General features: G+C 43.7%; 47 protein-coding genes and 1 pseudogene (1 of these 48 running past the window's edge). 18 read left to right on the plus strand and 30 right to left on the minus strand.

The annotated features are described in order from the left end of the window. Positions 1–69 precede the first annotated feature (69 nt). Positions 70–717: pseudogene (locus J7E78_RS30065) on the minus strand (two-component sensor histidine kinase); the annotation flags it as partial. Positions 718–938: 221 nt separating this feature from the next. Here J7E78_RS30065 and J7E78_RS19135 point away from each other — a divergent pair. Both J7E78_RS19135 and J7E78_RS19140 read left to right on the plus strand, forming a co-directional pair. Next, positions 939–1,766: an AraC family transcriptional regulator gene (locus J7E78_RS19135; RefSeq protein WP_215077768.1), complete on the plus strand. Its 828-nt coding sequence runs from the start codon at positions 939–941 to the stop codon at positions 1,764–1,766. Positions 1,767–1,845: 79 nt separating this feature from the next. Then, complete coding sequence (locus tag J7E78_RS19140; protein ID WP_215077769.1) at positions 1,846–2,184, plus strand: cupin domain-containing protein; 339 nt, start codon at positions 1,846–1,848, stop codon at positions 2,182–2,184. Between the two features lie 113 nt (positions 2,185–2,297). Here the strand turns inward: J7E78_RS19140 and J7E78_RS19145 are convergent, their stop codons facing one another. The 4 genes from J7E78_RS19145 to pdxS all read right to left on the minus strand — a co-directional run bounded on the left by J7E78_RS19145 (position 2,298) and on the right by pdxS (position 6,525). Then, positions 2,298–3,458, minus strand: coding sequence for an alpha/beta hydrolase (locus J7E78_RS19145; RefSeq protein WP_215077770.1), 1,161 nt, complete (start codon positions 3,456–3,458; stop codon positions 2,298–2,300). After that, the gene (locus J7E78_RS19150) at positions 3,455–4,114 is read right to left on the minus strand and encodes a TetR/AcrR family transcriptional regulator (protein WP_215077771.1); all 660 of its coding nucleotides are present in this window, start codon (positions 4,112–4,114) and stop codon (positions 3,455–3,457) included. Before J7E78_RS19150 ends, J7E78_RS19145 begins: the two co-directional genes overlap by 4 nt. Positions 4,115–4,321: 207 nt before the next feature. Continuing rightward, the gene (locus J7E78_RS19155) at positions 4,322–5,392 is read right to left on the minus strand and encodes an ABC transporter substrate-binding protein (RefSeq protein ID WP_215077772.1); all 1,071 of its coding nucleotides are present in this window, start codon (positions 5,390–5,392) and stop codon (positions 4,322–4,324) included. A gap of 248 nt (positions 5,393–5,640) precedes the next feature. Continuing rightward, positions 5,641–6,525, minus strand: coding sequence for a pyridoxal 5'-phosphate synthase lyase subunit PdxS (gene pdxS, locus J7E78_RS19160; protein ID WP_215077825.1), 885 nt, complete (start codon positions 6,523–6,525; stop codon positions 5,641–5,643). A 147-nt stretch (positions 6,526–6,672) separates the two neighbouring features. Between pdxS and pdxR the strand changes: the two genes are divergently transcribed. The 3 genes from pdxR to J7E78_RS19175 all read left to right on the plus strand — a co-directional run bounded on the left by pdxR (position 6,673) and on the right by J7E78_RS19175 (position 10,920). Beyond that, a complete protein-coding gene (pdxR, locus tag J7E78_RS19165; RefSeq protein ID WP_215077773.1) occupies positions 6,673–8,163 on the plus strand; it encodes a MocR-like pyridoxine biosynthesis transcription factor PdxR in 1,491 nt (496 codons plus the stop codon). Positions 8,164–8,222: 59 nt separating this feature from the next. Then, entirely contained in the window at positions 8,223–10,244 is a 2,022-nt protein-coding gene (locus J7E78_RS19170; protein WP_215077774.1) for an ATP-dependent DNA helicase, read from the plus strand. A 148-nt stretch (positions 10,245–10,392) separates the two neighbouring features. Then, positions 10,393–10,920, plus strand: coding sequence for a DinB family protein (locus J7E78_RS19175; protein WP_215077775.1), 528 nt, complete (start codon positions 10,393–10,395; stop codon positions 10,918–10,920). 149 nt (positions 10,921–11,069) lie between these two features. Here the strand turns inward: J7E78_RS19175 and J7E78_RS19180 are convergent, their stop codons facing one another. From J7E78_RS19180 to J7E78_RS19195, 4 genes are all read right to left on the minus strand, one after another. Then, positions 11,070–12,788 (minus strand): discoidin domain-containing protein, encoded by a 1,719-nt coding sequence (locus J7E78_RS19180; protein WP_215077776.1) that lies wholly within the window; start codon positions 12,786–12,788, stop codon positions 11,070–11,072. Positions 12,789–12,861: 73 nt separating this feature from the next. After that, on the minus strand, positions 12,862–14,547 hold the full coding sequence (locus J7E78_RS19185; RefSeq protein WP_215077777.1) for a type 2 periplasmic-binding domain-containing protein: 1,686 nt from the start codon (positions 14,545–14,547) through the stop codon (positions 12,862–12,864). 160 nt (positions 14,548–14,707) lie between these two features. After that, positions 14,708–15,577, minus strand: a complete 870-nt coding sequence (locus tag J7E78_RS19190) for a carbohydrate ABC transporter permease (protein WP_215077778.1) — start codon at positions 15,575–15,577, stop codon at positions 14,708–14,710. A gap of 18 nt (positions 15,578–15,595) precedes the next feature. Further along, positions 15,596–16,480, minus strand: coding sequence for an ABC transporter permease (locus J7E78_RS19195; protein ID WP_215077826.1), 885 nt, complete (start codon positions 16,478–16,480; stop codon positions 15,596–15,598). A 316-nt stretch (positions 16,481–16,796) separates the two neighbouring features. Between J7E78_RS19195 and J7E78_RS19200 the strand changes: the two genes are divergently transcribed. The 3 genes from J7E78_RS19200 (at position 16,797) to J7E78_RS19210 (ending at position 22,414) form a co-directional block, all read left to right on the plus strand. Continuing rightward, positions 16,797–18,506 (plus strand): sensor histidine kinase, encoded by a 1,710-nt coding sequence (locus J7E78_RS19200; RefSeq protein WP_215077779.1) that lies wholly within the window; start codon positions 16,797–16,799, stop codon positions 18,504–18,506. Beyond that, complete coding sequence (locus J7E78_RS19205; RefSeq protein WP_215077780.1) at positions 18,506–19,855, plus strand: response regulator; 1,350 nt, start codon at positions 18,506–18,508, stop codon at positions 19,853–19,855. The genes J7E78_RS19200 and J7E78_RS19205 overlap by 1 nt, the downstream gene beginning before the upstream one ends. A gap of 1,173 nt (positions 19,856–21,028) precedes the next feature. Next, complete coding sequence (locus J7E78_RS19210) at positions 21,029–22,414, plus strand: right-handed parallel beta-helix repeat-containing protein (protein ID WP_215077781.1); 1,386 nt, start codon at positions 21,029–21,031, stop codon at positions 22,412–22,414. A 133-nt stretch (positions 22,415–22,547) separates the two neighbouring features. Here the strand turns inward: J7E78_RS19210 and J7E78_RS19215 are convergent, their stop codons facing one another. The 3 genes from J7E78_RS19215 to J7E78_RS19225 form a co-directional block, all read right to left on the minus strand. After that, the gene (locus J7E78_RS19215) at positions 22,548–23,786 is read right to left on the minus strand and encodes a DUF418 domain-containing protein (RefSeq protein ID WP_215077782.1); all 1,239 of its coding nucleotides are present in this window, start codon (positions 23,784–23,786) and stop codon (positions 22,548–22,550) included. A 171-nt stretch (positions 23,787–23,957) separates the two neighbouring features. Then, entirely contained in the window at positions 23,958–24,698 is a 741-nt protein-coding gene (gene map, locus J7E78_RS19220; RefSeq protein ID WP_215077783.1) for a type I methionyl aminopeptidase, read from the minus strand. A 155-nt stretch (positions 24,699–24,853) separates the two neighbouring features. Next, complete coding sequence (locus tag J7E78_RS19225) at positions 24,854–25,816, minus strand: helix-turn-helix transcriptional regulator (RefSeq protein ID WP_215077784.1); 963 nt, start codon at positions 25,814–25,816, stop codon at positions 24,854–24,856. 251 nt (positions 25,817–26,067) lie between these two features. Here J7E78_RS19225 and J7E78_RS29840 point away from each other — a divergent pair, with 251 nt between their 5' ends. After that, positions 26,068–26,493, plus strand: a complete 426-nt coding sequence (locus J7E78_RS29840; RefSeq protein ID WP_311517653.1) for a GerAB/ArcD/ProY family transporter — start codon at positions 26,068–26,070, stop codon at positions 26,491–26,493. 25 nt (positions 26,494–26,518) lie between these two features. Then, the gene (locus J7E78_RS29845) at positions 26,519–26,914 is read left to right on the plus strand and encodes a hypothetical protein (RefSeq protein ID WP_311517654.1); all 396 of its coding nucleotides are present in this window, start codon (positions 26,519–26,521) and stop codon (positions 26,912–26,914) included. 29 nt (positions 26,915–26,943) lie between these two features. Here J7E78_RS29845 and J7E78_RS19235 read toward each other — a convergent pair whose 3' ends face one another. The 5 genes from J7E78_RS19235 to J7E78_RS19255 form a co-directional block, all read right to left on the minus strand. After that, positions 26,944–28,212 (minus strand): cytosine deaminase, encoded by a 1,269-nt coding sequence (locus J7E78_RS19235; protein WP_215077785.1) that lies wholly within the window; start codon positions 28,210–28,212, stop codon positions 26,944–26,946. After that, the gene (codB, locus tag J7E78_RS19240; RefSeq protein ID WP_215077786.1) at positions 28,181–29,458 is read right to left on the minus strand and encodes a cytosine permease; all 1,278 of its coding nucleotides are present in this window, start codon (positions 29,456–29,458) and stop codon (positions 28,181–28,183) included. Before codB ends, J7E78_RS19235 begins: the two co-directional genes overlap by 32 nt. Before the next feature lie 316 nt (positions 29,459–29,774). Beyond that, positions 29,775–30,425, minus strand: coding sequence for a hypothetical protein (locus J7E78_RS19245; protein ID WP_215077787.1), 651 nt, complete (start codon positions 30,423–30,425; stop codon positions 29,775–29,777). 193 nt (positions 30,426–30,618) lie between these two features. Further along, positions 30,619–31,650: a ketopantoate reductase family protein gene (locus J7E78_RS19250; protein WP_215077788.1), complete on the minus strand. Its 1,032-nt coding sequence runs from the start codon at positions 31,648–31,650 to the stop codon at positions 30,619–30,621. Between the two features lie 13 nt (positions 31,651–31,663). Then, on the minus strand, positions 31,664–32,410 hold the full coding sequence (locus J7E78_RS19255) for an acetoacetate decarboxylase (RefSeq protein ID WP_215077827.1): 747 nt from the start codon (positions 32,408–32,410) through the stop codon (positions 31,664–31,666). 152 nt (positions 32,411–32,562) lie between these two features. On the opposite strand from J7E78_RS19255, the gene J7E78_RS19260 reads away from it, so the two are divergent. Further along, a complete protein-coding gene (locus J7E78_RS19260) occupies positions 32,563–33,450 on the plus strand; it encodes a LysR family transcriptional regulator (protein WP_215077789.1) in 888 nt (295 codons plus the stop codon). 82 nt (positions 33,451–33,532) lie between these two features. Here the strand turns inward: J7E78_RS19260 and J7E78_RS19265 are convergent, their stop codons facing one another. Continuing rightward, positions 33,533–34,939, minus strand: a complete 1,407-nt coding sequence (locus J7E78_RS19265; RefSeq protein ID WP_215077790.1) for a family 4 glycosyl hydrolase — start codon at positions 34,937–34,939, stop codon at positions 33,533–33,535. Positions 34,940–35,115: 176 nt separating this feature from the next. On the opposite strand from J7E78_RS19265, the gene J7E78_RS19270 reads away from it, so the two are divergent. Then, positions 35,116–35,967, plus strand: a complete 852-nt coding sequence (locus J7E78_RS19270; RefSeq protein WP_215077791.1) for an AraC family transcriptional regulator — start codon at positions 35,116–35,118, stop codon at positions 35,965–35,967. A 95-nt stretch (positions 35,968–36,062) separates the two neighbouring features. On the opposite strand, the gene J7E78_RS19275 is transcribed toward J7E78_RS19270, so the two are convergent. The 5 genes from J7E78_RS19275 to J7E78_RS19295 form a co-directional block, all read right to left on the minus strand. Further along, positions 36,063–36,731 carry a phosphotransferase enzyme family protein gene (locus J7E78_RS19275; RefSeq protein WP_311517655.1) on the minus strand — a complete coding sequence of 223 codons (669 nt, stop codon included), beginning with the start codon at positions 36,729–36,731 and terminating at the stop codon, positions 36,063–36,065. Between the two features lie 11 nt (positions 36,732–36,742). After that, positions 36,743–38,209 (minus strand): glycoside hydrolase family 1 protein, encoded by a 1,467-nt coding sequence (locus tag J7E78_RS19280; protein ID WP_215077793.1) that lies wholly within the window; start codon positions 38,207–38,209, stop codon positions 36,743–36,745. Between the two features lie 42 nt (positions 38,210–38,251). Beyond that, positions 38,252–40,189: a beta-glucoside-specific PTS transporter subunit IIABC gene (locus J7E78_RS19285; protein WP_215077794.1), complete on the minus strand. Its 1,938-nt coding sequence runs from the start codon at positions 40,187–40,189 to the stop codon at positions 38,252–38,254. Positions 40,190–40,347: 158 nt separating this feature from the next. Beyond that, a complete protein-coding gene (gene licT / locus J7E78_RS19290) occupies positions 40,348–41,196 on the minus strand; it encodes a BglG family transcription antiterminator LicT (RefSeq protein WP_215077795.1) in 849 nt (282 codons plus the stop codon). 232 nt (positions 41,197–41,428) lie between these two features. Then, positions 41,429–42,361, minus strand: a complete 933-nt coding sequence (locus J7E78_RS19295) for an ArsR/SmtB family transcription factor (RefSeq protein ID WP_215077796.1) — start codon at positions 42,359–42,361, stop codon at positions 41,429–41,431. A 208-nt stretch (positions 42,362–42,569) separates the two neighbouring features. On the opposite strand from J7E78_RS19295, the gene arfA reads away from it, so the two are divergent. Beyond that, positions 42,570–44,078 (plus strand): arabinosylfuranosidase ArfA, encoded by a 1,509-nt coding sequence (gene arfA, locus J7E78_RS19300; RefSeq protein WP_207765572.1) that lies wholly within the window; start codon positions 42,570–42,572, stop codon positions 44,076–44,078. A gap of 465 nt (positions 44,079–44,543) precedes the next feature. Here the strand turns inward: arfA and J7E78_RS19305 are convergent, their stop codons facing one another. The 3 genes from J7E78_RS19305 to J7E78_RS19315 form a co-directional block, all read right to left on the minus strand. Beyond that, the gene (locus tag J7E78_RS19305; RefSeq protein ID WP_215077797.1) at positions 44,544–45,116 is read right to left on the minus strand and encodes a hypothetical protein; all 573 of its coding nucleotides are present in this window, start codon (positions 45,114–45,116) and stop codon (positions 44,544–44,546) included. A gap of 87 nt (positions 45,117–45,203) precedes the next feature. After that, entirely contained in the window at positions 45,204–45,668 is a 465-nt protein-coding gene (locus tag J7E78_RS19310) for an NUDIX domain-containing protein (RefSeq protein WP_215077798.1), read from the minus strand. A 109-nt stretch (positions 45,669–45,777) separates the two neighbouring features. Continuing rightward, on the minus strand, positions 45,778–46,662 hold the full coding sequence (locus J7E78_RS19315; RefSeq protein ID WP_215077799.1) for a LysR family transcriptional regulator: 885 nt from the start codon (positions 46,660–46,662) through the stop codon (positions 45,778–45,780). A gap of 124 nt (positions 46,663–46,786) precedes the next feature. Here J7E78_RS19315 and J7E78_RS19320 point away from each other — a divergent pair, with 124 nt between their 5' ends. From J7E78_RS19320 to J7E78_RS19335, 4 genes are all read left to right on the plus strand, one after another. Further along, entirely contained in the window at positions 46,787–47,797 is a 1,011-nt protein-coding gene (locus J7E78_RS19320) for an alpha/beta fold hydrolase (protein WP_215077800.1), read from the plus strand. A 186-nt stretch (positions 47,798–47,983) separates the two neighbouring features. After that, positions 47,984–49,588 (plus strand): type 2 periplasmic-binding domain-containing protein, encoded by a 1,605-nt coding sequence (locus tag J7E78_RS19325; protein ID WP_215077801.1) that lies wholly within the window; start codon positions 47,984–47,986, stop codon positions 49,586–49,588. A gap of 90 nt (positions 49,589–49,678) precedes the next feature. Then, entirely contained in the window at positions 49,679–50,569 is an 891-nt protein-coding gene (locus J7E78_RS19330) for an ABC transporter permease (RefSeq protein ID WP_215077802.1), read from the plus strand. An 18-nt stretch (positions 50,570–50,587) separates the two neighbouring features. Next, positions 50,588–51,478: a carbohydrate ABC transporter permease gene (locus J7E78_RS19335; protein ID WP_215077803.1), complete on the plus strand. Its 891-nt coding sequence runs from the start codon at positions 50,588–50,590 to the stop codon at positions 51,476–51,478. Positions 51,479–51,516: 38 nt separating this feature from the next. Here the strand turns inward: J7E78_RS19335 and J7E78_RS19340 are convergent, their stop codons facing one another. After that, on the minus strand, positions 51,517–53,262 hold the full coding sequence (locus tag J7E78_RS19340) for a cache domain-containing sensor histidine kinase (protein WP_215077804.1): 1,746 nt from the start codon (positions 53,260–53,262) through the stop codon (positions 51,517–51,519). A 28-nt stretch (positions 53,263–53,290) separates the two neighbouring features. Continuing rightward, positions 53,291–54,907: a helix-turn-helix domain-containing protein gene (locus tag J7E78_RS19345; protein WP_215077805.1), complete on the minus strand. Its 1,617-nt coding sequence runs from the start codon at positions 54,905–54,907 to the stop codon at positions 53,291–53,293. Positions 54,908–55,094: 187 nt separating this feature from the next. Here J7E78_RS19345 and J7E78_RS19350 point away from each other — a divergent pair, with 187 nt between their 5' ends. Beyond that, complete coding sequence (locus tag J7E78_RS19350; RefSeq protein WP_215077806.1) at positions 55,095–55,370, plus strand: hypothetical protein; 276 nt, start codon at positions 55,095–55,097, stop codon at positions 55,368–55,370. A 146-nt stretch (positions 55,371–55,516) separates the two neighbouring features. Here J7E78_RS19350 and cydC read toward each other — a convergent pair whose 3' ends face one another. After that, on the minus strand, positions 55,517–57,244 hold the full coding sequence (cydC, locus tag J7E78_RS19355; RefSeq protein WP_215077807.1) for a thiol reductant ABC exporter subunit CydC: 1,728 nt from the start codon (positions 57,242–57,244) through the stop codon (positions 55,517–55,519). Continuing rightward, positions 57,241–57,671 carry the 3' end of a thiol reductant ABC exporter subunit CydD gene (gene cydD, locus J7E78_RS19360; protein WP_215077808.1) on the minus strand. The gene runs 1,393 nt beyond the window's last position, so 431 of the gene's 1,824 nt are visible here — the last part of the coding sequence; its start codon lies off the right edge, out of view; it ends in the stop codon at positions 57,241–57,243. The genes cydC and cydD overlap by 4 nt, the downstream gene beginning before the upstream one ends.

The raw sequence follows: 57,671 nt of genomic DNA on the forward strand, positions 1-57,671 counted from the left end.
GGTTATTCAACACGCGTGTAACAAAATATAAACTGGCTCTAAATTTTCACGAAACTTATACAGTGAACCGGTGAAATCCATGCCCCAGATCCGCTCGTGTTCGGCTGAACTTCGTAGTTGATGCAAGGGCTTAATGAAGCTGCGTGTGATCCAGCGGAACAAGAGCAGATTTGCAATGATGAGGACGCCAATAAGCAGGAATGACATCACAGGCAGCAGCTTGCGAGTAAGCTCCGCAAAGGGGCTTCTCTCACGAATGACAAAGATACTCCCTCGTTCCCCGTCTGAATATTGAAAATCAAATTTTGCATACGCGTAAAATCGCTCACCAATATTGAAGGTACTCCGAATCTGATAATTGTTAAGATCATAGGCAGGTAGTGCTTGCTTCAGTTCTGGCTGGTTGAAGGTCAGCGATTCGAAGATCTGGCTATTCTCCCGTCTGACGTAGAGCCCTGACTTCTCGCATCGAAGCTTCATGTCATATTCACGCAGCAAAACCTTGTTCTACAGGTCGTCCGGGTCATTTTTGGCCAGGAACGTCATCTCTTGAAAGATCGATTCTCCCTGTTCAGTCAGGGGGTTGATCTGATAATGTACCTTGTATATATCACGGAAACTCTGTAGATCCCCTGTAGCCGCAATCGTATACAGACTTGCCGTAAGCAGGATGAACAGCAGACTTATAACGAGCATGCCCGTGAAGGACAGCAGCATTTTTATTCAAAATGACATGGGTTCCCCTTCTCAAGCAAACAATTGGATTAGTTAGTGCACTTGTTAACACAAGATGGATTCTATTGCCCATATGTAAAAAAGAGCTTTCTTTTTCATTATATGTGTTGACAGTGATAATCGTTATCAATAATGTTGGAATAAGGTGTACAACGATTTATCTCAGAATCACCGGCAAACATGATTGAAATGAGGTACGTAATGTGAAAGTAGACGTTAATCAGTTAGCAGCGCATTTTGCACACATTCCTTTTCAAGTAGAAGGCGTATATCGATATGCTAGAAATCCAGGGGTTCCCCAGGCTGACTATACCGATTCTTTTCCTGGATTTGTATTTCCTCTTACAGGAAAAATACAATTTCAATTTGATGGTACGCCCTATATCTTTTCACCAGGAAAAGTTGTACATGGGGGCGCGAAAATGAAGCTGGATCAAACCGTGTTTCATAGAACGGACTGGGAATACATCCTCGTTTTATACCGGATATGTAGTTCGGACCTCGAAGAGACAAGCTTTTCCCATCAGCATTTTGAATTATCAACGGGTCAATCCCCACGTCTGATCGAATTAATCACGCGTCTTTGGCATGTGTATAATCAGCGTGGAGGTATTTCAAGGTTTCAGACCGAGATGCTGTTTCGCGATGTACTGAATGAGACTTTAATATGTGTTGACCATAGGCAAAATAGTAACGAATCAGATGCTTTGTTTGAACGGGTCTCTACCTATATCCAAGAATACTACGATCAAAGTCTGACTGTCTCATCGCTTGCAGAACAAAATAACGTTAATCGAAATCGACTTTCCTACGTGTTTAGAAGACATGCAGGTATGGGTCCAGCAGAATATGTATTGAAATATCGTATAAACATGGCACAGCAAATGTTATTGGCAAGTGATGCGTCTGTACAACAGATTGCTGAGACCGTTGGCATTGCTGACCCCTTTTATTTTAGCAGAGTGTTTAAGAAACAATGTGGTATCTCTCCTACGGAGTATCGTCTGAAGTTCATCAATAATCCATGCTGATTTCAATAGGCATCCATGTTATACCAAAGCTTAGATCAGTATACTGAACATAAAGGATTAATACACAGGAGGAATTACGATGCACTATCAAGCTATTCAATTGAATGAGGAATTTTCAAAATTAAACGATCTTTGGTCTCCGAAACTCATTGGTGAAATGAATGACTATCAATTTAAGATCGTTAAGATTGCTGGAGATTTTGAGTGGCATGTTCATGAGGAGACCGACAAGTTATTTTTTGTGCTCGAAGGGGAAATGATAATTGATTTTCGTGATGGGCAAGTGAAGATTTCCAAGGGCGAGATGTATATTGTGCCTAAAGGAGTCGAGATCAAACCTTCCGCCGAAAAGGAATGTCATATCATGTTGATGGAGCCTGGAAGCGAAGTAAACACTGGCGGGACTAAGGCCGGATAAGCGTCAGTTATTGGAACCAGGAAGTTAATTTGCAATATCAGAGTCAGAGAGCCGATAACCGCGTAATAGGGGTTATCGGCTCTGCGTCTGTACGGCTAGCTCTTTGACATGCATTAATCAGCAGTCTCTCGGTTATGTCTCTTGTTGCTGGTCTTCCTGATCAATTCCACACCATCGTATGCCAGACTTTCCACACTTGTTGCCTTCTGCAGTATGTAATGATCAAAAAAGTTCTTCGCATAGTCTGTAACAAGATTTCGCATCTCCATAGCATCCCGTTCGCATCTGTGTTCCTCATTAACACTGGTAAACACGATGTCACAGTAATCCAAATGTGCAACACGATCAACTGAGAAAAAATAGGTTTCCATGCTATTGTTAGCACCAATAATCGCATTCATATTATAGTTAGGTTCACAAAACAGTAACAAGAAGGGTTTCTTAAGATCGCTGTCAAGAAGGCCAAACGCACCGCTATCCAAGCTAATCCCGCAGGCGAACCGGTCGTCATCCCGGCAAACCATCGCCGTCGTAGGCCCTCCATAAGAATGTCCGACTATACCCATGCCGATGTCAAGCCACAATCTGCCCTTAAAGATGGAATTCACCTCTCCAGAGTCCAGTTTGTAAAGATAATCGGCTACATACCTTACATCTTCTGCCTGTAATTCACTATACTCTGTTAACTTGGAAAGTATCGGTAGTGCAAGCACGTTACGGCACATCTCAATGGCAGTTTCATCGTCAGGCCGCATCTCCATCTTACCAGCCAACGCCAGCATCTCCGGATCTTCACCAAAGGCTGTAATGACATCCGAAAAATCCTTTGATACATTAAACAGGCGCCCATCTTTACGTTTATACATCGTGCTATTCTGATGGCCAATGCTTACCACAACATACCCCATGCTTGCCAAGTCTGTACAGAGCACTGTACCCCATTCTGGAGAACCGCCTCCACCGCACACATAGAATACCACTGGATAGCGCTTTTCCTTCCCGGAAAGAGCAAGGTCGTCGTAACACTGGGTCTTGATATCTATAGAGAAAACATCCTTCAACCCAGTGACAAGTGGCTGCTCATTAAACATCTCGTAGACTTCAGGAAACATGTACGTTGATGTAGCCTTACCTTCGCTACTGTCAGACGGATAGTACACAAAAGCGGTCAGTTCTCTTTTGGAGTAATCTGATGCCGTGTACTCAAAATCCATCTGGGTTCGACCGACAGTATAGCCGCCAATTGGTTCTGGAAATATGTCATAGGTTTTCATTTTCTTTCCCCCTTGAGATCGCTAACCATTTCAGAATATTTATGATCCTCAAGCAGCCCATGGCCCATAAATTCAGAAAAGTATTTGCTGATCTTATGTTGCAGCTTAGAGTCCTTAATATCGAATTCCCTAAAAAACAAGATTAAATTAAGCTGCATTGACTCAAACATAAAAGAAATCAGGTCGTCGTCAACATTAGGTCGGAGATATCCATCAACCCTCATTCGGCGTAAAATGTCCTTGATCATGGGGAATGACTCGCCCTTTAACACATTCACATATACTTTAAGCAAAATGTCCTCAGGAATATATGAAAATGTTTTAGTGAGTTTGATTTCCAACTCATTCAGTGGCTCGGTCACCATGCCATTAACGTTACCAAATAAAACAGTAAGGAAATAGCTGTAAAGGGAATCTTCATTACTGTTATTAAAATATGCAGCTCTTTTCTGGGTCACATTACGTATTAAGAGGCAATAAAGGTCATCTTTGTCTTCAAAATACCGATAAAATGTTCCGGGGTGCATGGACAAACTATCCAAAACCATCTTCATAGTTATATCCTCGTAAAGATTATTAACAAAAAGATGCATAGCGCTATTAGATATTTCCTCGCGCCTTGTTTCATCTAAACGAAAGAAAGTATTTTTTGGCATAGAGTACTCCTTAATGTGAAGTGTGAACTGATTCACACTATACTGATAATAAATTCACAAGTCAAGTCGTATTAAAATAGCGTGTTCACTCCATTCTCGCTATCATTCAGGCTGACCAGGAACAGCTTAAGACGGGAATTTGGTTCCTGATAACAAAAAAAGCCGCTAAAATAGCGACTTTCATTGGAACTATGAGCCATACTGCCATTACAACCCGAGGTCATCAGCGAGTCCTTCAACACCTGTGAAGATGGAATCCCCGTAACCCCAGAAGTTGTTGAAATCAATAATGTAGATTTTTTTGTTTTTAACGGCGTTAATGTTTTGTACCTGTTTGTTGGCAAGCAGCTTTTCAATCGTCTGCTCAGGATCAATGCCACCTGCATACCTCGAAATAATCATTGCATCCGGATTAATCTCGATTAACTTCTCAAGACTGAGTGTGCCGGTTTCATTAATCAGCATATTATGCATATTGATTAATGACATTGCACTTTCAATAAACGTATCACCGTTTCCGTTGTAGATTCCAATGGTTCCATCACCATTATCCGAAAATGATGCATAGTTGATCGTTTCAGTGCTAGCTCGAGCCGACAACGCATTCTCGCGTGCTTTAAGCTTCTCAATATATGCCGCTGCGTTCGCTTGTACGTTGAATATCTCACCTAATTCAGTAATGTCCTGATACAGACTATCTAACGATGCGTCAGGAACACTGGTGCTTTGTACATACGTTTTAATCCCCATATCATTCAAGCTGCTTACTGTACCAACACCCCAATCGGCATCCTCAAACAATCCACCACGCCCTACAACCAGGTCAGGCGTAGCCCCTATTGTCACTTCCTTACCGACATAGCCCTCAGCTAGCACAGGAATTTGTTTAAACTCGTCCGCAATATCTTCAGGTACACTACCAAACAACGCAGCTACACCTACAAGTTTGTCTGTCAAACCAAGGCGAATCATCAGCTCGGCTGCACCTTGGGTATTGGCAACTACTCGTTCAGGTGCCTTATCGAAGGTTTGTTCTTTAGCCACCCATGTTCCATTTTCAGTCGTATAGTTAGAAACGGTTAAAGGATACGTTGTTTGAGCAGCACCTGAAGCTTCTGCATCCGATTTCTCCTCATCTGTTGCAACATTTTTCGCTGCTTGCTGCGAGTTATTGTTTGCCTGATTGCTACCATCACTACTATTGGAGCAGGCTGCAAGTACAACAACAAGTGCAACAATAAAACAAAATAACATTCCTTTTTTAAAGCGTGTAGACATGTAATTCTCTCCCTTTTGAATCCTTAATTTTCTATTTATGCATTATGTAAAATAGTTATTGTCAGTATACAGCAAATGTTTAATCCAGTAAATGATAATTATAATCATTCTCAATTGATAAAAAAAAGGACATTCTCCTTTCCGTCTTTGCTTTTGCTTTCGTCAACAATAACAAAAAAGCCGATCCATTTTTATCTATGGATCGGCTTTGCTTGACACTATTCATGCTCCAGTTGTTCTATCTGCTCTTACCAACCGCGGTTGGACATGCGCTCTTCTGGAGCCAATTTAGAAATTTCGATCCCTTTCATCGGGGCGCCCAAGTTTTTGGATACTTCGGCAATCAGTTTGTAATCCGTGTAATGTGTTGTAGCTTCAACGATTGCACGAGCGAATTTCTCAGGGCTATCGGATTTGAAAATACCTGATCCTACAAACACACCGTCTGCTCCCAAGTGCATCATTAATGCTGCGTCCGCCGGAGTAGCTACACCGCCTGCTGCAAAGTTAACGACAGGAAGTTTTCCATTTTCATGAACTTCGCGCAGTAACTCATAAGCTACACCCAGATTTTTTGCTTCAGCATACAGCTCGTCTTTGGACATGTTTTGCACTTTACGGAGCTGGCTGTTAATTACACGCATATGACGAACTGCCTCAACAATGTTGCCCGTTCCAGGCTCACCTTTTGTACGAATCATCGATGCACCCTCACCAATACGGCGAAGAGCTTCTCCCAAATCTTTGGCTCCACATACAAATGGTACAGTAAACTCATGTTTATCGATATGGAACACTTCGTCCGCAGGTGTAAGAACTTCACTTTCATCGAGATAGTCCACACCCAGGGATTCAAGCACTTTGGCTTCTATGTAATGACCGATACGTGCTTTGGCCATAACCGGGATAGATACAACCTTCATAACCTCTTCTACAATGGTAGGATCTGCCATACGGGCTACACCGCCGGCTGCGCGAATATCAGATGGTACCCGCTCAAGAGCCATAACAGCTGTTGCCCCTGCCGCCTCAGCGATTTTAGCTTGCTCTGCATTCATAACGTCCATGATGACGCCACCTTTTTGCATCTCAGCCATTCCTCTTTTTACACGATCTGTACCTGTTTGCATGATTGTAGTCCTCCTAATTAACTTTTGGGTAATTTTCAATAAAGGCATCGCTCTAATCTATGATTTAGTATAGAATGAGAATGGTCATATAAAAAGATCCAATATTTTCGATTTTTATTGTACCACTTCAATGATAAGTCTGGAGGTCCTATGCAATTTCATGTAGCTTACAGTTCATATTTGAACCGAAAATATACCAAGATGAAGGCTCTCTATCATGCCATTCGTGATGCAATTCATGAAGGTAATCTTATGCATGGCGAGAAGTTACCCTCTACTCGAGAGTTAGCTGCGACGTATCACATTTCCAGAGGAACCGTGAATCAGGTCTATGATACATTGACTGCACAAGGTTACATTCATTCAGAGCATGGAAGAGGAACCTTTGTTGCATATCAGTTGGACTTAAGCAATGATGCGTCCACCGAGAAAGCTTGTACGCATCACTTATCGGCCTGGGGAAATCGTATTCAGCAGTTTGAACAGCAAGCGATTCAAAGAAATGCACCAGCCAATGCTCATACACATGATTCCAGAATGAATAGCGACGAAGTGATCGACTTCAGCAAATATCAACCTGACTTCTCCAAGTTTCCTTACGATGAATGGAATAATCGATTGTATGCAGAGATAAGGCAGCGTGAGCATCACCTGAAAACAACCTCTGCCATGGTTAGTTCAACCGGGGATCCAAAATTGAGAGAAGCCATTGCTGCCTATCTTCGGAGGATGCGGGGCATTCAAGTTGATCCGGATCATATTGCAGTAACTGCCGGCTCCATGCAAGCTATAGCTCTACTCACTCAATTACTTGCAGATCCTGGGGATTATGTCGTGACAGAAAGTCCTTGTTATGTCGGGATTTCTAAAGCCATATTGGCAGCCGGTGCAAAGTTGATTGAAGCCAATCTCGATGGTCAGGGCGTTGTGCCCCAAGACTGGGAAGCACGTATGTTGTTTGTCACGCCGTCACGACAATTTCCTACTGGTGAAATGCTCAGTCTGGAACGAAGACAAACCTTGCTGGACTGGGCACAGCGAAATGATGCCATGATTGTTGAGGATGATTATGATAGTGAATTCCGATATCGCGGAATGCATGTTGAACCACTGAAAACACTCGATAAAGCAGGACGCGTAATCTATCTGGGCAGCTTCACCAAAACCTTGCCTTTAGAAGTACGACTTGGTTATGTGGTTCTTCCCCCTACCTTGGCTGACACCTTTAGAAAGGCACAGGCATTATACGAGCCTAGACCCGTCAACCTGATCGAACAACGGGCATTAGCTGCATTCATGACAAGTGGTCAATATGAGCGTCATCTGCGCAGAATGAATCGATTATACAGTCGTAAATTCCATCTGTTACTCAAACTTTTGAACAAGCAACTATCTACATGGTTTGATTGGGTGGAGAATGAAGCGGGTCTGCACGTGTTTGGCTGGTGGCGAGGTAATGTGACCACTTATGAGGCCTTTCGGGAATCGGCTAGGTCACAAGGTGTGGTATACTCAGAAGTCAGCAGTTCAACGTCTGTTGGTATGAAGTATGGTATATATTTGTCTTTTGCACATTTGTCAGATGAACAATTACAGGAAGGCGTTTCCAGATTGAAAAATGCCATTACAACTGCATTGTGAGGTAAATCGTCTCCAAAGTGAGTACAAGAAGATCATCATTCGGAAGAGGGGCGATCGTTATGAATTGGTTAAATGAACTTTATAAAATGAATAAGCAGGAACCGGACAAGGAAATCGAACGTTCTTTGGTTAACGCCATCTTCCGAATATATGACCGGTTCCCCCGAATTGGCCTTAGAGAGCGGATCGGACAGCAAGAAATGTCTCTCGATATCGCCGATGCTTATATCCATGGGCATAACGCCATGATTGAAGCTGGTGTCGGAATCGGTAAGTCTTTTGGATATCTGATCCCAAGCCTGCTCACGAATCAAATGTCTCAAAAACCAGTCATTATAGCTACCTCCTCCATTCAGCTCTCGGAACAGATACATAAAGATTTAAGGATCATTGGTAGTCGGTTGGGATTCTCAACGGTTCGCTCCGTGGTGGGAAAAGGCATGGGGCAGTATGCCTGCCGAAGTAGAGCAGCGGAATGGATCAATCTTGATGATACAAATTCCTTCGTATCTACCCTCGCACAGCGCATATTAGATTATGAAATTGATGAAAGAGCCGATATTAAAGCTGGAGTTAGTGATGCCGAATGGTCTCACGTTTCCGTGAATGATTGCAAATTTGAACGTTGTCATCACAAAAATGCATGTTTGTTTTACGATATGAGAGCGAAATTAAATGCAAAAGCTAACGAGATTGATTTTATTATTGTGAACCAGGACCTGCTCATACGGGATTTGATGAAGAAAAAAGAAGGAACCAAGAGCATCATCTCGGAACAGCCTGCTCTGATCGTCATTGATGAAGCGCATAATCTGGAAGCAAAAGTTCGGGATGCCAGAACACTGGAGTTCACTTATCGGGGGATTTGCCGCATTCTGGATACCACGGTGCAGCTTCTAACGAAGCAGTCCGGGGATAAAATTCTCTTCTCACAATCCAAGTTTATCAAAAACTGCGCTGAGCGCATCTTCAAACAGGTAAACGCGGATCTGCTCCACCATGCCAAGCAGGATAACGACCGAATCAAAGTGTCGGAGATCAAAGGAATACCGTTGAACCAAGTATCGAATAATTTGAAAGATTTCAGTCTACGCCTTTCCATTTTGACCTCCCGCCATGAGCGAGAGATCGATGACGCTTTTGAAGCCATAAACGGGCTTATTACTCTCATTAGTGTCTTATCTGAAACAAAGGACAACTATCTCTTATGGGCTAGCAGCCCCTTGGGAGTAGCCACGATCAGCATCTGTCCCAAAGATATAAGCCAATTTCTGAAATACACTTTATTTAATGGCAAGGTGCCTGTAATCCTGACATCAGCAACACTGTGCCAAGGCGGGGATACGCTGGAGGAACAATATTCTTATATGACGCACTCCCTCGGTTATAAGGGGGATCTCTTAGAGCGCCAACCCTCCCCTTTTGACTACACCAACCATACCATGATGTATATTTCGAACAAAGTTCCCTATTACCACCACGACCAGCGCGAAAACTATCTTGAAGCAGCCTACAATGAAGTGGTTCAACTCTGTAATCTAACTCAGGGAAGAACAATCGTCCTTTTTTCAGCAAAGGAAGACATGAAGTACATTCATAAGAAGTTGATGTCAGAGGTTAATGCAAATTCATGGGCAGTCCATGTTCAAAAAGAAGGATCTTCCCAGGACAGTGTCATCGCCGAATTCAGGAAAAGCAAAGGAGTACTCCTGGGTACCGGTGTATTCTGGGAAGGCGTGAATATCGAGGGGTCTGACCTGTTGCAGGTCATTATTTTCCGTCTACCCTTCCCTGTTCCATCGGATCCTGTTTATGAATATAAGGCATCTGTAACGGAGAATCCGTTTATGGAGGTGTTTGTACCGGACATGCTTCTGCGATTAAGGCAAGGAACGGGGCGCTTGATTCGTAGTGAAACGGACCTTGGCATACTCAGCATACTTGACTCCCGTCTCAGTGCAGCGGCTAAAAAGAGTTACCGGGCACAGGTGCTGGACACGTTGCCGTTCCAAAAAGTGACTGAGGATTTTGCGGTTTTAGAGAAATTTGTCCAAAATAAAGGGATACGACGTACGGATTAGAAGTGGTATAACACGTAACCTTGAAAAACTGCCTAAATTACATGAAACGGCCCTCCCCTCATAAAGCGGAGGAGCCTATTTCAATGCTGGAAGTAAGATATATGCTACAATATATTCCATATCTACGAATCCCAAAGGAGGCATTTACATGGTTGATAGACCAACTACAGAGGAGTATGCAGCTTATTATGAAGGGTACATCCAGCTTGTTCCTGAAGGGAACATCATCGAACGTTTAGAGCTGCAAGCCAACATCGTACCAACTTTGCTCTCTTCATTGACAGAGGAGCAAGCAAATTATCGGTACGCCGAAGGCAAATGGAGCGTGAAAGAGGTCATCGGCCACCTTTTGGATAACGAACGAATCATGAGCAGCCGATTGCTTCGCATCGCCAGAGGTGACCAAGCGAATCATCCCGGTTACGATCAGGGCGTGCTTATGCAGACCCACCCTTTCAATGCATATACCCTGGCCGATTTGAGCGAAGAATATGCCGTCACACGCCGCTCAACCATTCTTATGCTTCGTCGCCTCACCCCGGAAGCTTGGCTCTGTAGAGGGATCGTCAGTGATAACACTGCTTCAGCTCGATCGATTGCATTTGTTATGGCTGGGCATGAGCTCCACCATTTATCAGTACTTCGCGATCGCTATTCATTAGATCTGAAATTATAAAATTCATCCAAAAAGACTTTGAACCTGCAATCTCAGTAGGATCAAAGTCTTTTCTCATCAGTCGTTTTATTGTTCAAAATGAATCAGATGTGTATCCTCTCAAAAGTATGAATAATCAATTAACCAATTCTCTTCTTTTAAGAACATCGTTAATTGGTGTCCGATCCCAATACCTTCACTTCCCATAGCCTTGGCGTGTACCAGTTGTTAGGGTTGTTATGAAGTGCCGCATTTTGCATATTAATTCGTACATACCTGGCAGCAGTGCTCGATAGCGTATCTGATGTGAAACCGTAAGATGTATTATTGGTTCGATCCAATGCCACGGTCCAGTTCACATTATCCGTACTCGTCTCGATTTTATACTTGTAAAAACCTTCAGAACCTTTTTGCATCCACCAGGAGATTTGCACATTATTCAATTGTTGAACAGAGCCAAGATCGACCTTCCACCAATGCGGCCAAGAACTGCCTGTGCCGATCCATTCGGTTTGATAGTTACCATCATTAGCATAACTTGCCGGATTTGTTCCGGTAACCGATTGCGCTGTTGCAGGTTTACCTTGTGACAGCAGTTTTCCATTCTGAACGGGAATGACGACATCATCGCTTGTGTTGTACAGTACTTGATCAAAATAGTCATAAAATGCGTAACCATCGGAGAACCAAACGGGAAGCAGTCGTTCCTCCGTTGTTCCATTTTGCGTACCTGCCCAACCGAACATCCAGCGATACGCAACCATAACGACGTTGTTACCCGTATCTGGCTTCACCCGCATGACGGAACCCGACTGCGCCGAGAAGGTTGATGTGTTGCCAATCGTCCGTAATTCAGACCAATCTCCGTCTATGCTTGTTGCTGATGAATACAGGGGGATACTCGGATACCAACCTGCCGCTTGGGAAGAGAACAAATAATAAATGCCATCCTTTTTGATCATCTTGGGTAGTTCCCTGTGTTGATTTTCATATATAACAGATACTTGATGATCCACATCCAGCCAATCAGAGGTTAACTTATACAGAATCGTGTCCGAATTATTATTGGCGGTAGAGATCAGATAAGCTGAGTCATCGTCATCTTTGAAAATGGAGATATCTCTGGACTCGTTCCCTTCTGGTCGAAAGCTTTTGTGAAATGTAAAGTCTTCTCCAGGCGTGGCCGAAGCCACCGAAACTCTGGCAAGTGTGTAGTCTGTACTGTTTTCATAGTGAGCCCAAAAAACGAATTTGTTTGTGGGCGCATGGTAGAGGATATGGATCCCCTCAAATTTAGAATTAGCCAGATCGGGATGATCCGTGTAGGAAAGGACCACTTTGTCGTTACCGTAGGTGATATCATCTGTTGACGTCTGTTGAATCATTTCGCCAAAACCACCAGTTGACTTTTGTACAAAGTTAAACCTGTAGTAGGTGTCTCCAACTTTAAGTTCATTCGGGAGCATAAGCGTTGATTGCGTTGTGTTATCAAAAGTTATGAGGTTCTCTGGAAGGCTGTAAGGGGTATATTCTGGCGAGACAGCGGAGGTAATTAAGGAAGTTCCGCCATATGCCTTCACTTGATATTTGTACGAACTACCTATGCTGAGGTCATAATCATCCGTCGTTGTACCGGTTAAGGTCTGTAATAACGTATAAGGCGCATTGTTCTCGGATCTGTATAACTCGTATGCAGTCGCTCCCTGGACAGGTGCCCAATGGATTTTGGCATTGGATACTTCGGATTCATTCTTAACCACAAATAGTGTTGCTGCAATCTTAGTCTCCTCATCATCAGCAGCATGAATGGTTTGAACTGAGGACGTCAAATGAACGGTTAACAACATCAATGCAATGACGATAGCCATCCACGATTTACGTTTGATCATGTCTCATCATCTCCTTTTTTTTAGGAAACCAACCTCCCTGTTGACGGAAGGCTGGTCCAGGTGAAACTTGACTTTATTTCAAATTCATCAGTGTCATTACATCTGTCTCGCTGGCTTGGTTGTACCATTCGTTAACTTCTTCGATAACGGTGTCTCCGCCTTTTTCGTGCCACTGTTTCACAAAGGTATCAAATGCCTCAAGCGGCTCATTGCCATATATAATTTTGGTGAACGTCTCTTGTTCCATGGTGGTCAATTGTTCCCACACATTTTGCATCGTCGGCGTTGGTGGACCGTTAAACTCATTTGGCAGCAAAACATCCCTGTTTTCATACGAAATCCGGTACCCGTCCTGAGTCGTTTGATCTTTTGAAGCGCTCTGAATGAGTACGCCTGTGTCGGCTTTAACTCCATTCGCCAGATCGTAGTAGGATTGGCCGGGACCATCAACGCTCGGCGTATTTTTGGTGAATGCCATTTTCCCAACGCCTTGCACGGCCTCTAATGGCGTATTAAATTTCGTTGGATCAAAAGTGACTTTATCGTTAACGATATCGTAATCGTATCCTTGAGCGTAGCCGTATTTGAAATCCCCCGTGCTGAACGCCGCGTCGTACATTTTATCGTAGTACAGGAAGAATGCTTCCATGTTCTGAAAATCCTTGTTAAACATGAACACGCCATCGTTCAATTGGGCGGATTGATAGGTCTTATCACCGTTCACCCCTTGAATGGTCGGATAAGCACTAATTTTTGCACCATTCACATTTTTCTCTACGTCTTTCACGCTGTCGTAAAGCCAAGGACGACCAATGATGATGCCAGCTTTCCCCTCCGTAAAATCGGACAGAGCATCCCAGGCCCCTTGGGTGGCCAATTCTTTGTTCAAGTACCCTTCTGCATACCAATCGCGTAACTTGGCAAGTGCCTCTTTGTTGCCAGGAGCCACAGATCCATAGGTGAGTTTGCCGTTGTCGTTATGCCATTGCCTTGGAAGATGCTTGCCCGTGTATGCGCTGAATATCATGACCGGATCGCTGACCCAGCCCGTATTGTAGGAATCTTTACCCGAAAATGTAAAGCCATATGTGTCTTTCTTGCCGTTCCCATCCGGGTCCTCATTGGTGAACGCTGCGATGACTTGCTCAAATTCCTCAATTGTTGTTGGCGCTTTCAAATTCAATTGGTCTAACCAGTCCTGGCGGATCAGCATGACTTCTCCTTCCGTCAGATTGGGCGCGATGGCCATCCCGTAAACCTTGCCATCCCTAACCACTGGATTGAAGGTGGTCGGGTATTGTTTGTATATTTCTTTTATCCGGTCAGGCATGTAGGTTGAGATGTCTTCCGTAATCTCCTTGACCTGCCCCGACTCGATCAGATCATTAACCAGCATGGTATCATAGACGGGCAGAACGTCTGGTAGCTTCTCGGAACCTGTCAGTGCCAGCCGCAGCTTGGTATTATATTGTGAAGCATCACCTCCCAGCAGGGTGGTTTGGATTTTGATACCCAGGTTTTGTTCGCCCCAGCGTGTCAACACATTGTCATTCAACGTCTCACCGTTGATGTACTTTCCAGCATTTTCATCCTGTTGTTTGGCGATGGTGATCGTAAACGGTGGATCATATTTACCTTCCTTAAGCACCGATGCCGGTGTAGTCTCGGACGCACTCTCCCCTTTGCTGCAGCCAGCCATAAGAACAGCCGACAGCATAACCATACTTACCATTTTCCATAAATCAGTTCTTTTTTTCATGGAAACATACCCCCTTCACTCAACTCAATTTGTTTTCTATATAAGCTCAACTAAGGAATATTTACACTGGCACTCCGATGACAGAATAACCTTCCGGTCGCTGTTATCGTGTAAATGTTTAGTTGAACATATATAGTGATCCAATTTTTCGTCATCCTAACTACTCTTTTACGGCTCCTAGTACAATTCCCTTCACGAAATATCGTTGTAAAAAAGGATAGACCAAAATGATCGGCAGCGTGCTGACAAAAATTTGAGCTGCCTTGATGCTCTGTTCAGACATGGCTGCCACTTCAGACTGGCTCATCGCCATATTCTGCATGTTACTCTGCACGACAACGGTCTGTAAGAACGAAGCCAGCGGATACTTACTCGCATCCGACATGTACAAAATCCCGTCAAACCAGGAATTCCAGTGCCCTACCATAATGAACAAAGATACGGTCGCGATGCCAGGCAGGGATAATGGTAAATATATTTTGCTGAGGATTACAAAGAAGGACGCTCCATCAATGAATGCCGCTTCTTCCAATGCTTTGGGAATCGTTTTGAAAAAATTGACGAGAAGAATCAGATTATAAGCACCGAAAGCGCCCGGTAGCACAAGAGCCCATATCGTATCCTTTAATCCAAGGGCTGTGATCAATATGTAAGAAGGTATCAATCCCCCCGAGAAGAGCATGGTAAAAATAAAAAACCACATGAGCACGTTGCGTCCCCGGAATTCCTTGGACAAGGCATATCCTGCACAGATAAGAATAAACATGCTGATGGTTGTACCCAATACGGTTCGAGTGATGGATGTTAGCATGGCACCGTTGAAATTAGAATTGTTGAACGTTTTTACATAGGCGTCCACATTGAACCCGACCGGCCAAAATGAAACCATATTACCGCTAATAGCCGCTTTACTGCTTAGCGATTGCGCGAGCAGATGAAGCAGTGGAAGAAAACACGCCAGACCCGCCAGTATCATGAACGCGTAATTAAAATAGGAGAATACTCTATAGCCTGTCGTTTTATGGTACATGATCCCTCTCCCTCCTTGTTAGAATATTTTGTAATTGGCGTATTTATAGGCCAGTCTGTAGGAGACAACGATCAAGATCAAACTGATCCCCGATTTGAACAGTCCTACAGCGGTCCCGAAGCCGTATTGCCCGTTTAACAAGGATGAACGGTAAACATAGGTATCAATGATATCTCCCGTACTGTAGACAAGCGGATTGTACAGATTGAAGACTTGATCAAAGCCCGCATCCAGAATATTGCCCAGACTTAGCGTAGAAATGACGATAATCATAGGCAACATGCTAGGCAAGGTAACGTATCGAATTTGCTGTCGGCGTGTGGCCCCGTCGATCTCGGCCGCTTCGTAATAAGAAGGATTAATCCCTGCAATGGTCGCCAAGTAGACAATCATGCCGAAACCAAAGCTCTTCCACACATCGCTGATCACAACCGTGAATCGAAACAGATCAGGATCACCCAAGAAGTAAACGGGATCGTTCCCGAAAATCCGGGTCAAGATGTGATTGATTCCTCCGTCTAATCCGAGAATGTCGATCATCAACCCCGCGACCGTAACCCAGGATAAGAAATGCGGCAGATACACCAGTGTCTGAACACTTTTCTTAATGCCCATATTTCGGATCTCACTCAGCAGAATAGCCATGACAATCGGAACGATAATACCAACGATAATTTTGGAAACGGCGATAATCAGCGTATTAACGATCGCTTGTGTGGCCTCTTTGTACTGGAAAATCCGTTCAAAATTATCTAACCCGATCCACCGTGAACCTGTGATGCCCAGCCATGGTTTGTAGTCCTGAAATGCCATGAGCAAACCTACCATCGGGCCATAAGAAAAGATGCAGACAAACACAAATGCGGGAATACATAGTACGTACAAAGGCCAGCTTTTCTTAATTTCCTTTTTGAAAGAAGTCCGCTGGGAAAGCTTTGTTTTTGTTTTTTTTGCGGATCTGGCGGGTACAATCTCGTTAATGTTGCATACCTCCTCTATGATGGCTTTTCGAAAGCGAACCTTGAAGTAAGCTTAACAAAAGCGCTCTCACTCCAAAATGCCAAAATTTCAAGATCATCACCCCATCCTGAAGTAATGTTAAACCGCTTTCATTAATCGTTGATGCTGCCCTTCCGCTTTTCGAAGGTTTGGCTTATATTAAAGTTAATCCGATCTGGAGTTTAACTTCCTACGTTTGGCGATATGAAAGGAAACACATATGATCCGAAAAATGTATATGAAGCGATTTATCTATTTCTTTGTTTTTTTTCTGCTGCTGACGTTAAGTTTGTTTTTCGTGATGAACCGATTGAGCTCCAAAACACTTGAAGAAAATCTGATTGGCGCTTCCAAAAATCAGCTTGATTATGTGAAAGGCATTCTTGACGGGATTATATACGAGGCTAACATGTACGGGGTTCAGTATGCGGCAGACAGTGATGTCCGGTTTTACCAGAGGCATGTTATCGAGCTGAGCAATTACGATTCCCAAATGAAGAAAAACGAAATCGTTGATCGCTTGCGACAAACGCTCCTATCCAGTCGATCGATTGAATCGATCGGCATTTACTGGCAGTCTGAAGAAACGTTTCTGTCCACCAACAGTACGCCGGAGGCGAGACTTCCGTTCAAGGATGTTCATGGGCGGGGATGGCAAATCGTCGGCAATAGCTTGTATTACTTTGCTCTCTACCCTTACATTCAAAAATCCGGACAAAATGAACCGACTCAGTACGTGGTTGGTGTAAAGCTGAACACGGATTATTTGAAAAATCTGCTGAAAAAGGCTGTGAACAACGACAGCTCAAACGCTTTTTTTTGGTTTAATTCCCATCAGTTATGGAGTGAGAAAGAAGTCGATAACGATCTATTGAAAGCGGTTACCAATATGCTTTCTCCACAACCGGAGATCACTTTGAAATATGATTATCACACCAATTCAGACGACTATTATGTTCTTTCCCGATATATTGAATCAATCGACGCCTACCTGATTACATATACACAGACGAATGATTTTCTGCAACCGATTGACCGTAACCGTAAAGTTTTTTTTGCCAGCATTTTAGCTGTTTTCACGCTTGGTCTGGTTGTGATCTTTACGTTTTACCGGAACTATTACCGTAATATTCGTTTGTTGGAACGGAAGTTTTCACAGGTCGAACAAGGCAATCACAATACACGTATTACCGAAAATACGGATAGAGAGTTCTACAGCCTGTTCAGAAGTTTTAACCATATGGTTACCGAGATCCAGGATCTGTTTGTATCCTTGAAGACTGAAACGGAACTAAGACGAAGTGCGGAACTTCAACAACTTCAGGCTCAGATCAATCCTCATTTTTTATACAACAGTTTGTTTTTCATCATGTCGGTGGCTCAGTTCTCACCTGATTCTGTCATGCGTATGAGCAAACATCTCGCCGAATATTATCGTTATTTAACCAAATTGGACCGGCATGAAGTCACGCTGGAAAGTGAACTCCAGTTTGCGGAACATTTCCTGATTATTATGGCTCTTAGCAAAAAAATGGAGTACAGCATTGATCTGCCGCCCGAATTGTCCTCCCTTCCCCTCATGCCGCTGATCATCCAGCCAGTGGTTGAAAATGCGATTCAACATGGAATCGAAGGACAACAAGGTGCCCATCGGGTGACGATTGATGTAAAACAGACGGAGGCTGCGATAACGATCAAGGTATCCGATGACGGCAAAGGTCTTTCGCTTGACGATATCCGTAGCCTGGAGGCTCGGCTTGAGAGTGATACCCCGCCTGAAGGAATTAAAGGCGTAGGTCTCTGGAATGTAAATCAACGTCTGAAAAATACGTACGGCGAACTTAGCGGGTTACATTTTTCTACTAATGATTGGGGCGGCTTGTCTGTCCTGCTGCTCATCAGCATTCCCGTGGTGAAAGGAGATAACTAATGCGATTATTAATTGTGGATGACGGACATTATGTCGTTGAATATATGAAGCACTTGCTGGATTGGAACACCTTTGGCATTGATCAGATCGAGACGATGACCAATTCGATTGAAGCAAGGGACATGTTGACTCAAAACCACATCGATATTCTGATTACTGACATCCGAATGCCTGAGGTTTCTGGTATTGATCTGCTTCAACATATCCACCAACATAACTTGCCAACCAAAGTGATCATCCTTTCCGGCTACTCCGAGTTCGAATATGCGCAACAAGGAATTCGTTTAGGTGCGCTCGACTACTTGCTCAAACCTGTTGACAAAGATGATGTGGAGAAAGCCATGTCCAAAGCCATCAATAATATTACAAAGACACGGCCAGCTCAATCTGTTGCATGGGAGAACTTCGATGGATTGGGATATCTGCTTTCCCTGCTTGGTCACAATGAGACATTAAGGAAGCAATATGATGCGTATACTGAGTTTCTAGGGGAACGCCGTTTTTGCTGCTTCAAGCTGGAGGGTTTTACACAAGAACATGAGGATGCTATAAAACACGCTGTCGGAGGCAAATTGGATCATCTCGTGTGGGCTGCGGGAACGCGACTGTTCGGTCTTGTTCCGGAAGAAGCTGCTGCAGAACTGACCATCAAACTGGAGCAATCGGTCGCGTCTCCTCCCTTTTCATTAACTGATCGAAACGTGACCCGACAGATGTTCTACAGGTTCTTTCTTAATGAGAACGTACACTTAGAAGATTTCAATGGCATATTCAACCATTCTCCGTCATGCGGTGATTGGGAGTCGGCGGGAAATATCATTAAAAAATATGATCAAATCCACCTCCATAAGCAAAAAATAATCTTTCTCATGGAGACCATTCTATATGTATATCTGACGGACAAGGATCGGGATAACTCTGAAACCGTGGATTGGATATTCAACCAGTTACGCTATCCTGATGAACTATCCTCAACTCTCATGGATCGGGTCAGTCGGATCAGAAACAACAAACAGATGTCCATCCAAACCATCGTTGACAAAGTACAAACGTATATCGAAGACCATCTTTCACATGGCCTTAGCCTGGATGAACTGGGGAAAGTTGCACATCTTCATCCTGTTTATTTTTCCAAACTATTTAAACAAGAAACGGGCGAAAATGTGTCAAACTATATTTCCAGGAAACGGTTGGAGAAAGCTTCTCAACTGCTTCAAGATTCGGAACTCCGTATAGCCGATATCGCGCAGATGGTTGGTTACCGAAAAAATCAATATTTTATCCAGTTGTTCAAAGTGGAATACGGAGTTACGCCCTACCAGTACCGCAGAAATATGATTCATCAATGACTTCGGTTGAGTATGTTACATACATGATATGTCCAATGTAGTACCGAAAAAGCCCAACTTCCTACTCTTGTGTTTACAGAGTGTGTTGGGTCTTTTTAGCGCCGTACGATAAACATCGTAAGTCCTCTTGATTGCTTCTGCTCCGTTCTCATATCTGGAAGCGATTGATAAGGGGCAAGGTTGCCCGTCATGGCTTCCTTGAACAGTTGATTCGCTTGCTCTACTTTGTTGTTATCGATTATCTTAATTCCGAAATAAGGAGATAGCTGATCCAGCTCGCGGGCTGAATTTCATCCGACACCGGTCTATACGTCGCCATCAAAGTGATAAATACATCTCTCATACAATTCTGGGTCGAGAATTTCTTTACAGGGCTCTTTCCACTTTTCTAAATTACTTTTGATATGTAATCTCCAATTATTTTGGTCAAGTAACTTAAAACCATCGGTTCCATGGTAACCATACCCAGGAGTTTTAACCTCATGGAGCATAGCATGATACACGCCAATCTGAAAAGAAAGTTTCCCATCAATCTCTCCTGTACAAGGTATACCTTCAATTGTACATCAGAACTGAATGACTCTGCACATCTTCAATATTCAAGACATTCAATTTTAGCTTTTCTATAACTTTTAGAATGGTATTCATATTTAGCCTCCTTTTTTTAAATATTTTTCCAATTTTTTTACAAGGTCGCGAAAACAATACATGGATCAATGCAGATCATTCTATGAAAAATATTTCCCTAAGTGCATATCTTTTATTTCTTGAGAAATTACTATTCTTTTCCTTTAAAAAACATCTTGCCAACCATAAGTCCCATAGCCGATGAACAGATCAGATATCCAAAGAACAAGAAAAGTAAATAAATACCATGAAGATCTGCAGGAATCTGTTTCAAACCTTCAAACCAAGCAAAACGAAAAGGATAAAAGATAACTACCCATATTATCAGCAAAAAAAGAAGAAAATTAATTATTTTTAGCACAATAACGATCCTTTCAAGTCCAAGTTGAAACAGCCGTAGTTATACGCTGCTTCTTTCATCGTACATCTTAACGCTCCCCGTACAGTGTATTAGTTAGCTTATGGCGAAGAGGCGCAATTTCAATGTATTTGTCCAAGCAATTCTACTGAGTCTTCATACTTTATAGTTAAGGAGGTGAATATTAAATGGCAAATGAAATTTTTGTACCGGCTGATTTTCCAACCATTTCTGCTGCAGTAGCAGCGGCTAATCAATTCGATACGATTCGGGTGGCTCCTGGCATATATAATGAAACAGTTATCGTGAATAAAACGATTCAATTACACGGAGCTCAATCCGGAGTTGATGCGAGGACAAGGACAGGATCACTAGGATCCGAATCGATCATAATTGGTTCGGGTGTTTCCGGGGCCGTACAGTTAGTAAATGATAATGTTGTTGTCGATGGATTTACGATTGCAAACAATAGCGCTGGTCCAGGTATTGGTACAACTAACGGTTTTTCAGGATATTGGGTGTTTAATAATATAGTACAAAATAATGTTTTCGGTCTGTATATAAATTCGAACGGATTAACAGAATCGCAAGTCAAACAAAATGTGTTTCATAATAATAATCAACCTGGAGCATCTTCTGGAAATGGTATTTACTCAGATGCAGGTGTCCAAAATCTATTTATTGAGAGTAATCTGTTCACAGGTTCCCATGCATCTGCCTCAATTATTATGATAGGTTCATTGGCACTACCAGCAGCTAATATTATTATGTCAAGAAACAAAATGAATATGGATAACTCAATTGTGCTATTTAACACAACGAATGTCAAAATTACAAATAATACGATACTTGGTGCCCTAGGAAGTTCCATCTTCATCGGTGGTGGTACTACTCGAACGGAGATAGAAAGCAACATCCTGCACAACAGCAATTTCAACGGTATCAGTGTAAATGACTTTGTTGGTGCTGAGAATACCAATATTCGTGCAAAACTAAACAGCATCCAGGGAAACGCGGTCGCAGGCCTCAACATTGCAGCTGGTTCTTATGATACCACTCCGCCAAACCTAAGATTAGATGCTACGAATAACTGGTGGGGAAGTTCGAGTGGACCATTCCCAATTGGAACAGGCGATGCCGTGATCGATCCTGATGGGGTAGCCGAAATCACACCATTTTTAACGGCGGATCCTTTGGCTCTTCCTGGTCAAGTTTTCTCAACAGGCCCAATTCAAAGGAATGGCTCTAATGCTCAAACCATTATAGTTGATATCCTTAACAACGATCCTATAAATCCAGCCGTAATTGAAATTCTGGGTTTCTTTATGGGAACTGCAGGAGGTAAAACTCCCTATGTGCATGAGTTATTTAGCCTCGCTCCAAGTACGAAAATCCAAAAAACGTATTTTGTTTCTGCTTTTGAGGAATATGAGTTCCAATTCGGAATCACAGACACTGACGGTGTTCAAATATCAATTTGGCCAAGGGACGCCAACGGAAACTTATTACCAACACAGCGAGTTTTGAGTTCTGAATTACAACAAATAAACACGTTAACACCTTTAGTACCTTGATGAAAAAATATAATCAGTAGATGAGCATTAATACCCTTTAAGATGGGCTTCTTTCAAAGTGTCTATCTTATAGGGTACATTTTTTATCAGAACGGGCTTCTTTTGGCGTTTCGCGATAGCGCTTTATGCTTACTTACTGGACACCTGGCACGTTTTCATGCAAAGTTGAGTTCGGTTTTTCCTTCTTTCTTGGCTGTCCTTTCCAGGAAAGGTATGTCCAAATCCGTAAGAGGTACTCAACCGGCCCATTGTTAAATTTCTTAAGATACAGGGGGCTGAGCCACAATTGAATGCCGTAGACCGCAAGCGCAATAATCGCCCCGATGAAGACACCGGCACGGCCAAACAGTCCCAGGCCATATCCATAGAAAATGGTCGTACAGATTACGCTCTGCATCAGGTAATTTGTCAGCGAAAGACGGCCGACCGCCTCGAACCTGCTCATCAGGCTAAACTGGCGGCTTCCCGTGTACAACAGCGCAAATGCATATATGTATCCGAGTGCAAGTAGCGTTCCCCCAAGCGTCCCGCCGATTCCGATTCCGGGCCATCCTCCCGCACCCAATTTTGGCGCCAATTCACTGTATGCTTTGAGTATCAAACCTACTGGAATCAATAACGATGCTCGGCGAAGATACATTTTCCGCATCGTTTGCGGATCGCTAAACGTGCCGAATCTGGCAGCGCGCATGCCGAGCAGGAACATCGGTACCGTCATGAGTGGCGCTAACATCAGGGCTATCAGGGCGTATGACACCTCCAAATCCCCGCCGAATGGATCGCCGTTATTACTGAAATCCCTTATTTCCGCGTAGCTGCCGTTGCCGTACACATCCTGACTTTGAATGATATAGTTCTCCAAATGAATGGACTCAATCGCCAGCGGGTTCATCGGATTAGATGCGGGGAGACCAAGTATGCCCGCACCCATGAGTAGCAGTACCGCCCAAATGAGCAGCGTTTTAGGCTTCCGATTAAGGAACATGAGCAGGAAGAAACCCAGTACGCCATAAAACGTCAGGATATCCCCTTCCCACAGATAGATGATGTGCAGCAATCCGATACCAAACAGTAGTAGAAAACGGCGTGCCAGGTGACACTTTGGCCGTAAATCTCGTGATTTGAGGCTTTCTGAGAGCTTAACCATCCCAAAGCCAAACATAAAAGCAAAAATCGGCATAAAACTCCCCACAACAGTGATCAGCAGGAACGAGAGGAAAGCCTGATCTGCTCCGCCGATCCCGAACAGTTGGGGTTTACTCTGGCCATATATTCCATATTGGAAAGCCAGCATATTCGCCAGCACAATGCCGGCCAGACTGAATCCGCGCAGTCCATCAATGACTTGAACGCGCTTTTTTGATGTGCTCAATCTATCACCTCTGTCTATAACATAAAGATCAGATCTAAATATACGTTAAATCCTTCCATAATTTCAACATAAATTAATAAGTGGACGTTTATATTGTGATTTACTTTGACGTGCCAATAAAACAAAAACAAAAAAGTCGCTAAATTTAGCGACTTTTTTTGTTTAAACACCTTACAGAGTGACAATAATTGGACCATTTTTAGTAAGAATAATCGTATGTTCTATTTGAGCTACATAGCTGTTTTTAGTAACAAAGGTCCAGCCATCTCCTGACTGGACTACTTCTTCTTCTGAAGTTGAGATAAATGGCTCGAATGCGATAACCATGCCTTCTTTTAACAATTCATCATCCGATGGATCATTATAATTGTAGATGTGGTCAGGTGCTTCGTGTATTCCACGTCCAACACCATGTCCTGTAAGGTTTTTAATAACCGTTAATTCATGCTGTCTGGCAGTTTGGAATACGGCTTTGCCGATTCCGCTTTTTTTGGAGCCCGGTTTTGCTTTTTTAAGACCTGCTTCAAATGCCTGTTTAACAACGTCGCATATTTTCGTTAACACTTCTTCACCTTCGCCTACGACAAACGAGATTCCCGTATCTGCAAAATAACTGTTCTTGGAGCCAGACACATCAATATTGACGATGTCCCCTTCTTGAATAACCCGATCTCCCGGAATACCATGTGCCACTTCTTCATTAACACTAATACAAGTAAATCCCGGGAAATTATATTCACTTTTTGGAGCAGAAACTGCGCCAGCTTTCTCAAAAAGCTCTCCAGCTAGATCATCAAGTTCTTTAGTTGTTATGCCTGGGATGGTTCTTTGAACCAATTCATCTCGAATAGAAGCTACAATTTTTCCAATTTCCTTCAAGCCATTAAAATCTTCTTCTGTTCTTGCGATCATTTTTTCTTACCTCACTATCTTTTATCATTAATTGATTACATAAGTACTTTTTTGATTGAACATTAGATAATCATATCCAAAGCTGCAAAGCTTCGCAACTTTTTTCAAGCTCACAGATCAAAATCCGATGAGTTCAAATACTGTCAGTGAAGTTGTTAAAGTTGATAGTATTCCATTAACTCGGATACAACAGCAACAAGTCTGTCCTTCAAGCACTGTGGTTCGATGACTTGAATGGATTTCCCGTAGGATAGGAGAAAATAGGGGACGTATGTATGAATTGATTTTTCATCAAATAAAAAGATAGCTTGATTGGAAGTCCGCTCTTTCAGATAGTGTCCCATAAACCAATGCAGCCCCAAGTCATCAATTGCCTCTATTCGGCCTTCGATAACCAAGGAAATTAACCCCTCTTTTCCCCCTACATCAGGTAACAAATTTTGCATAAATAATTCACGGGCTGAAAAAGCTTCCGAACGCTTAAAGCGGAGTGGAGTAAGCTTGATCCGAAGAATACGATCTGCCCGAAAGCTGCGGAATTCATTTCTCAAGTGGCAAAACGCAATAGTATACCATTTATTATTCCAGTAAACCATTCCATACGGGTCTATTACTCTTTTTTTGGGTTGTTCATCACGGCTTCTGCGATAATCAATTTCGACAGAGCAATCATTAGCCACAGCTTGCTCCAAATCCGCCAAGATTGGCTGAACGGATGGATCTCCCATACGATTGATAACGTTAAACCCGGCTAAATGACGACGAAGTGTGTTTTCCTGATCCTGATTTGAATACATTTTCAACTTGGATGTCGCATTATCCAATGCCTCACTCAAAGGGTATCCCGCTTCTTTTGCAAACACAGCAGCTTGGAGGAGTGCCTTTTTTTCATCAATATCAAATAACAGAGGTGCTTTAATATGTTGATTCAGCAAGCTATACCCGCCGTTATGACCGGTATCGGAAATGATCGGTACTCCACTGGCACATAATGCATCAATATATCGATATACGGTTCTTATATTGATTTCTAACTTTTCGGACATTTGTTTTGCAGTTACTTTGGTTCCTGAATTCAGCATCCATAAAATGGCTAACATACTATCGTTCTTTGGCATAACTTGCATCCTCATCTTCAATTCATTTTTGGGTATCTCTACATTATATCAGTACAGCATATTTTACATAAAACAACTGCGTTGGGCGATACTACCTAGAAATATATTCTCCGGTTTGGAGCGATGGCCAATGAAGCAATCCACATCTAATATTAATACCTCCGAGATAATTATTGTAGTTATCAATTCAATACTCGGAGCTGGAATTCTAACACTCCCTCGCACCATTAGTAAAGCAGTAGGGACACCAGATGTTCATTTTATCAGGATTAATTGTAACCACAATCAGCATCCTCCTTGTAACCTTGTGTCGTAGATTCCCTGGTAAAACGGTATTCGAATTTATACCCGAAATCACAGGTCAGTGGATTGCTTATCTATTGGGACTTTTAATTATCGTATATTTTGTTGTTCTTTGTTCATTCGAAGTTAGAGTCATGGCCGAAATTACAAGTATGTACATCCTTGAGCGCACGCCTACTTGGGTCACCATTATGGTCAGTTTGTGGATTGGTATTTATATGTTAACGGGTGGTCTTAAGGTCATCATCCGGGTCTTTTCAATAGTGTTGCCCGTTACGCTTGTGTTGTTAGCGCTGGTTTTCCTTTTAAGCAGCAAGATGTTTGAACTTAATAACCTCAGACCACTCCTGGGCGATGGATTCATGTGGATATGAATCACTGTTCATTGTGTTTTGGCTGATGCAGATCTTTGCAACCTATGCTTTTAAACACTATTTTGCGGCAATCGGGCTCCGAGATTTGTTCCGTCTCAAAAATATTACGAGCATACAGTTCGCGATGTTACCAGTCTTGTATGTAATTGCTTGCTTGCCTAAAAACCTGGAGGAAACGTTAGCTTTGGGTGATTTTCTTGGCAATATATCCATTGTTTTATTTGGCTTGTTACCACTGCTACTACTGATCATTAGTTTTGTTGGTAAAAAAGGCGGAAAGCAGGCTTCTAGTGAGCACTTAAGGCAAGCTGAATGTCTGTTCTTATTGTATGTGCTCAGGAGCACCTTTTCGTTCTTCTGGCTCTCCAGCAGCATAAATTGCGTAGACAGTACAAAAAAGCTAAAAAAGCCGCTAAAATAGCGACTTTTAATGGGAGTATATTTTCTTCATTATTTGTTGAAAGTAACCTTCTCTGAACCACCCTCAAAAATGATGGATGTGTCCCGCGGCTTCGATTCCGCAATTTTACGGCCGCCTCTGTAGGAATAAAGTACGCCGGCTTGTTTGCGAACAGCCTCATATTCATTCTCTGCTTCAAGTACGATGAAGTTGGCAGGTTTACCTTCTTCAATACCGTATACATCCTCAATTTGTAACGTTCTTGCGCTGTTTTTGGTAATGAGGTCAATCGAATTCACGATTTGGTCGTAACCAAGCAACTGGGAAGCATGAATCCCCATATGCAGCACTTGCAGCATGTTGCCTGTACCGAGCGGATACCATGGATCGAAGATGTCATCATGACCAAAGCACACATTCAGACCTGCTTCCTGCAACTCTTTGACACGCGTCAGTCCTCTTCTTTTAGGATACGTATCGAAGCGTCCTTGCAGGTGAATGTTGACCAGCGGATTGGAGACAAAGTTCAAATCAGCCATCTTCAGCAAACGGAACAATTTGTACGTATAAGCGTCATTGTATGACCCCATTGCCGTCGTGTGACTTGCTGTTGTACGTGAACCTAGTCCACGTTCGTAGGCTTCCTTGGCGACAACTTCAACAAAACGGGATTGCTCGTCATCGATCTCATCGCAATGGATATCAATGAGACGATCGTATTTTTCAGCCAGATCAAACGCAACTTTCATGGAATCAACGCCGTATTCCCGTGTGAATTCGAAGTGTGGAATGCCGCCGACCACGTCAACACCCATTTTCAGTGACTCCTCCAGCAATTCTGCCCCGTTTGGATAAGAGTGAATGCCTTCCTGTGGGAAAGCAACAAGCTGGATGTCCATATATGGAGCCATTTCTTCTTTGACTTCAAGCATCGCTTTAACTGCGATCAAGCTTGGATCGGTAACGTCCACATGAGTCCGTACATGCTGGATGCCCTGTGCCAATTGCCACTTGAGTGCTGTTTTGGAACGTGTTTTGACATCCTCATGTGTTAAGAAAGCCTTGCGCTCTGACCAGCGCTGGATGCCTTCGAACAGCGTTCCGCTTAGATTCCACTCCGGCTCGCCTGCGGTTAGCGTTGTATCGAGATGAATATGCGGCTCAATGAACGGTGGCAGCACAAGCGATCCGTTGACATCCAGGATCTCCTCATTGTCGGTCACTTCCAGTGTTTGTGCGATTCGTTCAAACTTCCCGTCTCTCACAATAATATTCCATAGTCCTTCTTTACCCCGCAATTTTGCGTTCTGTATAATCATTTATTTTCCCCATTTCTTTGGATTCTTTGGCAGGAACAATCAGCATCAAGATGATATAGGCCACTGCTGTACCAAGCAGTGCGTTCAATGGTGTTACGCCAGGAGCCAGTTGGGCAAATGCCACGCCGATGGCCCAAGCCACCATCGCTACCCAGTTTACATTTTTGAATGACATGTCGGCAAATGGCTTATAGTTTCTACGTTTCACAATGAAGTAATCTGCAATAATAATAGCCCCGATGGATGGTACCGCCGCACCCAGTACGTTCAGGAAACTGACGAAATTGTTGTACATCCACATGGCGAATACGGTACCAACGATACCGTTCACAATGACGAAGAATTTCTTCGAAATTTTGGTGATGTTGGCAAAACCGAGACCCGAGGCGTACAGTGCATTATCGTTGGTCGTCCAGATATTCAGGCCCAGAACAATAATTGCCGGAATCATTAACCCTTGCAGGAACATGACCTCCGAGATATCGGCCAGGTTATAGGTCATCGCACCAACTGCACCGAAGAGAAACATGAGTGAGTTACCCAGGAAGAATGCAGTAACTGTTGCGGTAACTGCCTGTTTGGATGTCCGGGAAAATCGGGCAAAATCGGGTGTCAGCGTTCCGCCACTTATGAATGATCCGATACAGATTGTCAATGCTGCCGCCGCGGTAAGCGACTGAGTCGGCGTGTAATCAAGCAACCCTTGCAGACCTCCCAGCGAACCTGCACCTTCGAACATGGAGTAACCACCGAGAATGGCAATCGCAGGAACCGCGATATATCCGAGAATGACGAGTGACTTCATACCGAAGATGGCTGATGCCGTCATAGCAAGTCCGAACACGATAATTAACAGATACACATTCCAATCCATGGCTTTGGCGACCGGAATCGCGAACATGGCTACGCCTACTCCGAACCATCCGACTTGTGTGAAACCTAGCAGGAATGAAGGCAGATACGACCCTTTTGCACCGAATGCATATTTAGCGAGCAAATGTGTGGACAGGCCCGTTTTGGCAGCGATATGTGCCAGTGCCCCTGTATAGATACCGAGCACCAGATTGCCTGCAAGCACGATGCCAATGAACTCCATGAACGTCAAGCTGACGCCCAGCGTGCCTCCTGCCAGCATGCTTGCTGAGAAAAATGTGAAACCGAGCATGACGGATAACGTCTTCCAAAATTGGTTTCTTTGCGATTTCGGCACGGCTTGCCATGAAAACTCTTGATCTTGTTTGCTCATCAGAATACCCCCAACGTAAAGTGTATCTGATACCAAAAAAAGCAGAAAAAAGAGGCTACTCGTCAAGTTATACACTGACAAGTAGCCTCTTTTTGCATCATAACCCGCGCGAAGACACAGAGCATCCCGTTACGGAATATGCCCTGTTTCTCGCGTGATTATGAAATCCGCTGCCCTTGCCAGCCTCTCTGGACTGAATTAAAGGTACCAGTATTCAATTACATACTATTATTTTGAAAAAAACTGCAGTTGTCAATGTCATTATTATCCAACAGTTATTAATTCCTTATACAGCAAGCAAATAATAATGTCGAGTTTACGATATGTGTTCAACAACTTCTGGTAATACTCTTTCATATTCCTTATACAAGACATAACGATTAACACCTCTGGAAGAGTTAAGTGCTTCATGAGCGTGCTGGATGGCGGTATCACGGTTTTCTGCTTTGAGTTCAAGACCCGCGAGCAGTGTTGATCGCATCCACTGTTTTTTAATGGATTGAAGTCTTTCACGCGCATCTTCACTTTTCCCGTCTTCCAAGAGTAGAATGGTTTCGTAATATGTACGGTAGTCCGATAAGCCGATATGAGGTACAGCTTGCCGAATGGCAAACATATCCTTGCGATATAATCCGTAAGCTGCCTTGAACTGTGCTTGTGTTGTTCTTCGCTTATATTTCTGCATAATTTGCTCCATAACTAGTTCTACCTCATCATCAAGTCTGTTTGCAAGAACATAAATAATGTATGTCCCAGGTGTATTTTGCTGCTTGGATAAAAAGGACTCTAAACGATCTATACGCTTATCAAATACTAAAGGATAAAAAACATGTTTAAAAAATACGATAAGAATGGTAACGACTACACCCCCTATTGTCCAAAATAGTGAATAGTCATTCCAGGTCATAAACAAAACAAAGACAAACACCGTCAAATAAAAGACGAATTCCCCCCAAGATTTCCTCATATGTATCTCCTTCGAATAGAAAAATAACCAGCAAGTCTATATTATATCAAATTTAATCCCCCTTTTTGTATAATTTTAGGAAACAAAATCACGAAGAGTATTCTATCTGTCGCAAAATCAAGCCTGACTAGATTTACTGATACAACAAAAAAGCCGCTGTATTAGCGACTTTCAGTTGAAATAATTGAATTTATTATTGTGCACTTAATAGTTCTTCAAAAGCTTTTATATTCGTGTCAAAATGAGGAACGGTATGAGTTTCTTCTGCAGATTTGACCAGTTTTACAACTAAATCATTATAAGGTGTCGCAATTCCGGTACCTTCTGCTCTGCTTGAAACAACCCCGTTAATGTAATCAATTTCCGTTTTGCGGTTCTTCTCCAGATCTTGAAGCATGCTTGCTTTGAGCAGTCTGGAGGGCTCCATCACGTAACGTAATGTTTTCACCCGTTCAGGGATATCTTCTTTGCTGTTCAGTTCGAGTGAAGCGATGTCGAATCCATTCATTTTAACCAAAGTAACCCCATTGGCGCGAGCAACTTTAATCGTCTCGTCCGCAATATGAGCTGCACTCACAATGCCGGCTTCGTGATCGATAATGTCCCCGTATTCACCATTTAACGCAGCCGATAAACCACTGAAGGCATTGTTGATCAGCAATTTGGACCATTTGGTTCCAACCAGGTTATCGGAAATATGAGTTCCACCCACAAGATCCAACACCGATTTCGCACGTTGAATTCGTTCGGTGATTTCACCATTTAATTCGCCAATCTGAAAAGCATACTGCTTAAATTGAGTGTACTCGGTAGTCAGACTGGATACACCCGGTTCAATGAACGTAGCGCCAAACTCAACGGAGCCAGCAATGACACGTTTTTCACCCACAATGGACGCCACTTTTTCTTCCGGAATCCCGTTCTGCAAGGAACATACCATACTGTCTTCTTTCAAGAATGGAAGTAGTTCCTGAAGGATGGAATCGTTATAAAGTTGTTTGGTTAAAAGTAACACGAGGTCATATTGTCCTGATTTCTGATCAGGAGTAATTGCTTTTACTTTGGACTGAAACTCTGTGGTACCCGTTACTTTAGCACCCGTCTGATTTAAAGCATCTACATGTTCTTGATATGCATCAATTAACTCAACGTCAAGTCCACCATCCGCAAGGTATGCACCTACGATAGTTCCCAAAGATCCTGCTCCTACAATTGCAATTCTCATTTTAATTTCCTCCTTATTTTTCTTCCAGATAGTTATATACAGGTTGTGCTGCGTTTAAGGTTAGGTTGGTAAGGATATGAGAAGCGGACACCACTTCCAACACAGGCAGATCTCCAAGAGGTGCCAACGCATGTTCGAACAATTGAAGCCGGGCAGGTCCTGTCCAAGCTTCCTTCACTTCGATGTCCGTAATTTGAGTACGGATCAGATCACATATTCTTAAATTCCCGTTATAGTCGGTAGCAATCTTAATCATAAAATTAGGTCGGCATATTTCACGTTTGGCGAACTCTTTATCCATCTCCACATGTTTATAGCCCATTGTTGCCGTGGCTACACGCAGCGTCCCATAATCAAGTGTGCCGACAAGTGTATCTGAATCGGTATACAACTTGGGTGCGCCCAGCTTTTTCGGATAGGCGGTGAGCTCTCGACCACTCGCAATCGCGGGGAAATTGTCTACGTACATTGAATGCACATAATCGCCTTCCTCCCCATTGAATTGCACAGGGATAACTTGTCCAGCTTCGGTATAAGCACCCAGTCCAGAAACATCCGGCATCCACATCACTTCGAATTTAACCAAAGGTTCCGTAATTTCCAAAGGTTCTGGTACGGCTGATCGCAATGCTTTTTCATCGGTTCGGTAAATAATATTCAAGTATTCACGATTCACAAATTTGTACGGTGGCATCGGGTATGCCGGAGCTGTTAGGGGTGTATTCAGATTTTTAGCTATGTTATTCACATCGATTTTCATCAAAGACACCTACCTCTTAAATTTAGTTAATTTTCTCTATTTAAAATTTGATCTGTATCTCATAAAAAAAATTCTACATCAATATTTAAATTTAATATAATACATAATAAGTACTATATATATTTATCAGAATAAATAAGGAGTGCATGTGAATGGAATTGCTTCAGCTCAAATATTTTCAGACCGTTGCCTATACCGAACATATCTCCAAGGCAGCTGCGCAATTGAATATTGCTCAACCTTCCCTAAGCTTGACGATTAAAAGACTTGAGGATGAACTGGGTACCCCCCTATTTCATAGGAGAGGAAGAAACATTCAATTAAATTCCTCAGGTGAAATTCTATTGAAGCATGTAAACCGGATTTTTATTGAAATTGAAAATGCAGAGATGGAGATCAAAGCGGAGGAACAGCAAATATCCAATACAATCAGGATCTCAATTACAAATACCCGATTTCTCACTGGCCTCATTAGTGACTATATCAACGCCTCCCCTGAAACCAAGCTTCATCAAGGTATTGGGACCCGCAGTGAAATTATTACAGGTTTGAAGAAAGGTGACATCCATCTGGGCATTACGGGGCATCCGATTCAGGATGAGGAGATTGAGAGTGTTGTCCTTGTTGAAGAAGACATTGTTCTGGTTGTGCCAACAAATCATCAATACGGCGGAGAGACAAACATTTCATTAAATGTTGTTGCCAATGAGCCCTTTATTTCCCTTGCTGATAATAAGGAGTACAGCAGTTTTACCACCATGCTCTGTGAAAAAGCAGGCTTCCTCCCCAATCATGCATTCGAGGTCGATTCGCATACTTTGCTAGAAATTATTAGACTTAACCAGGGTGTTGCGTTGCTTCCGATCTCCGTATGTAGAAAACTGGGGTTAAGATATGTAAAAATTGCTGATGATTCAGCGATATATCCAATTAGCCTATCCTGGGTCAAACAAAAATGGTTATCTCCTGCTGTAAGAGAATTTCGTGATTTTATTACTTCGCACTATGAAGACCATACTGTATTGTTTACAGTGGAGTAGGATTTTAAAAAAAAATAGTAAAAAGCAAAGACCACGTTAGCCCTTTGAAGGAGCAGACGTGGTCTATTATCGTTCTCTATTCTTAACTAAACTGCAGTCTATCCTTATACCAAACGTCCGGAATCATCTTACGCTCCAGTTCCAACAATTCATCGATGATCTTGTCTGCGTCACTGATGGAATTCACCAGCGGGTCAGTGAGCATCGCCCTTCTCAGTTTCTCATAGCTCTCTTCCAGAACAGCTTCTACTGTAAGCTCATGCGTATCCAGTACAAGTTCTTGCATCCCTCTTATCCCACGCGGCATCTCGCCTACATGGAGTGGTTTCGCCCCATCCATATCTACATCACACAGTAGTTCCAGGAACGAATCGGTATTCATATTGGTTACCGCGCCTTGATTGAGTGTATTGATGAAGAATTTTTTGCCCAAGTTCCCCACCATATTCTCAATGATGTCGGTCGCATGATCCGGTCCGAAGGTGCTCATGTAATCGGCAATCGGGATGTTCCCTGCAAGAAAGTCATCCACCTGACGCCACATTTCGTCATGACGCTCATACCTGTCCTCTGTCTCCCAGATCGATAATGGAGGAATGGTGTCCGCAGTTTTGCCAAGCCCCTGCCAATACCTGACGTACTCCTTCGTATGCGCGGTACAAGTGGGAATGATTCCGAAAATATCATACAGCTTATAGGTAATTGCATCGTTAAAAAGAGCTTTTGCACCGCGATCACCGCCGTTGTTCTCCTCACCTGCCAGCTTGCGCATGGCTTCTGCGATTGTGGGCATCACATTTTTTCCATCATATTCGGCTTTGAGCAGCCAAGTGAAATGATTGACACCAGCGATACGAAAATCGAATTTCTGGTCTATTTCTGCGGTGAACTGGCTTGTATTTTCGATGATCCCGGCTCGTACGGCATAATAAGCTTTTTTATGCGGCATATGATGACTATCGCACAGTGCAAACGATTTGAGCTTTGGTGCATAACGATGTAATGCAATGCCATGAACGGTAGACGGGTTAATATAATTGATCACCCAAGCATCCGGACACAACTCCTCAATGTCTTTAGCGCATTCCATAATAACCGGCAGTTCCCGCATCGCGCGAAAGATCCCGCCTGGGCCAATCGTATCACCGGAACACATGCGAATCCCATACTTTAGAGAAATCTGGCAGTCGATGCCCCGATATTTAACCGATTCTTCCGCAAAGCTGAGCACAACGAAGTCGGCTCCCGGTAGTACCTGTCTTCGGTCCACTGAACCCTCAATCTTGAGGGATACGTTGTTCTCCTTGGCGACCATTTTCGCTAGTTTTACCATTTTTGAGAGCCTTTCCTCGTCCGTATCCACCAAAGCCAGCGTTCCCTGATTCAAATATGGGGAGTGTACCATCTGCCAGATGGACTGCCGGCCAAAAAACAGGCTGCCCGCTCCAATAACAACTACCTTTGGATGCTGTGTACTTGTAGCATTCATCAATAACCCCTCCTCGTAACGATATAAGTTCATTATAGGTGAGTGAGCTGGAATCGGAATGTGTGATAGTTTTCAATACATGTCATATCGTACGATAGTTAACAATAGATAATTCCTTTGATATGATAGTTAAAAATGAAGGATGTCATAAAGTAGAGAGGAATGAGTTGGGTTAGATGCATGCAGGAACTATAAATATGAGTATACTCGACGAACTTTCGGAGTATATCACACTTCGTATGAGCTCTTATTTGGAACAAACGCACGACAGCAATTGGACGGAGCACAAGTCTCATTCCGATTATGATCTGTGGTTCATTACAGCAGGCTCCGTCCAGATTACCATCGATGGAATCGAGCATATGGCAGAACCGGGTGACGTGGTGTTTTTTTATCCGGATATGCCGTATATTGCTTCTACGACTGGAGAGCTGTGCCAATTCATATACATGCACTTTGATTTCAGCATCGCTGAGCAAAAACGAATTCTCGGCGAGTTTCAACTTCCGGGCATTGTACCTGGCAATCTGATTCAAGAGGAATCAACGCTGTTCACCTCGTCATATCGAAGATTCAAGCAGAGTAGCGGCGCTTCTGGAAGTCCACTCTACTTGAAAGCCTCTCTGCTTCTCGTCATCGCCAAAATACTGGAATTACATAGGCAAGGGCTGTATCACGGTGAGTTTCTGAAAGACCGAAAAGCGAGGAAGACCGAAGGAAGTCTGGAGGTTCTGCAGAATGTCTTCCCATACGTGGATGCGAATCTGCATCGTACCATCCGAGTTAACGAGCTTGCGGCTATTGCTCGCGTTTCTGAGAAATATTTTATTTCTTTGTTCAAAAAAATTCTCGGTATTACACCGGGGCAGTACATCAATCAAATCAAAATGAACCGGGCCAGAGACTATCTGTACGAGAAAAAATATACGATTCAGCAAATTGCCGGATTTCTGGGCTATCCCGACCCGTTCACGTTCTCCAAAGCATTTAAAAAATTTTACAACGTGCCCCCTTCCAAATTTGAATAACATGCCGCAGAGAAACAAAGAGGCAACCGGTCGGTTCCGGCTGCCTCTTCGTTTGAATTGATCATTAATTATTCATGATTGGGATGTAGATCCCTTCAGCGTTCCTCATACGTAAACGGTTCATCACTCGAATAAATGTCATGGAAAAATCCCTTGTACGGTATATCCTCTTCCAAACATTTAATGAGATACAACAGTTCTTCGTCAGCTTCCGGTTCTTCGCCAGCACGCTGCATTTCCTCAAATTGACCTAGAATATTTTCCACGAGAGTGACTTGTATAAATAAAGGCAGCTTCTCCAGCATCGAATCTTCGATCTTGGTCTCGGAAGTATATCCAGCGAGGGCAGTTTGGAAATAGTCATCCATGAACTCTTTGCGTTTGCTCACATCCGACTCAAATTGTATCCAGCCCATACCGTGCGTCCATAGATCAGCCAGATCATACATATACCAACCGAAGCATGAATTATCAAAATCATACACGGTGATCTGACCGGTATCAAAATCGATCGAGTAATTCCCATCGTTATAATCAAAATGGATCATACCGAATGTCTCTTGGTTTGTATCCAAACCTTCTAAGGTATTCAGGAGTACGACCATCTTCTCCTTAAGCAAAGAGAATGATTCAGGTACCAAGTTATCGACACATTCACCGCTGTAATTGTCAATCAAATGATGCCGGCGATGGACGGGAGTGTACCCTTTCGATAGTTGATGCATTCTGCCCAGAACTTTTCCGCTAGGGCGGCGTATAAGAATTTTTTATATAATTACAGGTTTTCTCCGTTCGTTTCAATAACTTGTTTGTACCAGTAGAAGGAATCCTTACGGGTTCTTTCCATTGAACCATGTCCTGCATTGTCCTGATCCACGTAAATAAATCCATACCGTTTTCCCATTTCAGAAGTCGAGCAGCTAATGATATCGATCGGTCCCCAACTGGTGAAACCCATCAGTTCCACGCCATCAGCAACCGCTTCTTTCATCTGCTCAATGTGACTGCGAAGGTACTCAATCCGGTAAGTATCATGTACACTTCCATCATTTTCCAGTTTATCCTTAGCACCCAGCCCGTTCTCAACGATGAAGAGCGGCATCCGGTAACGATCATACAATCGGTTCAGCGCGACGCGAAGACCAATCGGATCGATAGGCCATCCCCATTCGGTAGCTTTCAGATGCGGGTTTTTGATCTGACTGACCAGCATACCAGAGTTGCTGTTGTCATTGGGATCATATTTTCCGATATACGTCATGTAATAACTGAAAGCAATAAAGTCAACGGTATTGTCCCGGATAATGGCATCGTCGTCAGGAGCTTTAACCAGTTCGATGCCGTTTTCCTCAAAATATCTTTGCATATATGACGGATATTCTCCTCGTGCCTGCACCTCTGGGTAGAACAGGTTCATCTGATCTTCCTTCATCGTCTGCAACACATCTTCCGGTTTACTAGAAGCAGCATAGGTTTCCAGACGGCAGATCATGCAGCCAATCTGAGCATTGGGCATCTTCTCTTTACCACTTTTGACAGCCAGTGAGCTTGCTACAAATTGATGGTGAGTCGCCTGATATGCCACCTGTTCCTGCGAACCTTTAATTTTATCTTCCAGAATGCCGCCGCCAGTATACAGACTTGTCAGCATCATATTCATTTCATTGAAGGTAATCCAGTATTTCACTTTGTCTTTGTAACGGTCGAACAGCGTATTGGCAAATTTTAGATACAGATCAATCATCTCACGGCTTTCCCAGCCGTTGTATTTACGAGTTAATTCTACAGGCATTTCGTAGTGCGAGATCGTTACGAGCGGTTCAATCCCGTATTTCAACAGCTCGTCCAGCACGTTGTCATAGAATGCCAGACCAGCTTCATTGGGAACAGCCTCTTCGCCTGTCGGGAAGATGCGTGTCCACGCGATCGAAAGACGAAACACTTTGAAACCCATCTCCGCAAACAAGGCAATGTCTTCTTTGTAGCGGTGGTAGAAATCCACGCCGTTCCGTTTCGGGAAATATACGTCTGTGTTACCGCTCAGATATTCTTCCAATTGAACAGAATCCACGTCGAAGGTGAAATCCTTGCCATTACGCTCCTCATGAGGAACGAATGGTGCCATGTCTGATGTAGAGAGTCCTTTGCCGTCTGCGTCATATGCACCTTCGAGCTGATTGGCAGCGGTAGCTCCGCCCCATAAAAATCCTTCTGGAAATGAGTGTTTAATTGTTTTTGTCATGTTGTTTCTCTCCTTTTTTTGTATGTCGTATTCATGAAGCTGTCAACGAACGGTGAGAAGAAGCAATTCATTCATTGGAATCACCCCCTTCACCTGAACAGGTACTACATCGAGGTAATCCGGCGTATTGGTTACAATGACCGGTGTCACAAGATCAATACCCGCACCCTGGATACCATCCATATCAAATTCCAGAAGCAAATCACCCTTCTTCACTTCTTGTCCGGCAACAACCTTCACATCAAAATATTTCCCTTTGAGCGACACACTGTTTAGTCCAACATGAATGAGAATGTCGATTCCACTGGATGAAGTCAGCATAATCGCATGTTTACTCTTGGCAACCAACGTGACAGTTCCGTCAAAAGGAGCTGTAACACGTCCATCCTGCGGACGAATGGCAATACCTTTCCCGGTCATTTCCTCGGCAAACGTTTGATCCGGAAGCTCTGCGAGCGGCACCAATTCACCAGTGAGCGGGCTGAACACCTCCCCCTTCTTTTCTTCGATCGAATGTACTGTGACAGGTGTCACCGTTTCTTGAGAAAAGGCAGTGGTTGTATCCTGTTCCTGTTCGGTTAATGTTTGTGCTGAGTCGGACATGGCGGAATTGCGTGTATTTGGATCATCCCACTTGAGCAGCAAAGTCACCACGAAGGAAACGCTAAAGCTGATGCCCATTCCGATTAATGCGTACCAGAAATTAGACATGCCACCATTCGGGCCAATGTATAACGGAAGTGAAAGCAATCCTGGTACAGCAAAACCGAAGCATTTCAGACCCACTGCGGTAATAAAGCCACCCCCTGCTGCTCCACCGATGAGTGAAGCGTAAAATGGTTTTTTCAGCTTCAAGGTGACACCGTACAGTGCGGGTTCAGTAATACCAAGCAAGGCGGATATGCCACTGGATAAAGCAATGGATTTCATTCCTTTATCTTTGGTCTTGAGGAAAACAGCCGTGACTGCACCAGCCTGACTCATATTGGTTATCAGGTTGATCGGCAGCAAAAGTACGTCATATCCGAGTTTGCTCAAATTCTGCAATGTCCCTGGGAAGAACGCATAATGCATTCCCGTCATAACAATCAGAGGCATGAGACCGCCGAGAATAATGCCGGTTAACGGACCCGAATGGGCAAAGAGCCAGGAAGTACCCATTTCCAGATAGATGCCCATGTAATTCCCGAGGGGGCCAATCGCAATTAATAGAATCGGCACCGTGATGACTAACACAATCATCGAGGTAAAGATGACTTTGACCGGACCGGGAATAAAACGATCTACCCAGCGATGTACATAACTCAGAAGCCACACACCCAGAATAATAGGAATAACGGACTGGGTATAATTCACAATCGACACGGGCAGCGAGAGAAAACGAATCGGTTCAAGCTGGTCTGTCAGATACGCATTCAGAATCGTTGGATACAATAAAGTACCTGCAAGCGTCAGGGCGATATATTCATTCACTTTGAACTTGCGCGCAGACGATACAGCCAGAAGGAATGGCAAGAAATAAAAGGCCGCATTTGCGATGGAAGACAGAACTTGATACTCCCCGCTGTTCTCCTGTATCGCTCCAAGTGTAACGAGCAGTGCCAGAATCCCCTTTAACATCCCGGTACCTACGATGGCAGGCAGAATCGGAGTGAAAATGCCGGAGATCGTATCCAAAACAGTATTAATCCCTTTAGAGCGTGGCGCGTCTGTTTCGGGCTTCGATATGCCACTCTGCTTCAACTGATCCTCGATCTGCTCATATACGGCTGCAACCTGGTTGCCAATGACCACCTGAAACTGATCGTTCTGAAACTGTGCGCCGAGCACACCATCTAGTGCTTTGATCTGTTCCAATTGAACTTTGTTTTGCTCTCGAACGTTGAAACGAAGCCGTGTGATGCAATGCCAGGCTTGGGTAATATTCTCTTGCCCTCCTGTTAACTGGATAATTTCTTTGGACAACTCCCGATGATTCATGTTGCTTCCTCCTTTTTTGGCGAAAAAAAAACCAAATGTAATACCGGCCCGCCGCAGATGCGGAGTCGGAAACATTTGGTGGTGCCTGATCGAATCAGTAACACTCCATATACAATTCATATTGATGATGGTATAACTTCAAACAGGTTGTATGGAGATCAATCCGTATCGGTACGGGATGTCACTCTCTCGATGTGGATCATGAGATATACCATCTCATCGGGAGTAATCACGAATCCGCGAAGCTGCTCCATCGCTTCCTTTATCTTAAGTGCGCATTGGAAGCTGGACGGGTATCGCTCCGACAATACATCATACAGAAACTGCTGATCCTTGAAGGAGAGCACTTCCCTGTTCAATTGTCGAACGATGAAGTATCTCAGATGGGTGATGAACCTGGAAAAATCAGCAGATTCCTGATTCAGTGTCATCCTAAAATGTTCTGTCATGATACCTAAAATGTCGTTAATCATCTGTGTAATTTTAATCGTTTGATTCATACTGCCCGAGTCGAATTGTGAGTTCACGAAATGAAGGGCAATAGAGCTTGATTCACCAGATGGCAATGCGACTAGAAAAGCATCATTGATTTTTTGAACTGCCCATTCTCCGGCACGGTATTCGGCAGGATATAGATGGCGAATGTCCCAATGAAGCGGATTTTGCACATCCACGCCTTTTTTAAAACGATCCAGCGCAAAATGAATATGGTCCGCCAGTGTTAACAGGATCGAGTCATTCAGCTTTTTTCCGATCATCGTCTTGCCTTCTTCAATAATCTGATCCGTAATATCGATGACTTGCAGAGGGATATCGCTGAGAAACTGCTCGACTCGCTGATATTTATCATTCGAGCCGATTCGGAACATTTTCTGGATCTGGCTCTGCTCAATCGGCTGTCCCTTTACTTTTTTGAAGCCAACACCCGTTCCGATGACAATGACTTCGCAGCCTTCGGCGTCTTCCGCCAGTGCGATGTTATTATTTAACGATTTTTTAAACCTCATGATGCAATCACCCCCAGTATGCAAAAAGCACCACCAATGTCCAATACACAAGTAATAAACCAACTTGTGAAATCCAGACTTTGGTGGTGCCTGATCGAATCAGTGACACTCCTTATATAGCTGTATCTTATATCAGCTATGTAATCGTTGTCAATACCATTACTCTGGAATTGTTCTGCAGGTGGTTCAACGTGGAACTTTCCCTCTATAAACTGACATCAAAACGAAAATCCTATTCGTCTGGAGTTTTATTTTCCTGAGCATCATAATAGTATCGAATCAGAATATCCTGATCATAGTTGCCAAAACCTTTGCCGAACAGGGTGAGTCCGCCTCGGCCAGCTACTCCCTCTTCCGGCTTCAATCCAAAGGTCCAATAGGTGGATGCACCCAGATTCAGGTCTTGAACGCACACATCCGAGATGCGCTGACCATCAATAAACGTGCCTTCCCCGTTAATACGCAGCATTTTCAATACACCATACTGGTTGACATCCAGCTTCCACCATAGTGGCGTATGTTTACCTTTCCGATCCCCGAAATCACCAGGGCTTGTCCAAGTACCGAGGTCATTGCCGTTAAGGGTAAAGCGAATATCTGACGGCCAGTTTTCGTTCACCTTTGGCGCTTCCGAGCTTAATTCAAGGGAAATTTCAATCTCTCGAAGATGCTGATCGTTATACAGATAATTGGGAATCTTATATTCAAGAAAACCTCGTGCCATCCAAAGGATTCCCGCGTTCACCCGATCCGGGTCCATAAAGCAGGCTGGTGTGTCGTACTGTCCAATCATCTGCGTAGTTGTCGCAATCCCGCAGGTCGGCCACGCTTCATAATCTGTATACTGACCTACCGGTATGGATATTTCATGGTAAGGAGCATCAACGGGCTCTGGTGACAAGTTAATAGTCATGAACTCTCGTACGATAAAACAGTATTTATAGGTTCCACCATTCTCCCGTTTCATTCGGCTACCGACAATTCCGGCTTTTTGCAGCTTGCTTACATGTGTACTTACAATAGCTTTGCTCAGAAAAAGCTCTTGGGCAAGCGCATTGATATGCATTTCCCTGTTTTGTAGCAGCAGGCGCACAATGTTTAAACGGGCTTCACTTGCCAGTGCCTCGTAAATTAGCAATGAAGCTGCATCTGTCCCAAGCATCATGATGTTCACTTCCTTTTTTGAGTAAAATCGATCTATTTCAATTTCAGGATTCGTTATTTTGCGAACTCATCAAAATGAACTTGCTCAATATACAAGCATTATGATACATATTAGATAACAAATCAATGATTTGATTTTGCTTTTAAGCGAATTCAATATCACGTTAATTCTCTCAAAAATATGAATTCATCCAATGGAGGTACATACCATGCTTACATCCAAAATGCTTATTGATAAAGACTTTCAGATCGCTGAAGTAGATCCGCGTGTCTATGGTTCATTTATAGAACATCTGGGACGGGCCGTATACGGCGGTATATATGATCCAGGTCATCCCACGGCAGATGCTCAAGGTTTTCGTCAGGATGCCATTGAAGCGATTAAAGCTTTGAATGTGCCCATCGTTCGTTATCCAGGCGGCAATTTCGTATCCGGTTACAATTGGGAAGACGGCGTTGGTCCGGTAGCTGAGCGCAAACGCAGACTTGAACTCGCTTGGTGGACGATTGAAACGAATGCAGTAGGAACAAACGAATTTGCAGATTGGGCCAAACTGGTTGGAACCGAAGTGATGATGGCTGTAAATCTGGGTACTCGCGGCATTGATGCGGCCAGAAACCTGATTGAATACTGCAACCACCCATCTGGCACATACTGGAGTGATCTGCGGATCTCTCACGGTTACAAGGACCCGCATAAATTCAAAACGTGGTGTCTAGGTAACGAAATGGACGGCCCTTGGCAGATTGGTGCAATGACTGCATATGAATATGGGCGTATTGCCAATGAGACCGCTAAAGCGATGAAATGGGTTGATCCGGAAATTGAGCTTGTGGCTTGCGGCAGTTCCAGCCGTGACATGAGTACATTTGCAGATTGGGAAGCAACCGTGCTGGATCTCACCTATGAAAATGTGGACTACCTGTCCTTGCATCAGTATTACAACAACAATAAAGACAACACATATGACTTCCTGGCGACATCGCTGGATCTGGATCAATTTATTGATAGTGTTGCTTCAATCTGTGATTTTGTACAAGCCAAGAAACGCAGCAAAAAGAAATTAATGCTGTCTCTGGATGAATGGAATGTCTGGAAATCCATTGGCACAAGCCGTATGGAAGAACGTTGGCAGATTGCGCCTCCAGAGTTTGAAGATGTGTATACACATGAAGATGCACTGGCTGTGGGCTGTTATCTGATTACCATACTCAAGCACGCCGACCGTGTAAAAATGGCTTGCCTTGCTCAGTTGATTAACACCATTGCACCAATCATGACGGAAAATAACGGAGCAATCTGGTTCCAGACGACGTATTTCCCGTTCATGCATGCATCCAACTTCGGTCGTGGTACGGTGTTGCGATCCATCACAACTTCACCTAAATATGATTCCAAAGACTTTACAGATGTGCCTTATCTCGAAGCGATCAGTGTGCATGATGAAGAGAACGGCACGATCACAATCTTTGCGGTGAACAGACATCTGGATGAGAAGTTGGAACTCAACGTAGATCTGCGCTCCTTTGGAGAAACCACATTTGTGGAGCATATCGTATTGGAGAACAACGACTTGAAAGCCACCAATACCAAAGAAAACCCACGTAACGTTGTTCCTCACAACGGCGGATATACAACAGTTGACCAGGGTAAAGTGCAAGCAGTCTTGAACAAAGCATCATGGAACGTGATTCGCCTCAAAACCAAACAGGCATAATAAATAATAAGAGCGGGATAGAATTTTCTCCTGCTCTGCAACATCAGCATTGTTTTTCGCACCGCGTGCAGCTTCCAGCGCGCGGTGCTTTTTGCTGTATGAGGGTAGTCGGCCGAACTACATGGTATCAAAGTTAGATGTTAGACGCGTATTTGAAACCTCATTTTTTATTACTCGCAACGAACAAATTTAACGAACACAGGGAGTCTTATTTAACCCGATTCGGGCGGATATTAATTCTAACGAACACAGGAGAAGCTATGCTGCAGAATCAGCCATTTTTCACACTATATCTTACATTTTGCAGTGAATAGGGTTTGTCATGTTCGTTAGAATTTTAATGGCTATATTGAGCTGGTTCGAACCTCATATACAGCATAAGAAATAAGCCACCCTCCGTTTGCCGTACGGAGAGCAGCTTGCAGTGAAGCATCTAGCGGAGAAGAACAATTTTCATTTCAAGTATTATCCTTGTTGTGCTTCCTCTTCACCTTCGGTTTCAGCCTGAGCTGCTTGGCTTGCTGGAGTCATCAGCCCTTGAACTGCCCCCATAAATGGCTGAATCTGCTTAATCATGCCATACCCCATTTTGACCACAGGTGTAAACCGCTGGATCATGCCAAACAACCGCATACCACCGCCTAACATACCTCCAATCGATCCTGCACCGCCAAAGCCACCTAACAATGAGCCTAGCATAGGCATGAAAGATGATACCTGGGCTTGCCTAGACGTTGAGCGAGACATCGACCGGGATCGTACTTGCGACTTACGTGTGCTGTTCGCCCGTTTACGGTTTCGAGAGGATGCTGTTTTTCTCGTAGGCCCTGCTTTAGGTTTGGTTTTGCGAGCACTGCCTTCAGATGAGGGTGCTGTGATTGCGGCCTGAGTAAGCTTTCCGCCCCCGGTAAGCACTACGCCTTCGCTGTTAACGCCAGAGATGTACCCGACGTACGTCTCGCCATTATGAAGAGTCACGCAGACTGGGCGATCCTTGAGCCGTTTTACCCGGACGTGTATTTCATTGGTTTTAGCCATGGAATTCACCTCACTTGACTTGATCTACTTCAGTCTACGCAATAGGTGGACGACTTGCCTGTGCGAATAACACATCCGTGTGCACACCTAACTATTCAGGTCCTCATCTTCTTCATTTCCTAAATACATAACCGTTTTTTCTCCCTCCACCAATCTAACAATCTGCTTTCGTAATTTTGAAGGAAATAATGGTAATTGGTTCAACTTATTAATTTCGAGCCACTCATATTCTATCTCGTTTTCGTCCATTGGCAAAATAATATTGTCCTGCTCCATTAAACCTATGTACTCGCACAAAAAAACAAAATCTACACGATGAAGAGCTTCACCATATACACCTTCAATAACGAATTCCAAGGATAACGGTTCTACGTCTACTCCGATTTCTTCAGTAACTTCACGCTTCACAGCATCGGTCAGCGTTTCACCTGCATTCTGGCTCCCACCAGGCAGGATATAGATCACTTCATCATTATCATCCTGCTTAATTGCCAGCATTCTCCCATCTTTAATGATCAATGCTTTTGCAGAGTTTCTAATCTTTCTCTCCATTACTAATCCCCCATATATCTGTATCAAGTTATTGAAAGTTGATTCCATTTATCTTCACGATCTCCATGAAGAGTATTTTAACACATGCATCTAAACAAATTCTGAACAATCATTTCAACTCACTCTTGGCGACCTCCATGAAAGCAGATATGGACGGAGAGATCCACTTTTCCCGATGCCAGAGCATTTGCGCAGAAAAGGATACATCTGATAAATCCCACGGCAGAGCAACCACTTCCCCTTCGCTCAACTCTTTCTTCAAAGCCATTTCAGGCAATAAAGCGATTCCTAGTCCAGCCACAACACATTGTTTAATGGCTTCTACACTATGAAACTCCAGCTCTGTAAGAACATCCACACCTTTCTTCGTTATGGATTGGTCAAAATGAGTGCGATACGAACAGTTCTTTTCGGTCAGCAAAAAATGCTGTTTGTGGAAGTCATCAATAACCAACGCGGAACGCGATGCTAACATATGATCGGGAGAAACGACCATTTGAAAGGTCTCATCCTTTAAAAACTCGGAATGAAGGTCTTTGGAATTAACAGGCTCATCCAATACAAAAACGACATCGGCATGCCCTTCTCTCAGACTCGATTTAAGCTCTTGCCCAGACAACGGGCGGAACGATAACCGCACACCAGGATAGTCCGCTCGGAAGCGTTTGAACAAGGCTGGAAGAAGATATGCACACAGCACTTCGTCTGCTCCGATTACAACCGTTCCCGCCAATTCTCCGTGCTGACTGGATATGCACTTTGCTTCCTCTACATCGTTTAAAATCTTAGTGGCGTACAGCAGAAACTGTTGGCCAGCATCCGTTAACACGACCTTTTTGCCTAATCGATCCAGCAATTTCACCCCGAGCTCTTCTTCCAGAGATTTGATCTGCATGGTTATGGTAGAGGGTACATAGCTCAATAATTCAGCAGTTTGATGAAAGCTGCAGGTCGATGCAAGTGTCCAAAAGGTTTTTAGCTGGCGTATTTCCATGAGTCAGTCACCTCCTAAGTTCAAAATAAATGAATGATATGTTCGATAACGTTTCGTTGAATTGATAATAGACGTATTGTAGAGTGAAATCAAGTTATTACTATTTTATAAGGAGAATCAATCTATGAACGATTATGAAACATATAACCTTGGAGATACATTACTTCAATCGGGACAACAGCTCCCTCAAGCCTTTATCGCTTACAAGACCTATGGAAACTTAAATGCGGCAAAGGACAATGTTATTGTTATCCCAACATGGTTTGCTGGACTTCACACAGATAATGAATGGTTAATTGGAACGGACAAGGCACTGGACCCCAGTCGTTATTTTATCCTTGTGCCCAATATGTTGGGTAACGGGTTATCTTCCTCTCCAAGTAATACCCCTGCCCCATATGATAAGGAAAACTTTCCCCTCATCTCCATGTATGACAATGTGCGCGCTCAACATCAACTCATCACACAAAAATTTGGTATCACCAAAATCAGACTCGTTGTGGGCTGGTCTTTGGGAGCTATGCAGGTTTATCAATGGGGAACCAGTTATCCTGAGATGGTCGAACGGATCGCCCCCTTTGGCGGAACGGCAAAGAGCAGACCCCATACACAGTTGGTATTCGAAGCAATGATTGCGGCGTTACAGGCAGATTCGAATTATAAAAATGGTAGATATGAACGCCCTCCGGTTGCCGGTCTCGCAGCGATGGGAAGAGCTTATGCTCCATGGGGGTTCTCGCAGGCGTATTATTTGGAGAAATTGTATCAATCTGAGGGTTACGCCTCCTTGCAATCTTATGTAGAAGATTACTGGGATCAGGTATTTCTTCCCTTCGATGCTAACGACTTGATTGCCATGTTGCGTACCGGAATATATGGAGACATTAGCGATAATCCCGTAGATGACGGCAACTTCGAACAGGCGTTAAGCAAGATCACCTCCCCTGCACTCGTAATGCCAGGATCAAGTGACTTGTTCTTCACGCCAGAAGACAGTTCGTATGATGCTCAGCATATGCCAAACGCGGTGTATCAACCTATAGAGTCCAAGTGGGGACACTGCTTTGGAATCGGAGCAAACGAAGAGGATTCACTCGTTATCGATCGTCATCTAAAGCAATTTTTGGAGACATGAGTAAAAAAATAAGGAGTACAAAGTAAAAAAAGTGCACAAAGCTCATTTATCTTTTCTCCGCTACAACTAAAAAGTAAAAAAAGATACCGGTTCTCGTCAATAACCTTTATATCCCCTACCCCCTTTCTCGTTTAGAATATTTTCAAGAAAGCGATATTGAAATATGACTGATAAGGGGGAAAAGAAATGAACAAGAAAACGAAAGCCTTAGTCTTGTCTGTGTGCATGTCAACCTTATTACTCGCAGCCTGTAGCAATGGAAGCGGTGCTGATAAAGGTTCAACGACGGACCCGGATTCCAACGAGGCAGGTACAACAACCTTTCATACCGTAACATCAGAATACACCTCTGCCAAATATCCAAAGGGTGATGATATCACCAACAATGTGTGGATTAAGCGATACAAAGAGAAGTTTAATATCGATGTCAAAACAGACTGGGTTAGCGATGAGTACGATACAAAACTTAATTTGGCTATCGCATCGAACGATCTTCCTGACGTATTCAGAGTTAATCCATCACAACTGAGACAGTTAGTCGAAGCAGATATGGTCATGGACCTTTCCGAGGTCTTTGATCAACACGCTTCAGATCGCCTCAAAGGTTACATGGAAGCAGATGCGGACAGTTACGAATCTGGAAAGAAGGACGGTAAGCTGTACGGGATACCACAGATGCACTGGGGATTAATTGATCAACCAGACTTCATCTGGATCCGGAACGACTGGAAAGAAGAATTGGGACTCCAGGATCCAAAATCTGTGGAAGATATTAAAAATATCGCACTGAAATTCATGGAAAAACACGGCGGTTATGGAATAGCGGTAGACCAATCGCTGGATTACCTCAACCTGCTCGCTATTGCATGGAATGCACATCCGGATATGTGGATGGAAGATAACAGTGGAAAACTCGTGTACGGCTCCGTGCAGCCTGAGATGAAAAATGCGCTGGCTGATTGGTCAGAATGGTACAAGCGAGGCATCATTGATCCGGAATTTGCAATTAAAGACTTTAATGCGATGAACGCGGACATTGTAGCCGGCAAAGTGGGCATGCAACCTTATTACCAATGGTGGGGTTATAATCCGGGTGTTGATACCGTATCCAATCTGGGTAAGGAAGCCATCTTCTATCCTTATATCATTCCTACCGTCGATGGGAAAGAAGCCACACAATCCATCTTTTTCGCCAACAACAATTATATCGTTTTGAAAAAGGGATTTAAGAGCCCTGAAGAAGTGATCAAGATCTTGAACGATTATGCGTATATCGTGGATGAAGGCAATGGCAAGGAATCTCCAGAGACGCTATCTGCCTTGCTGGATAACGATATCGCCCATGTTGTTGGAGCGTTCCGTGTACTTAATCCGAATTCCGATTATGAGCAATTTGAGGCGGTCTCCGCTGCCCTTCAATCCAAGGATACCAGTGGACTCACGACTTCGGGTATGTGGCAAAAATATAACAACAGTGTAGAATTCATGGAGAATGCAACCCCAGGAGCAGTTGGTGATTATTTGCAACAAGGGGCTCCAAAGAATGCGTATGGCCTTGCCAAGAAAGTACTGGACAGCGAGAACTACACAAAGACGGCCTTATGGGGTGTTACGCCAGAAATACTTTCAAGCTACGGCACAACCTTGGATGATATCCTGACCGAAGGTTTCACCAAGATCATTATGGGTAGCGAAAGTATCGATTATTTCGATGTTGTTGTCCAGAATTGGCGTGCAGCCGGGGGCGATAACGCAACCCAGGCAGTCAATGAAGCCTACGGGAAGAAATAATTTCGTTTGTCACAAAGAGGGGATGAGGGGGATCTCTCCCCTTTATTTGATAGCGATTACATTTGGCGTACAAGGAACGGAGGAATATGTATGTTGAGCAAATGGAAGCAGCAGCGTCCTTACCATCTCATGTTGATTCCAAGCCTGGTCTTGGTCTTCATCTTTAGTTACATCCCTTTCTACGGACTTATTATTGCGTTTCAGAAGTACAATCCGGGCCTTGGCTTCAACTCGCCATGGGTAGGATGGGATAATTTTACCCACATATTTAATCAGCCGAACTTCGTAAGAACGATCTGGAATACATTGTACATGTCTGTCTTCAAGATGATCGGTGGTATAATCGTGCCCGTAATTTTTGCATTACTGCTTAATGAGGTACTGCACAGTGGAATCAAACGTACATTTCAAACACTTGTATACATTCCGAACTTCCTCTCTTGGGTCATTATGGCTGGCATCATGCTGGATATCCTTAGCTCCGACGGCATTATCAATACGTTTTTAGGCGTATTTGGTATTGCACCGATCTCCTTTCTTGGCACACCCTCTATTTTTCCTTGGACGATGATTGTGAGTGACATATGGAAAGGGTTCGGGTTTGGCACGGTTGTTTATTTGGCAGCCTTGACCAGTATAGACCCGGGACTTTACGAGGCTGCGGTGATTGACGGAGCCAAGCGCTGGAAGCAAACCATCTATATTACCTTGCCTCTTCTCATGCCAACCATTGTTTTAATGACCGTACTTTCACTTGGAAACGTACTCAATGCTGGCTTTGACCAGATCTATAATCTCTACTCCCCTGTTGTCTATCAGACGGGTGATATTATTGATACCTATGTCTACCGTTTGGGAATTCAACAGGCGCAGTATTCGATTGGTACCGCTGTCGGGTTATTCAAATCCATCATTTCCAGTGTTCTCGTTGCCGTATCGTACATCCTGGCTTACAGAGTGGCTGGCTATCGTATCTTCTAAGAAGGAGGAACTCACATTATGATCTATGATAAAAGTATGAGCAGACGTCTGTTTCTTATCTTAAACTACACCATATTGCTTCTAATCTCTCTCCTATGTATCCTGCCGTTTATCAACCTGCTGGCTGTTTCATTCAGCAGCAGCGCAGCTGTATCTGCGGGGAGTGTTACGTTCTGGCCTGTGGAATTTACGACAAAAGCCTATGAATTTGCATTAACTGGAGGATCATTCTTTGCCTCTCTCTGGGTAGCCATCCAGCGAACCGTTATGGGAACGTTGGTGAATCTGGTTCTGATCGTACTCACGGCCTATCCCCTCTCCAAATCAAAACAAAAATTGATGGGGCGTAATATCTATATGGGATTTTTCATCGTAACCATGTTATTCAGCGGAGGACTAATTCCAACCTATCTCGTGGTCGTCAAAATGGGACTAATCGATTCCATATGGTCTCTGATCCTGCCCGGGGCCCTCCCCGTATTCAGTATGATTATCCTCATGAATTTCATTAGGGGTTTGCCCGAGGAGATTGAAGAATCAGCCATTATCGACGGGGCTGGGCCTGTACAGGTCTTGCTTCGTATTCTACTCCCACTTCTCAAGCCCGCTCTCGCAACGGTTGGTTTGTTCAGTATCGTTGCCCACTGGAATTCGTGGTTCGATGGCATTATCTATATGAACAATCCAGCCAATTATCCATTACAGAGTTACCTGCAGACCCTCCTGCAAAGTTTTGAGCAAATCATGCTGAAATCTGGGTCAGATTATACGCAGCTGTTGTCCATGATGAACGCCAGAACGGGGCGCGCCGCTCAGATGTTCCTGGGTGCCATTCCGATTTTGCTCGTGTATCCGTTCTTACAGAAATATTTCACCAAGGGTTTGGTGCTAGGTAGCGTTAAAGGGTGAACAAACGGGCTTGCAGTTCATACTGCGAGCCCTTTGTTCTATCCAAACTCTGAAATGGCAGGCAGCAGAATAGAAAACGTGGTACCTTCACCGATTTTACTCTCCACCTGTATTCCATAGGGTTTCCCAAAATGAAGTTGAATTCGCCGCTGCACATTATGCAATCCAATCCCATTGGTTCCTGTACTTGCACCCGACTTTTCTTCCAATAGATCCTGCATCGTATGATGATCCATACCAACGCCATTATCGCAGATTTCGATTACAACTTTATCCACCCGTAGTTGAATCCGAATGGTAATGATTCCGTCTTCCTCAAGTTCGGCCAGACCATGAAAAATTGCGTTCTCCACTATGGGCTGCAAGATCATTTTGGGCATGTGATAATCCAACACTCTATCCTCTACCTCATATCTCATCTGAATACAATCATAGTACCTGACATTCTGGATCGTTACGTAATTCGTTATATTATCGAGTTCCTCACGAATGGTTACGAAGGTTCCATCAGATTTTGTTGCATAGCGGAGCATCGAGATTAGTGCATCGGTCATTTCCACGATTTTGTCAGCCTGCTGCATCGAGGCAATCCATTTCACTGACCCCAGTGTGTTATACAGAAAGTGAGGCTTGATCTGGTCATGGAGCGCACGCATCTCGGCCTTGGCTTTTTCTATCTCTTCCTGCTGCATCCGTTCGACCAACCGCTTTAATTCGTGCGACATTCTGTTAAATCGAATGGATAAATGTCCAATTTCATCTCTTGAGCCAATAGGTTCAACTTGTTCAAACTGACCTTTCTCGACTAGAGCAATATTGCGTAGCAGTTTTTTAATGGGAGTTGTGATCACGTGAGATAAAAAGATGGATATGACGGCAGCAAAAAGAACAATGACTATGGCAAGCGTCACCAGATTACGGCCCAATATTTTGCCATCAGCAGTCAACTCATCCAAAGGCATATATAAGTAAGTTGTCCATTTTTGCTGACTAAGGGGACTGGTTACCACGACATTTAGTGATTCAGGTGGACGAACGTTGTCCCGAAACAGTGTCCCGATTAATCGTTCGTTCACGTTATATACGATCTTGTCATCCTCATCAACGATCATGAATCTGGAGCGCAGCCCTTCCTGCAAGTTTCGATTGACAATTTCAATGAATTTGATATCAATGCTGACAACGATCACACCAAGCAGTTCTCCACTAGTCACATCATGAATTTTGCGCGCGTGTGACACGGCCAGTATTTTATTCTCCAATTGCTCGTCGATTCGTGTTGTGAGGGTAATCGTTCGATCATGATCATGCATGAACTTTTTAAACCATAATTCATTCGCTACTTTGAAGTTTGGATCAATGGGTTGATGTGGACTGACAAAAAGGTCTTGCCCCCCGTTCATATTGTAGAGGTAGATGGAGAATACGCGATCTTTCATCATGATATAATTCATCAGAATATTGTATGCGGCAATCTCATGTTGTTCATCACCCTCTCGCAGGAAATCCTGGATCGGAAAACTCCCTTCATGAGTCGCAGACAGATTGTCACTAAGGCCATTGCTGGCTAGCAACGTGATTTTCTCAATCTCCTTGAGAAACTCGTCAATGCGAATATTTGTCTGCTTGGCCAGATCGCTTAGCAACGTTGTATAATTCTGGGCCAATAACCGCTCAGAGGAGTAGTACGAATTAATTGTCATCACCAATACGGGAAGGATAATGACCGTCATACAGATTACCATAATTTTGTACTTGATTTGGAAGGGCCGAACATGATTCATATGCTGCACCTCTATTCACCGATTACATTCATCCCTGCTGTAATTCTCGATATTCCTCCGGAGTGACCCCTACCGATTTTTTGAAAATCTTACTGAAGTACGTGTAATTATGGTAGCCCACCTTTTCTGCGATTTCATACACTCTCATTCCTCTGCTCAATAGATACGCCTTGGCATGTTCAATTCGAACTCGGGTCAAGTACGTAATAAAGTTCTCTCCTCGTTCCTGTTTGAACACGCGGCTGAGATACGACGGATTCACACTGATTTGGCTAGCGATACTTTGCAGTGAGATATCTTCCGCATAATACTTGTCGATCAATTCAGTGGCGAGATCGGTGTAAGTGCTTTCCTGTTTGATTTGGGAATCGGTTTGAAAGTAATACGCAATATGAGCAAGCATATCTTGGTGGATATCCTCCCAATACTCCCCCTTTAGAACGATTTCATATGGCGATTTTTCTGTTAAAGAAGGTGTACCTCTTTCCGTAGCTCGGGATAGATGGGAGTGAATGGTTTCCATTACCATGATATATTGCTTGCGAATGCTATTCTCATCCGCTCGTAGCTGCTTCAGATTGGATCGGATTCCTTCAAGGAACTCTTCCGCCTTTTTGTTGTCTTTGCTTACCCACAACTTCAACAAATCTCGTTCTTGTTGCGGGCTTAAAGCCCCCTTAACTTCATGTCGATCTGGGGATTGAACCATATGCTCGTAATACAATACCTGGTTGCTCCCTGTGAAGAAACCTTGTTGTAGAGCTGCTTCTGCCTCTTGGCAGGCCTTCCTGATGTGAAGGAAGCCGGAAACCATAGTACTTACCCCAGCCGTAAGCGACAAATTCATAAAATCCTTGATGGAAGACAGCAATTTATTACATAGTTTATTCAAGTCGGCGTGTACAGATTGACTCTCAGGAAGTACATTGACGATCACCCAATATTCAGAAGAACTTTCAACAAAAATCTCTTTCTCCCACTTTGATGGAATGATCTCTTCCATAATATTAAGAATCGAAAATCGGAGCAGCTTTTCCCCCTTCTCGACATATTTCCGCTTTGCATCCTCGTAATAGTTCACGATGAACTTGATGACGACCAGCTGGTCCGAATGTATACGAAAATGCAGTTCTTCTGCTTTGGAGACGATATCCTCCCCATTTATGAATCCGCTTACAACATCTTGGAAGAAGCTATCTTTTAGATATCTTAGACTCTTGGAATAATCCTGTGCCATAGAGGGTGTATTAGTTGAGTGAACATGTTCACTGTGCAGTTTCTGTCCAACAGTGCTCAGGAGGTCAATAAGGGAGGATTCGGTGATTTCACTTTTAATCAAGTAATCTGAAGCGCCAAGTTTTAGCGCCTCTTTCACATAATGAAATTCGTCAAAATTACTCAGGATGACATACTTACAGGTTTTCAATACGCAGGAGGCCTCTTGTATAAGCTGCAGCCCATCCATAATCGGCATCTTGATATCTGTAATAATTAGATCAGGCATCACTTCAAGCGCAAGGCTTAATGCCTCTTTTCCATTTCCCGCCTCACCCACAACATAGAAATTATACTCTTCCCAATTCAGCATGGAACGAATTCCAACCCGCATGAGCAATTCATCATCTACGATCATCAGTTTATACATCCGTATCCCCCAACATGAACCATTTTTAGATATTTTACCATTAAACGAAACATTGCGAAGGAGTCTAGCGAACCTTATTGCATTGCGGGTATCATAAATAACACTTTAACAGAACATGTGTTCCTGTTATAATTAGATTATCGTATTTTGTGCAGTATGAAACTCACACTTGGAAAGGACATATATCATGAATTTATACAAGTTTGAATTGACGGTGAATGGATATCTGTTACGCGTGCATTTCAGTGCATCTGAAGAAAGTGGACTGAAATGGTGCAAACGAATTGCTTCTGAATTCCAGAATAACGTTGCCAATCTGGAGATCAAGGTTGATATACATAAAAAGCAGAAACAAAAGCATGCACGGGAATATCACGGTAAGCCGTATCTATATGATAGGACACTAAGGAAAAAGCCGCTTGCGAAGAAAAATAAAACGGCTGAATCATCTGCTGTTATGTAAAGGTAAATTAACATTGGCGCTTAACGAGTCTTCTCAATAGATAGACAAAAAGACTAAAGAACGACTAATTGATGATAACATCAGTAACGTTCTTTAGTCTTTTATGAAAGTACTATCCACACCTTGAATAGGACTGATATTCGTTTTTACACCCCGACGTCTCCAATCATTTGTCGTTCAATTTGTTTCATTTCATAAAAATAACCTTTTTGCTCCATCAGCTCGGAGAAAGAACCTGATTCTACAATCTTGCCTTGGTCCATGACCACAATCCGATCCATCTCTTCCAGTCCCGTCAGCCGATGGCAGATCAGGAGAAGTGTATCTTCGGATGCCTGTGCCAGAAGATGCTGGAGCACATGTTGCTCTGTGACGTAATCCAGTGAGGACGTGGGTTCGTCCAACAGCCATAAACGTCCGTTGCGCAGCATGGCGCGTGCAAGAGACAGACGCTGTTTCTCGCCATCCGACAGGTTCTCCCCTTTTTCATAAACCATGTCTGTCAACAACTTATTCGGCAGTTGGACTTTATCCAGCACATCCGACAATTGTTCATCCGAATGTTCTTCTCCATTCAGCAACAGGTTATCACGGATGGTCCCCCGGAAGAAATGACTTTGCTGCAACACGACGTTCGCCCTTTGCCAAATGCCCTCTTCATTCAGTTCCTTCACCGGAACATCGTTTAATCGTATGTCGCCAGACGTTGGTGTACGCAGCTTGAGTAACAAATCGATAATCGTTGACTTGCCTGACCCGCTCGGCCCAACAATCGCTGTTTTGGAGCCTACTGCAAGTTGCAGCGATAACTCCCTCAGCGCTGGTCTCCATTCCCCTTCATATTGGAAGTTAACATGAGATAACTCAATCGAAACTGCATGATCGGCAGACAATTCACCGCTTGGCTGCAAAGTATGCACATCGGAGGTCGGCACCGTATCCGCCAGTCGCTGAGCGGCGTGTTCACTGTCCTGCTTATATAGAGGTAATATAGCCATTGCGGCAGCTTCTTCGAAAACGGTCTGCGTGGCCAGGATCAGCATGGCGAGGAATACGCCGGCAAACGCCCCATTCATAATTAAGAAAGCGCTCAGTGCTAGCACACCCCATGTAACAAGATACGTCACAAAAACATGCATGGATTGCCCCCGCAGCAGGTGCGCAGCGGCTTGCTTCTGTTCTGTTGCCAATGCAGCGGAAGCCTGCTGAAGCTGTTGCTCACGCTGTTCCAATTGGCCGTACACTTTCAAATCTCGGAAACCATACAACACTTCGGTTACTTCCGTGGACAGCAAGGCCCGTTGCTGGCGGACACGTCCGTGTATTTTTCGCTGACCTAACAAGACAATACCCGGTACAACAAATGCCGTGATTAGCATACCTAGTACTAACAAACACGCAATCCAGATCGAAAAGGCCGAACTGAACAGCATGGTAGCCAAAAACACCATAACGACCATGATTGGTGGATACGCGACCCGCAAAAAGTAATTTTGCAAGCTTTCCACATCACCCACGATCCGCGCAAGCAGATCCCCGCTTCGGTTTTTGTTCAATAAGCCTGGCGTTACCGGGATCAGCTTGGCAAAAAAGGACGTCCGCAAACGGCTCAACATGGAGAACGTTGCCCTGTGGGAATACAATCGTTCTCCGTAGCGACTCGCCGCTCGAAGGAAACCGAGCAGTTTGACCATCGAGGTGAGTAGAATCAAGGTGTATAGCGGTGGCGCAAATACCGTTTGCGATATCATATACCCACTCGCGGAAAAGAGAGCTACCCCAGCTATGCCGGCGATAAATCCGCCCAATATCGAAAGCAAGATATCCTTGCGCTCCTGAATCATCGCTTTTGACAGAATCGTCAGCTCATTCATGCTAACCCTCCTCTACGCCCTACATTTACCATCTCGGAGTACTGCGGCAAACGTGTTAGAAGTTCGTTATGATGTCCTGAATCCACCAATGTTCCATTGTCCATAAACAAAATCCTGTCCGCATGTTGAATTGTATATAAACGGTGTGCCACCGTAATCATCGTTGCTGTTTTGGCTAATGACGCAATGGATTGCTGCAATACCCGCTCGGTGTGCAGATCCAGACCAACCGTGGGTTCGTCGAACAAAATAACAGCTGGTCGCTTCAGAAAAGCACGTGCCAAAGCAAGTCTTTGCTTTTCCCCACCAGACAGCCCCCTGCCCCCTTCACCAACAAATGTGTCCAAGCCCTGCTTCAATTGTGCAACAACGCCAGCAAGTCCTGCTTCCACTGCCGCCTGCTCAATTTCAGCTCTGGAGACGTTCC

It is taken from the genome of Paenibacillus polymyxa (assembly GCF_018614975.1).
GTDB classification, from domain to species: Bacteria; Bacillota; Bacilli; order Paenibacillales; family Paenibacillaceae; genus Paenibacillus; species Paenibacillus polymyxa_E.

Coding starts and splice junctions, on each gene's coding strand:
- J7E78_RS19180 (WP_215077776.1), bottom strand. CDS start 12,788: ATGATCAAACGTAAATCGTGGATGGCTATCGTCATTGCATTGATGTTG.
- J7E78_RS19310 (WP_215077798.1), bottom strand. CDS start 45,668: ATGGAGAGAAAGATTAGAAACTCTGCAAAAGCATTGATCATTAAAGAT.
- J7E78_RS19285 (WP_215077794.1), bottom strand. CDS start 40,189: ATGAATCATCGGGAGTTGTCCAAAGAAATTATCCAGTTAACAGGAGGG.
- J7E78_RS19280 (WP_215077793.1), bottom strand. CDS start 38,209: ATGACAAAAACAATTAAACACTCATTTCCAGAAGGATTTTTATGGGGC.
- J7E78_RS19155 (WP_215077772.1), bottom strand. CDS start 5,392: ATGTCTACACGCTTTAAAAAAGGAATGTTATTTTGTTTTATTGTTGCA.
- J7E78_RS19350 (WP_215077806.1), top strand. CDS start 55,095: ATGAATTTATACAAGTTTGAATTGACGGTGAATGGATATCTGTTACGC.
- J7E78_RS19150 (WP_215077771.1), bottom strand. CDS start 4,114: ATGCCAAAAAATACTTTCTTTCGTTTAGATGAAACAAGGCGCGAGGAA.
- J7E78_RS19315 (WP_215077799.1), bottom strand. CDS start 46,662: ATGGAAATACGCCAGCTAAAAACCTTTTGGACACTTGCATCGACCTGC.
- J7E78_RS19210 (WP_215077781.1), top strand. CDS start 21,029: ATGGCAAATGAAATTTTTGTACCGGCTGATTTTCCAACCATTTCTGCT.
- codB (WP_215077786.1), bottom strand. CDS start 29,458: ATGAGCAAACAAGATCAAGAGTTTTCATGGCAAGCCGTGCCGAAATCG.
- J7E78_RS19245 (WP_215077787.1), bottom strand. CDS start 30,425: ATGAGGAAATCTTGGGGGGAATTCGTCTTTTATTTGACGGTGTTTGTC.
- J7E78_RS19345 (WP_215077805.1), bottom strand. CDS start 54,907: ATGTATAAACTGATGATCGTAGATGATGAATTGCTCATGCGGGTTGGA.
- J7E78_RS19320 (WP_215077800.1), top strand. CDS start 46,787: ATGAACGATTATGAAACATATAACCTTGGAGATACATTACTTCAATCG.
- J7E78_RS29840 (WP_311517653.1), top strand. CDS start 26,068: ATGTTCATTTTATCAGGATTAATTGTAACCACAATCAGCATCCTCCTT.
- J7E78_RS19250 (WP_215077788.1), bottom strand. CDS start 31,650: ATGAGAATTGCAATTGTAGGAGCAGGATCTTTGGGAACTATCGTAGGT.
- J7E78_RS19175 (WP_215077775.1), top strand. CDS start 10,393: ATGGTTGATAGACCAACTACAGAGGAGTATGCAGCTTATTATGAAGGG.
- J7E78_RS19340 (WP_215077804.1), bottom strand. CDS start 53,262: ATGAATCATGTTCGGCCCTTCCAAATCAAGTACAAAATTATGGTAATC.
- J7E78_RS19200 (WP_215077779.1), top strand. CDS start 16,797: ATGATCCGAAAAATGTATATGAAGCGATTTATCTATTTCTTTGTTTTT.
- J7E78_RS19325 (WP_215077801.1), top strand. CDS start 47,984: ATGAACAAGAAAACGAAAGCCTTAGTCTTGTCTGTGTGCATGTCAACC.
- J7E78_RS19305 (WP_215077797.1), bottom strand. CDS start 45,116: ATGGCTAAAACCAATGAAATACACGTCCGGGTAAAACGGCTCAAGGAT.
- pdxR (WP_215077773.1), top strand. CDS start 6,673: ATGCAATTTCATGTAGCTTACAGTTCATATTTGAACCGAAAATATACC.
- map (WP_215077783.1), bottom strand. CDS start 24,698: ATGATCGCAAGAACAGAAGAAGATTTTAATGGCTTGAAGGAAATTGGA.
- J7E78_RS19205 (WP_215077780.1), top strand. CDS start 18,506: ATGCGATTATTAATTGTGGATGACGGACATTATGTCGTTGAATATATG.
- J7E78_RS19145 (WP_215077770.1), bottom strand. CDS start 3,458: ATGAAAACCTATGACATATTTCCAGAACCAATTGGCGGCTATACTGTC.
- arfA (WP_207765572.1), top strand. CDS start 42,570: ATGCTTACATCCAAAATGCTTATTGATAAAGACTTTCAGATCGCTGAA.
- J7E78_RS19295 (WP_215077796.1), bottom strand. CDS start 42,361: ATGATGCTTGGGACAGATGCAGCTTCATTGCTAATTTACGAGGCACTG.
- J7E78_RS19190 (WP_215077778.1), bottom strand. CDS start 15,577: ATGTACCATAAAACGACAGGCTATAGAGTATTCTCCTATTTTAATTAC.
- J7E78_RS19185 (WP_215077777.1), bottom strand. CDS start 14,547: ATGAAAAAAAGAACTGATTTATGGAAAATGGTAAGTATGGTTATGCTG.
- J7E78_RS19335 (WP_215077803.1), top strand. CDS start 50,588: ATGATCTATGATAAAAGTATGAGCAGACGTCTGTTTCTTATCTTAAAC.
- J7E78_RS19255 (WP_215077827.1), bottom strand. CDS start 32,410: ATGAAAATCGATGTGAATAACATAGCTAAAAATCTGAATACACCCCTA.
- cydC (WP_215077807.1), bottom strand. CDS start 57,244: ATGAATGAGCTGACGATTCTGTCAAAAGCGATGATTCAGGAGCGCAAG.
- J7E78_RS19265 (WP_215077790.1), bottom strand. CDS start 34,939: ATGAATGCTACAAGTACACAGCATCCAAAGGTAGTTGTTATTGGAGCG.
- J7E78_RS19330 (WP_215077802.1), top strand. CDS start 49,679: ATGTTGAGCAAATGGAAGCAGCAGCGTCCTTACCATCTCATGTTGATT.
- J7E78_RS19140 (WP_215077769.1), top strand. CDS start 1,846: ATGCACTATCAAGCTATTCAATTGAATGAGGAATTTTCAAAATTAAAC.
- licT (WP_215077795.1), bottom strand. CDS start 41,196: ATGAGGTTTAAAAAATCGTTAAATAATAACATCGCACTGGCGGAAGAC.
- J7E78_RS29845 (WP_311517654.1), top strand. CDS start 26,519: ATGCAGATCTTTGCAACCTATGCTTTTAAACACTATTTTGCGGCAATC.
- J7E78_RS19170 (WP_215077774.1), top strand. CDS start 8,223: ATGAATTGGTTAAATGAACTTTATAAAATGAATAAGCAGGAACCGGAC.
- J7E78_RS19225 (WP_215077784.1), bottom strand. CDS start 25,816: ATGCCAAAGAACGATAGTATGTTAGCCATTTTATGGATGCTGAATTCA.
- J7E78_RS19260 (WP_215077789.1), top strand. CDS start 32,563: ATGGAATTGCTTCAGCTCAAATATTTTCAGACCGTTGCCTATACCGAA.
- J7E78_RS19270 (WP_215077791.1), top strand. CDS start 35,116: ATGCATGCAGGAACTATAAATATGAGTATACTCGACGAACTTTCGGAG.
- J7E78_RS19235 (WP_215077785.1), bottom strand. CDS start 28,212: ATGATTATACAGAACGCAAAATTGCGGGGTAAAGAAGGACTATGGAAT.